Origin of the sequence: Thermomonas hydrothermalis (genome assembly GCF_900129205.1) — a bacterium.
In the GTDB taxonomy this organism is placed as follows: domain Bacteria; phylum Pseudomonadota; class Gammaproteobacteria; order Xanthomonadales; family Xanthomonadaceae; genus Thermomonas; species Thermomonas hydrothermalis.
Window position 1 is genome coordinate 57,189 of sequence record NZ_FQUK01000002.1, and the last position, 50,573, is coordinate 107,761.

The 50,573-nt window shown below is 66.3% G+C and carries 45 protein-coding genes, 2 pseudogenes and 1 riboswitch (1 of these 48 only partly in view); of the genes and pseudogenes, 20 read left to right on the forward strand and 27 right to left on the reverse strand.

The window, feature by feature from the left end:
- The 6 genes from ribB to glyA all read right to left on the reverse strand — a co-directional run.
- A protein-coding gene (gene ribB / locus BUA29_RS00905; RefSeq protein ID WP_072754756.1) for a 3,4-dihydroxy-2-butanone-4-phosphate synthase crosses the window boundary here: on the reverse strand, window positions 1–416 show its start. Its footprint begins 691 nt before the window's first position; 416 of the gene's 1,107 nt are visible here — the first part of the coding sequence; its start codon is at window positions 414–416; its stop codon lies off the left edge, out of view.
- Complete coding sequence (locus BUA29_RS00910) at window positions 413–1,015, reverse strand: riboflavin synthase (protein ID WP_072754757.1); 603 nt, start codon at window positions 1,013–1,015, stop codon at window positions 413–415. The genes ribB and BUA29_RS00910 overlap by 4 nt, the downstream gene beginning before the upstream one ends.
- Before the next feature lie 69 nt (window positions 1,016–1,084).
- Window positions 1,085–1,233: riboswitch (FMN riboswitch) on the reverse strand.
- A 54-nt stretch (window positions 1,234–1,287) separates the two neighbouring features.
- A complete protein-coding gene (gene ribD / locus BUA29_RS00915; protein WP_072754758.1) occupies window positions 1,288–2,406 on the reverse strand; it encodes a bifunctional diaminohydroxyphosphoribosylaminopyrimidine deaminase/5-amino-6-(5-phosphoribosylamino)uracil reductase RibD in 1,119 nt (372 codons plus the stop codon).
- Window positions 2,403–2,918, reverse strand: a complete 516-nt coding sequence (nrdR, locus tag BUA29_RS00920; RefSeq protein WP_072754759.1) for a transcriptional regulator NrdR — start codon at window positions 2,916–2,918, stop codon at window positions 2,403–2,405. Before nrdR ends, ribD begins: the two co-directional genes overlap by 4 nt.
- Before the next feature lie 9 nt (window positions 2,919–2,927).
- Window positions 2,928–3,446, reverse strand: a complete 519-nt coding sequence (locus tag BUA29_RS00925; RefSeq protein ID WP_178137879.1) for an energy transducer TonB — start codon at window positions 3,444–3,446, stop codon at window positions 2,928–2,930.
- Between the two features lie 27 nt (window positions 3,447–3,473).
- Window positions 3,474–4,742 (reverse strand): serine hydroxymethyltransferase, encoded by a 1,269-nt coding sequence (glyA, locus tag BUA29_RS00930; protein ID WP_072754761.1) that lies wholly within the window; start codon window positions 4,740–4,742, stop codon window positions 3,474–3,476.
- 159 nt (window positions 4,743–4,901) lie between these two features.
- Between glyA and BUA29_RS00935 the strand changes: the two genes are divergently transcribed.
- Window positions 4,902–5,921 carry a YeiH family protein gene (locus BUA29_RS00935; protein WP_072754762.1) on the forward strand — a complete coding sequence of 340 codons (1,020 nt, stop codon included), beginning with the start codon at window positions 4,902–4,904 and terminating at the stop codon, window positions 5,919–5,921.
- Between the two features lie 184 nt (window positions 5,922–6,105).
- Here the strand turns inward: BUA29_RS00935 and BUA29_RS00940 are convergent, their stop codons facing one another.
- Window positions 6,106–6,540 carry an RcnB family protein gene (locus BUA29_RS00940; protein WP_072754763.1) on the reverse strand — a complete coding sequence of 145 codons (435 nt, stop codon included), beginning with the start codon at window positions 6,538–6,540 and terminating at the stop codon, window positions 6,106–6,108.
- 221 nt (window positions 6,541–6,761) lie between these two features.
- Between BUA29_RS00940 and ettA the strand changes: the two genes are divergently transcribed.
- From ettA to BUA29_RS00965, 4 genes are all read left to right on the forward strand, one after another.
- Window positions 6,762–8,426 carry an energy-dependent translational throttle protein EttA gene (gene ettA / locus BUA29_RS00945; RefSeq protein WP_072754764.1) on the forward strand — a complete coding sequence of 555 codons (1,665 nt, stop codon included), beginning with the start codon at window positions 6,762–6,764 and terminating at the stop codon, window positions 8,424–8,426.
- A gap of 56 nt (window positions 8,427–8,482) precedes the next feature.
- Window positions 8,483–9,298 (forward strand): orotidine-5'-phosphate decarboxylase, encoded by an 816-nt coding sequence (pyrF, locus tag BUA29_RS00950; protein WP_072754765.1) that lies wholly within the window; start codon window positions 8,483–8,485, stop codon window positions 9,296–9,298.
- 25 nt (window positions 9,299–9,323) lie between these two features.
- Window positions 9,324–10,301: a lipoyl synthase gene (lipA, locus tag BUA29_RS00955; protein ID WP_072754766.1), complete on the forward strand. Its 978-nt coding sequence runs from the start codon at window positions 9,324–9,326 to the stop codon at window positions 10,299–10,301.
- Between the two features lie 81 nt (window positions 10,302–10,382).
- Window positions 10,383–11,515, forward strand: a protein-coding gene (locus BUA29_RS00965; RefSeq protein ID WP_143148757.1) for an IS3 family transposase whose coding sequence is annotated in 2 segments (ribosomal slippage) — window positions 10,383–10,638 and window positions 10,638–11,515 — 1,134 coding nt in all. Because the reading frame shifts where the segments join, the coding sequence is not laid out codon by codon here.
- A 128-nt stretch (window positions 11,516–11,643) separates the two neighbouring features.
- Here BUA29_RS00965 and BUA29_RS00970 read toward each other — a convergent pair.
- The 3 genes from BUA29_RS00970 to BUA29_RS00980 form a co-directional block, all read right to left on the reverse strand.
- On the reverse strand, window positions 11,644–14,754 hold the full coding sequence (locus BUA29_RS00970; RefSeq protein ID WP_072754769.1) for a TonB-dependent receptor: 3,111 nt from the start codon (window positions 14,752–14,754) through the stop codon (window positions 11,644–11,646).
- A gap of 224 nt (window positions 14,755–14,978) precedes the next feature.
- Window positions 14,979–16,730 (reverse strand): phosphoenolpyruvate carboxykinase (GTP), encoded by a 1,752-nt coding sequence (locus tag BUA29_RS00975; protein ID WP_072754770.1) that lies wholly within the window; start codon window positions 16,728–16,730, stop codon window positions 14,979–14,981.
- 87 nt (window positions 16,731–16,817) lie between these two features.
- Window positions 16,818–17,393 (reverse strand): TetR/AcrR family transcriptional regulator, encoded by a 576-nt coding sequence (locus BUA29_RS00980; RefSeq protein WP_072754771.1) that lies wholly within the window; start codon window positions 17,391–17,393, stop codon window positions 16,818–16,820.
- A 188-nt stretch (window positions 17,394–17,581) separates the two neighbouring features.
- Here BUA29_RS00980 and BUA29_RS00985 point away from each other — a divergent pair, with 188 nt between their 5' ends.
- Window positions 17,582–20,056, forward strand: coding sequence for an acyl-CoA dehydrogenase (locus tag BUA29_RS00985; RefSeq protein ID WP_072754772.1), 2,475 nt, complete (start codon window positions 17,582–17,584; stop codon window positions 20,054–20,056).
- Window positions 20,057–20,074: 18 nt separating this feature from the next.
- On the opposite strand, the gene BUA29_RS00990 is transcribed toward BUA29_RS00985, so the two are convergent.
- Genes BUA29_RS00990 through BUA29_RS01015 form a run of 6 tightly spaced genes read right to left on the reverse strand, consistent with a single transcriptional unit; the run spans window position 20,075 to window position 24,996 of the window.
- Complete coding sequence (locus BUA29_RS00990; RefSeq protein ID WP_143148758.1) at window positions 20,075–20,935, reverse strand: methylated-DNA--[protein]-cysteine S-methyltransferase; 861 nt, start codon at window positions 20,933–20,935, stop codon at window positions 20,075–20,077.
- Window positions 20,936–20,987: 52 nt separating this feature from the next.
- Complete coding sequence (gene alkB / locus BUA29_RS00995) at window positions 20,988–21,632, reverse strand: DNA oxidative demethylase AlkB (protein ID WP_072754774.1); 645 nt, start codon at window positions 21,630–21,632, stop codon at window positions 20,988–20,990.
- Entirely contained in the window at window positions 21,629–22,558 is a 930-nt protein-coding gene (gene cyoE / locus BUA29_RS01000; RefSeq protein WP_178137880.1) for a heme o synthase, read from the reverse strand. Before cyoE ends, alkB begins: the two co-directional genes overlap by 4 nt.
- 2 nt (window positions 22,559–22,560) lie before the next feature.
- Window positions 22,561–23,721, reverse strand: coding sequence for a COX15/CtaA family protein (locus BUA29_RS01005; protein ID WP_072754775.1), 1,161 nt, complete (start codon window positions 23,719–23,721; stop codon window positions 22,561–22,563).
- On the reverse strand, window positions 23,721–24,293 hold the full coding sequence (locus tag BUA29_RS01010; protein ID WP_072754776.1) for a hypothetical protein: 573 nt from the start codon (window positions 24,291–24,293) through the stop codon (window positions 23,721–23,723). The genes BUA29_RS01005 and BUA29_RS01010 overlap by 1 nt, the downstream gene beginning before the upstream one ends.
- Window positions 24,286–24,996 (reverse strand): SURF1 family protein, encoded by a 711-nt coding sequence (locus tag BUA29_RS01015; RefSeq protein WP_245770470.1) that lies wholly within the window; start codon window positions 24,994–24,996, stop codon window positions 24,286–24,288. The genes BUA29_RS01010 and BUA29_RS01015 overlap by 8 nt, the downstream gene beginning before the upstream one ends.
- Before the next feature lie 117 nt (window positions 24,997–25,113).
- Between BUA29_RS01015 and BUA29_RS01020 the strand changes: the two genes are divergently transcribed.
- Window positions 25,114–25,341, forward strand: a complete 228-nt coding sequence (locus BUA29_RS01020) for a twin transmembrane helix small protein (RefSeq protein ID WP_072754778.1) — start codon at window positions 25,114–25,116, stop codon at window positions 25,339–25,341.
- 37 nt (window positions 25,342–25,378) lie between these two features.
- Here BUA29_RS01020 and BUA29_RS01025 read toward each other — a convergent pair whose 3' ends face one another.
- Genes BUA29_RS01025 through coxB form a run of 5 tightly spaced genes read right to left on the reverse strand, consistent with a single transcriptional unit; the run spans window position 25,379 to window position 29,603 of the window.
- Window positions 25,379–26,269 carry a cytochrome c oxidase subunit 3 gene (locus BUA29_RS01025; RefSeq protein ID WP_072754779.1) on the reverse strand — a complete coding sequence of 297 codons (891 nt, stop codon included), beginning with the start codon at window positions 26,267–26,269 and terminating at the stop codon, window positions 25,379–25,381.
- Window positions 26,270–26,298: 29 nt separating this feature from the next.
- The gene (locus BUA29_RS01030; RefSeq protein ID WP_072754780.1) at window positions 26,299–26,874 is read right to left on the reverse strand and encodes a cytochrome c oxidase assembly protein; all 576 of its coding nucleotides are present in this window, start codon (window positions 26,872–26,874) and stop codon (window positions 26,299–26,301) included.
- A gap of 2 nt (window positions 26,875–26,876) precedes the next feature.
- A complete protein-coding gene (locus BUA29_RS12195) occupies window positions 26,877–27,032 on the reverse strand; it encodes a hypothetical protein (RefSeq protein ID WP_178137878.1) in 156 nt (51 codons plus the stop codon).
- A 20-nt stretch (window positions 27,033–27,052) separates the two neighbouring features.
- Window positions 27,053–28,675 carry a cytochrome c oxidase subunit I gene (gene ctaD, locus BUA29_RS01035; RefSeq protein ID WP_072754781.1) on the reverse strand — a complete coding sequence of 541 codons (1,623 nt, stop codon included), beginning with the start codon at window positions 28,673–28,675 and terminating at the stop codon, window positions 27,053–27,055.
- A 31-nt stretch (window positions 28,676–28,706) separates the two neighbouring features.
- Window positions 28,707–29,603 carry a cytochrome c oxidase subunit II gene (coxB, locus tag BUA29_RS01040; protein WP_072754782.1) on the reverse strand — a complete coding sequence of 299 codons (897 nt, stop codon included), beginning with the start codon at window positions 29,601–29,603 and terminating at the stop codon, window positions 28,707–28,709.
- A 248-nt stretch (window positions 29,604–29,851) separates the two neighbouring features.
- Here coxB and putA point away from each other — a divergent pair, with 248 nt between their 5' ends.
- Window positions 29,852–33,058, forward strand: a complete 3,207-nt coding sequence (gene putA / locus BUA29_RS01045) for a bifunctional proline dehydrogenase/L-glutamate gamma-semialdehyde dehydrogenase PutA (protein WP_084602288.1) — start codon at window positions 29,852–29,854, stop codon at window positions 33,056–33,058.
- Between the two features lie 114 nt (window positions 33,059–33,172).
- Here the strand turns inward: putA and BUA29_RS01050 are convergent, their stop codons facing one another.
- The gene (locus tag BUA29_RS01050; protein WP_072754784.1) at window positions 33,173–34,534 is read right to left on the reverse strand and encodes an OmpP1/FadL family transporter; all 1,362 of its coding nucleotides are present in this window, start codon (window positions 34,532–34,534) and stop codon (window positions 33,173–33,175) included.
- A gap of 190 nt (window positions 34,535–34,724) precedes the next feature.
- On the opposite strand from BUA29_RS01050, the gene BUA29_RS01055 reads away from it, so the two are divergent.
- A complete protein-coding gene (locus tag BUA29_RS01055) occupies window positions 34,725–35,417 on the forward strand; it encodes a rhomboid family intramembrane serine protease (RefSeq protein WP_072754785.1) in 693 nt (230 codons plus the stop codon).
- Here BUA29_RS01055 and BUA29_RS01060 read toward each other — a convergent pair.
- The 3 genes from BUA29_RS01060 to gpmI form a co-directional block, all read right to left on the reverse strand.
- The gene (locus BUA29_RS01060) at window positions 35,411–36,844 is read right to left on the reverse strand and encodes a S41 family peptidase (RefSeq protein ID WP_072754786.1); all 1,434 of its coding nucleotides are present in this window, start codon (window positions 36,842–36,844) and stop codon (window positions 35,411–35,413) included. The two genes, BUA29_RS01055 and BUA29_RS01060, sit on opposite strands and share 7 nt — an antisense overlap.
- 128 nt (window positions 36,845–36,972) lie before the next feature.
- Window positions 36,973–38,193, reverse strand: coding sequence for a murein hydrolase activator EnvC family protein (locus BUA29_RS01065; protein WP_084602284.1), 1,221 nt, complete (start codon window positions 38,191–38,193; stop codon window positions 36,973–36,975).
- Window positions 38,193–39,734, reverse strand: a complete 1,542-nt coding sequence (gene gpmI / locus BUA29_RS01070; protein WP_072754787.1) for a 2,3-bisphosphoglycerate-independent phosphoglycerate mutase — start codon at window positions 39,732–39,734, stop codon at window positions 38,193–38,195. Before gpmI ends, BUA29_RS01065 begins: the two co-directional genes overlap by 1 nt.
- 118 nt (window positions 39,735–39,852) lie before the next feature.
- Here gpmI and BUA29_RS01075 point away from each other — a divergent pair.
- From BUA29_RS01075 to BUA29_RS01120, 10 genes and pseudogenes are all read left to right on the forward strand, one after another.
- Window positions 39,853–41,585: pseudogene (locus tag BUA29_RS01075) on the forward strand (M28 family metallopeptidase); the annotation flags it as partial.
- Between the two features lie 301 nt (window positions 41,586–41,886).
- The gene (gene trpE, locus BUA29_RS01080; protein ID WP_072754789.1) at window positions 41,887–43,362 is read left to right on the forward strand and encodes an anthranilate synthase component I; all 1,476 of its coding nucleotides are present in this window, start codon (window positions 41,887–41,889) and stop codon (window positions 43,360–43,362) included.
- A gap of 115 nt (window positions 43,363–43,477) precedes the next feature.
- Window positions 43,478–43,708, forward strand: coding sequence for a hypothetical protein (locus BUA29_RS01085; protein ID WP_072754790.1), 231 nt, complete (start codon window positions 43,478–43,480; stop codon window positions 43,706–43,708).
- A gap of 130 nt (window positions 43,709–43,838) precedes the next feature.
- A complete protein-coding gene (locus BUA29_RS01090) occupies window positions 43,839–44,513 on the forward strand; it encodes a response regulator transcription factor (RefSeq protein ID WP_072754791.1) in 675 nt (224 codons plus the stop codon).
- Window positions 44,510–45,874 carry a HAMP domain-containing sensor histidine kinase gene (locus BUA29_RS01095; protein ID WP_072754792.1) on the forward strand — a complete coding sequence of 455 codons (1,365 nt, stop codon included), beginning with the start codon at window positions 44,510–44,512 and terminating at the stop codon, window positions 45,872–45,874. Before BUA29_RS01090 ends, BUA29_RS01095 begins: the two co-directional genes overlap by 4 nt.
- 67 nt (window positions 45,875–45,941) lie before the next feature.
- On the forward strand, window positions 45,942–46,529 hold the full coding sequence (locus tag BUA29_RS01100) for an anthranilate synthase component II (RefSeq protein WP_072754793.1): 588 nt from the start codon (window positions 45,942–45,944) through the stop codon (window positions 46,527–46,529).
- A complete protein-coding gene (locus BUA29_RS01105; protein WP_072754794.1) occupies window positions 46,526–47,062 on the forward strand; it encodes a DUF1543 domain-containing protein in 537 nt (178 codons plus the stop codon). Before BUA29_RS01100 ends, BUA29_RS01105 begins: the two co-directional genes overlap by 4 nt.
- A gap of 12 nt (window positions 47,063–47,074) precedes the next feature.
- On the forward strand, window positions 47,075–48,112 hold the full coding sequence (gene trpD, locus BUA29_RS01110) for an anthranilate phosphoribosyltransferase (protein ID WP_072754795.1): 1,038 nt from the start codon (window positions 47,075–47,077) through the stop codon (window positions 48,110–48,112).
- A gap of 21 nt (window positions 48,113–48,133) precedes the next feature.
- Complete coding sequence (gene trpC, locus BUA29_RS01115; RefSeq protein WP_072754796.1) at window positions 48,134–48,922, forward strand: indole-3-glycerol phosphate synthase TrpC; 789 nt, start codon at window positions 48,134–48,136, stop codon at window positions 48,920–48,922.
- Window positions 48,919–49,677, forward strand: coding sequence for an HAD family hydrolase (locus BUA29_RS01120; RefSeq protein WP_072754797.1), 759 nt, complete (start codon window positions 48,919–48,921; stop codon window positions 49,675–49,677). The genes trpC and BUA29_RS01120 overlap by 4 nt, the downstream gene beginning before the upstream one ends.
- Here the strand turns inward: BUA29_RS01120 and BUA29_RS01125 are convergent.
- The gene (locus tag BUA29_RS01125; RefSeq protein WP_084602286.1) at window positions 49,655–50,122 is read right to left on the reverse strand and encodes a GNAT family N-acetyltransferase; all 468 of its coding nucleotides are present in this window, start codon (window positions 50,120–50,122) and stop codon (window positions 49,655–49,657) included. The two genes, BUA29_RS01120 and BUA29_RS01125, sit on opposite strands and share 23 nt — an antisense overlap.
- 20 nt (window positions 50,123–50,142) lie before the next feature.
- Window positions 50,143–50,280, reverse strand: a pseudogene (locus BUA29_RS01130) (helix-turn-helix domain-containing protein); the annotation flags it as partial.
- A gap of 53 nt (window positions 50,281–50,333) precedes the next feature.
- Between BUA29_RS01130 and BUA29_RS01135 the strand changes: the two are divergent.
- A partial coding sequence (locus tag BUA29_RS01135; protein WP_143148759.1) for a transposase family protein occupies window positions 50,334–50,573 on the forward strand: 240 nt, incomplete at its 3' end.

A 50,573-nucleotide genomic window follows, 5' to 3' on the forward strand; every position in this document is an offset into this window, starting at 1 on the left:
GACAGCACGCCACCGGGCTGGGCCATCAACGGAAAAATGTGGCCAGGCTGGGTGAGATCAGACGGTTTGGCATCCGGACGCACGGCCGTGCGGATGGTATGGGCGCGGTCATAGGCGGAAATGCCGGTGGTCACGCCTTCGGCGGCCTCGATGCTGACCGTGAAGTTGGTGTGATGCGGCGAGGTGTTGTCGCGCACCATCGGCCCCAGCCCAAGCTGGGCGCAGCGCTCGCGGGTCAGCGCCAGGCATACCAGGCCGCGTGCGTGGGTGACCATGAAGTTGATGTCGGCCGGCCGGACCAGCTCGGCCACCATGATCAGATCGCCTTCGTTCTCGCGATCCTCATCATCGACCACGACCACCATGCGCCCGGCGCGCAGCTCGTCCAGCAGCTCGGGGATGCTCGCAAAGCTCATGCCCAGCCCTCCGTACTGCGCAGTCGCTCCAGGTAGCGCGCCAACAGGTCCACCTCGACGTTGACCTCGGTCCCCGGCTGCAGCGCGTGGAAGGCGGTATGGGCGACGGTATGTGGAATCAGCGCCACCTCGAAACCGTCCGCGTCCACTGCGTTGACGGTCAGGCTGACCCCGTCCACGCAGATCGACCCCTTGGGCGCGACATAGCGCAGCAGCGGTCGCGCCAGGGCAAACCGCCAGCGCACCGCGCGTGCATCGTCCCAGCACCGCTCGGCGATGGCCAGCCCATCGACATGGCCGCTGACCAGATGCCCGCCCAAGCGGTCGCTCGGACGCAGCGCACGCTCCAGATTGAGCGGCGTCCCCACCGGCAGCCGCCCCAATGTGGTCAGCGCCAGGGTTTCGCTGGAGGCATCGACGTCGAAACGATCGTCGGCAAACGCCACCACGGTCAGACAGCAGCCGTTGACCGCAATGCTTTCCCCCAGCCGCACATCGGTAAACGGCAGGCTGCCGGTGGCAATGACAAGACGGGCATCGCCGCCGCGCATCTCGCGCGCCAGCAGCTGGCCCACTCCTTCGATCAATCCTGTGAACATGGCGTTTGTCCCGTGTCCGGGAAACGCCCGCAAGGCGCGCGCAGACCCCACGGCAACCACGCCGTGCGGATGCGTCTTCTTTCTTCCGGACTGTGACCGTCGGCCCCGGCATTTGACCGGGTCTGCTGACCTTCCCGGTGGCGGGAAGCGCTCGCGGGCTCGCACGGCGCACCGTGCCTACCGCCGGTGGGGACTTCCACCCCGCCCTGAAGACGTTTCTTCGTGTGTGCAATGCCGGTCACCCGGCGCGCGCAGTGTAGCACCGCGCCGGGTCAACCCTGGCCCGTGCCTGCGGCAGCGGCCGGGTCGGCCTGCGGGCGCAGCAGCAGGCGCAGATCCTCGCCAACCTGACGGCTGTCCAGCAGGGACATGCGCAGGCGTTGCGCCATCGTGTCGATGGCCAAGCCGTCCAGCAGCGGTCGCGCCTTGGCACCCAGCAACACCGGTGCCACGTACAGCAGCAGCTCGTCCACCAATCCCGCCTGCAGGAAGGCGCCCGCCAGGGTGGGGCCGGCCTCCACCTGCACCTCGTTGATGCCGCGCTCCGCCAGCAGGCGCAGTACTGCCGCAAGATCCAACCGGGCACCGCGCACCGGGGCCGCCACATGCGCCACCGCCATGTCCTGCGGGATGCAGGCGTCGGGGGCATGCACATAGAGGGTTGGCGCATCGCCCTCGCGCACCCGGCTGCGGCCGAGGGAAACCAGCCCCGGATCCAGCACCACCCGCAGCGGCGGCACCACCTCGGTATCGGGCAGACGCACGGTCAACTGCGGGTCGTCGGCCAGCACGGTTCTGGCGCCGGTCAGCAGGGCGCCGCTGCGGGCACGCCAACGCTGGACGTCGGCACGCGCGGCTTCGCCGGTGATCCATTTCGATTCACCGTTGGCCAAGGCGGTGCGGCCATCCAGGCTCATGGCCAGCTTCACCCGCAGCCACGGCCGGCCGCGTTCGATGCGCGCCAGGAAGCCGCGGTTCAACTCGCGTGCCTGCGCCTCCAGCAGTCCATACTCGACCACGATGCCGGCCGCACGCAGACGCGCAAAGCCTGCGCCATCGACCTGCGGGAACGGGTCGCGCATGGCCGCCACCACCCGGGCCACGCCGGCGGCAATCAGGGCATCCGCACAGGGCGGCGTGCTGCCGTGATGGGCGCAGGGCTCGAGGGTGACATAAGCGGTAGCCCCGCGCGCCCGCTCCCCCGCTGCGCGCAGGGCGAACACTTCCGCATGCGGCCCACCCTTGCGCTGGTGCCAGCCCTCGCCGACCACCTCGCCGTCGCGGGCCAGCACGCAGCCCACCATCGGATTGGGACGGGTGGTGTAGGCACCGCGCTCGGCCAGCCGCAAGGCACGCGCCATCAGCGCGTGGTCGGTGGCGGAAAAACTCATCGCTGTCGCTCCGGCTGCGGCCCGCCAAGCTCCAGCAACGGCAACTGACCTTCGCTGGGCAGCTCGCGCTCCAGCCGATCGAGTTCCTCGCGGAAGTCGGCCACGTCCTGAAAGCTGCGATACACCGACGCAAAGCGCACGTAGGCCACATGGTCGAGCTTGCGCAGCTGCTCCATCACAAATTCGCCAACCCGGCGCGATGGCAGCTCGCGCTCGCCAGTCAAGCGGACGGCATGCACCACCGCATGCACGGCCGCGTCAACCTGCGACTCCGACACCGGCCGCTTCTGCAGGGCGCGCTCCAGGCCAGCGCGCAGCTTGCGCACGTCGAACGACTCACGCCGACCGTCGTTCTTGATGATCGCCGGCAGCTTGAGTTCGATGGTCTCCAGCGTGGAGAAACGTTCGCCGCATGCCTCGCAGCCACGGCGCCGGCGGATGGTGGCGCCGTCATCGCTGACCCGCGAGTCGATCACCCGCGTCTCGGTGTGCTGGCAGAACGGGCAGTGCATCGGATCGGATTATTCCTGGCTGCTGCCGGCGCTGGCGCCCCGCCGCGGCTGGCGGAACGAAATCGGCACCGCCAGCACGGTGGTGACCGGCGTGCCATCGACCGTGGCCGGCGCGAAGGTGGCATTGGCCAGCACCCGCTTGGCCGCGATCGCAAAGGCACCATCACTCATGCAGATCGCTTCCGAGGCCAGCGGCTTGCCATCGGCACCCACCAGAACCGCCACCACCACCGTCGCCCATTTGCCTTCCAGGCCACGCGGCGGAATCACCTTGCCGTGGCTGAGGACTTTGGGCGGTGTATGCGCGCTGCTGGCCACCGGCACCTCCGGCCATGCCGCCCCAAACACGTCGCCCATGGTCTTGCCGGCAAAGGGCTGGATGTCGCCATCCCGGCAAGTGACCGGCAGATCGCGCGCGCCCGGTGCGCTGTAGTCGGTATTGCTGCTCCAGCGTGGCGCCTGCGCACTGGCGGTAGCCGCCAGCCCCAGGGCGCCAAGCGACAGGGCCAAAGCAAGGATTTTTCGCATCACACGCTCCTGCATCGTCTGGATTCCTCAACCGTACACCGGGAAGCGCCGGCACTGCTGCTCGACGTTGGCACGCACCTGAGCGATGACGTTTTCGTCGTTCGGGTTGTCCAGCACATCGCAGATCCAGTGGGTCAGCTCGACCGCATCGGCCTCGCGATAGCCGCGGGTGGTGATCGCCGGCGTACCGACGCGCAGCCCCGACGTGACAAACGGCTTGCGCGGATCATTGGGCACGGCGTTCTTGTTGACCGTGATGTGGGCACGCCCGAGCGCCTCCTCGGCGTCCTTACCAGTCACCTCGCGGCCGATCAGATCGACCAGCATCAAGTGGTTTTCGGTACCGCCGGAAACGATCTTGTAGCCGCGTTCGATGAAGGTGCCGGCCATGGCCTTGGCATTCTTCACCACCTGCTGCTGGTAGTCCTTGAATGCCGGCTCCAGCGCTTCCTTGAAGGCCACCGCCTTGGCCGCGATCACATGCATCAGCGGCCCACCCTGGATGCCCGGGAAGACGATGGACTGCAGCTTCTTCTCCAGTTCCTCCGCCTGCGCGCCCATGCCGGCCCTGCTGGCGACGATGATCCCGCCGCGCGGGCCGCGCAGGGTCTTGTGGGTGGTGGAGGTCACCACGTGCGCATGCGGCAGCGGGCTGGGATAGACGCCCGCCGCCACCAGCCCGGCCACATGCGCCATGTCCACGAACAGGTAGGCGCCCACTTTGTCGGCAATTGCACGGAAACGCGCCCAATCGACCACCTGCGAATACGCGGAGAAGCCGGCCACGATCATCTTTGGCGTGTGCTCCAGGGCGAGTCGCTCGACCTCGTCGTAATCGATCAGCCCTGCGTCATTGACGCCGTACTGCACCGCGTTGAACAGCTTGCCCGAGGCGTTGACCTTGGCGCCGTGGGTGAGGTGCCCGCCGTGCGCCAATGACATGCCGAGGATGGTGTCACCTGGTTGCAGCAGTGCGAAATACACGGCCTGATTGGCCTGTGAGCCGCTATGCGGCTGCACGTTCGCATAGTCGGCGCCGAATAACTGCTTGCAGCGGTCAATGGCAAGCTGCTCGGCCACGTCGACAAACTCGCAGCCCCCGTAGTAGCGCTTGCCCGGATAGCCCTCTGCGTATTTGTTGGTGAGCTGGCTGCCCTGCGCTTCCATCACTCGCGGGCTGGCGTAGTTCTCGGAGGCGATCAGCTCAACGTGATCTTCCTGCCGGCGGGTTTCGGCCGCGATGGCCTGGGCAAGTTCAGGGTCGAAGGCGGCAAGCGTGTCGGCGCGGGAAAACATGCGATTGGCTCCGGGGAGGGCGGGAACAATTCCCTGATTGTAGCCCTTGCTCCCCCTGCCCACGGTGGCACCACGCCGCAGCTTAAGACCGCCGGGGCAGCACCAAACCGCACGGAATGCCGGATGATATGCGCCCGTGTTCCACTCCCCCCCATCTTCATGTCCGCTGGCGCCCCCTCCTTTGACACCCCAACCGCCCGCCTGCTGCCCGGCCTGCTGCTATGCCTGCCGCTGGCCGCACTGGCCTATGCCCTGGGTCTGCGCTGGCCGCTGGTGGGCGGCGCGGTGTTAGGCATCCTGACCGGGCTGCTGGTGCGCAACCTCTGGCCGCTTCCAGCCGCCACCGCCCCCGGCATCCGCTTCACCGGCAAGTACCTGCTGCAGGCGGCGGTGGTGGCGCTGGGCTTCGGGCTCGACCTGCGACAGGTCGTGCAGACCGGCTTGTCCTCGCTGACCGTGACCCTGTCCACGCTGGGCGTGGCATTCCTCACCGCCTGGGCGCTGGCGCGCTGGCTGCGGGTCCATCACGTGCTGGGCACGCTGATCGGCGTCGGCACCGGCATTTGCGGCGGCTCGGCGATCGCCGCAGTCACCCCGATCCTGCGTCCGGACGAACACGACACCGCCCTGGCGCTGTCCACCGTTTTTCTGTTCAACCTGGTGGCGGTACTGGTGTTTCCGCCACTGGGGCACCTGCTGGGTTTGAGTGACGCCGGCTTCGGGCTGTGGGCCGGCACGGCGATCAACGACACGTCCTCGGTGGTTGCCGCCGGCTATCTGTACAGCCATGCCGCCGGGGACATCGCCACCGTGGTCAAGCTGACCCGTGCCACTCTGATCATCCCGGTCTGTCTGGCCCTGGCCGGCTGGCAGGCCTGGCGGCAGCGCAATGCCAGCACTGGCCCGGTCTCGCTGCGCGGGATCGTGCCCTGGTTCATCTTTGGCTTTCTGGCCGCCGCCGCCCTACGCGGCAGCGGGGTGGTCCCCACCGCCTGGCTGGCTCCGCTGCATCAGATTGCCTCGTTCCTGATCGTACTGGCGCTGACCGCGATTGGCCTGTCCGCCGACCTGCGCCGGCTGCTCGCCACCGGCGCTCGCCCGCTGCTGCTGGGCCTGGGCACCTGGCTTGCGGTGGCCACCAGCAGCCTGCTGCTGCAACGACTCCTGCACCAGGCGTAAGGGCGCCCTGATCCAACCAGCGGCACCGCCGCCTCGGCACGCGCAAACCACGCAACCCATCGGGCGATCGCCCTCTGCCACAACGGCGCCCGGATAGTCCCGGCCTTCGCTTCGAGCTGGCAGGCAAACAAGAACGACGAAGGCGCCCGCAGGCGCCTTCGGATACCTATTCCGGTGCGGGCAGTCAGTGATGCAGGATCAGGTCGGCAATGATGCCGGTGGCCACCGCAACCAGCAGGAAATCACCGGCTTCGCTGCGCCGCCAGTAATAGCCTCGCGGCGGCGGCGGCAGCTGGTAATAGCGCCAGTCGTGCACGACATAGGTCGGCGCATAGCCGGGGCCGGCGTAATACCCGCCCCGCACCCAGCGCGGCGGCGGTAGCGGCCGATACACCACCACCCGCGGCGGCAGCGGCCGGTACACCACCTCGCGCTCGTAGATCACCCTGGTCTTGTGCGGCGGCCCATGATGCCAGCCGCGGTCGTGATCATCGCGGTCATACCAATCGCCACGGCGATCATCGCGGTCGTGCCCATGCCGGTCATGGGCGGCCACCGGCGCAGACAGCAGTGACAGCAGCAGCGGTGCAGTCAGCAGGGCAAGCAGGACGCGCTTCATGGTCGTTCTCCAGGTGCGGTGGACTTAAAGCCGATCATGCCGGCGACAACTGAACCAGAACTGGCTTAAGTCCACCGGCAGTAGCCGCTGACAGGCACCGTTCACGCAGCCAGCGCAGATCCGGGAGGCGGCCGCCGGCAGGTATAATCGTGCGATTCCCACACGTTTGCAGCCGCCCGCGCCCCCTGCGCGGACGCGGCGGCCTACACGGAGCATTCCGCATGTCCTCGCAGTACATCTACACCATGAACCGGGTGTCCAAGGTGGTGCCGCCCAAGCGGCACATCATCAAGGACATCTCCCTGTCCTTCTTCCCGGGCGCGAAGATCGGCCTGCTGGGCCTCAACGGTGCCGGCAAGTCCACCGTGCTGAAGATCATGGCCGGGGTGGACAAGGATTTCGAAGGCGAGGCACGCCCGCAACCCGGCATCAAGGTCGGCTATCTGCCGCAGGAGCCGGAGCTCAATCCGGAGCACACCGTGCGTCAGGCCGTGGAGGAAGGCGTCGGTGAGATCCTGCAGGCGCAGGCGGCGCTGGAACGGGTGTATGCCGCCTACGCCGAGCCGGATGCCGATTTCGACGCACTGGCCAAGGAGCAGGAACGGCTGGAAGCGATTCTGGCCAGCGGCGATGCCCATACCCTGGAACAGCAGCTGGAAGTCGCCGCCGATGCCCTGCGCCTGCCCCCGTGGGACGCCCGGATTGCCACCCTGTCCGGCGGCGAAAAGCGCCGCGTGGCGCTGTGCCGCCTGCTGCTGCAGAAGCCGGACATGCTGCTGCTGGATGAGCCCACCAACCACCTCGATGCGGAATCGGTGGAGTGGCTGGAACAGTTCCTGCAGCGCTATCCCGGCACCGTGGTGGCCGTCACCCACGACCGCTACTTCCTCGACAATGCCGCCGAGTGGATCCTCGAGCTCGACCGCGGCCGCGGCATTCCGTGGAAGGGTAACTACACCGAATGGCTGGTGCAGAAGGAAGAGCGCCTGCGGCAGGAAGAAAATCAGGAAAAAGCGCGCCAGAAGGCCATCCAGAAAGAGCTGGAATGGGCGCGGCAGAATGCCAAGGGCGGTCGCAGCAAGGGCAAGGCACGCCTGGCCCGCCTGGAGGAGCTGCAGTCCATCGAGTACCAGAAGCGCAACGAGACCAACGAGATCTTCATTCCACCGGGCGAACGGCTGGGCAACAACGTCATCGAGTTCCGCCATGTCAGCAAGCGCTTCGGTGACCGGCTGCTGATCGATGACCTGTCCTTCATCGTGCCGCCCGGCGCCATCGTCGGCATCATCGGCCCGAACGGTGCCGGCAAGTCCACCCTGTTCAAGATGATCACCGGCCAGGAAAAACCGGATTCCGGCGAGATCATCATCGGCCCGACCGTGAACCTGGCCTACGTGGATCAGAGCCGCGGCGCGCTCAACCCCAACAACACCGTGTTCCAGGAAGTCTCCGGCGGGCTGGACATCCTCAATATCAACGGCATCGAGATCCAGTCGCGCGCCTACATCGGTCGCTTCAACTTCAAAGGCCCGGATCAGCAGAAACTGGTCGGCACCCTGTCCGGCGGCGAGCGCGGTCGCCTGCACCTGGCCAAGACCTTGTTGCAGGGTGGCAACGTGCTGCTGCTCGACGAGCCCTCCAACGATCTCGACGTGGAAACCCTGCGCGCACTGGAAGATGCCCTGCTCGAGTTCCCCGGCAATGCCTTCGTGATCAGTCACGACCGCTGGTTCCTCGACCGCATCGCCACCCACATCCTCGCCTTCGAAGGCGATTCGCATGTGGAGTTCTTCCAGGGCAACTACCGCGAGTACGAGGAAGACAAGAAGCGGCGCCTGGGCGACGAGGCCCGGCCGAAGCGGCTGCGCTTCAAGGCATTGAAATGACTGTGCCACGCCCACCGCATGGTGGGCGTTTTCCATTGCACTGGTGAGGACATCCCATGGGCTTCATCGACAAGCTCCGCGCACGCTGGCAGCAGGCCGACTCGCTGCTGTGTGTCGGCCTTGATCCCGATCCGGCCAAGTTTCCGGATCGCTTCGTGGACGATGATGATGCGCTGTTCAATTTTTGCCGCGACATCAGTGACGCCACCGCAGAATATGCCTGCGCATTCAAGCCGCAGATCGCCTACTTTGCCGCCCACAATGGCGGCGAAGCGCAACTGCAGCGGCTGATCGCCCACCTCAACGCCGAATACCCCGACATCCCGGTCATCCTGGACGCCAAACGCGGCGACATCGGCAGCACCGCCCAGCAATACGCCTGCGAAGCGTTCGAGCGCTTCGGCGCCGACGCGGTGACGCTGAACCCCTACATGGGGCGCGATTCCGCCGACCCGTTCCTGCAGTACAACGACCGCGGCTGCATCTTCCTCTGCCACACCTCCAACCCCGGCGCACGCGATTTCCAGGAACTCGACGTGGGTGGAGAGCCGCTGTATCTGCGCATCGCCCGCACCATCGCCCGCGACTGGAATACCGATGGCAACTGCGCGCTGGTCGTGGGCGCCACCTACCCGCAGGAACTACGCGCCATCCGCGCCGTCGTCGGCGACATGCCACTGCTGATCCCCGGCGTCGGCGCCCAGGGTGGTGACGTGCAGGCCGTCGTCGAAAACGGCGCCACCGCCGACGGGACCGGCCTGATGATCAACGCCTCGCGCGGCATCCTGTACGCCAGCCGCGACGCCGACTATGCCGAAGCCGCCGCCCGCGCCGCCCGCACCCTGCGCGATACAATCAACCGCTGGCGCTGACGCACGCGCCGCGACCGGAACCCCCATGTCCAGCCAACCCGCCATCCCCGACGGCAGCAAGTTCGTCACCCCACAGGGCACCACCGCGATCAAAAGCGGCATCAAGCCCAACGCCAACAGCACCGTCCCGGACGTGGACCGCAAGCCGCCGTGGCTGCGGATCAAACTGCCCAGCGGCGCAGCCTACGAATCGGTGCAGGACATCGTGCGCCGGCACCGGCTCAACACCGTCTGTGCCGAGTCGCGCTGCCCCAACATCGCCGAATGCTGGAGCAACGGCACCGCCACCCTGATGGTGATGGGCGCGGTCTGCACCCGCGCCTGCAAGTTCTGCGCGGTCGCCACCGGCAACCCGCGCGGCTGGCTGGATCCGGAAGAACCCGCACACGTGGCCGAAGCGGTGGCGCTGATGGGCCTGAAGTACGTGGTGCTGACCTCGGTCGATCGCGACGACCTGCCTGACGGCGGCGCCAGCCACTATGCCGCCTGCATCCGCGCCATTCACGCCCGCTGCCCGGACACCGCCGTCGAAGCGCTCACCCCGGACTTTGCAGGCAACACCGACCATGTGGCCTGCGTGCTCGATGCCGGGCTGGAGGTCTTCGCCCAGAATCTGGAAACGGTGGAGCGCCTCACCCACACCGTGCGCGACCCGCGCGCCGGCTACCAGCAGACCCTGGACGTCCTGGCCTTCGCCAAGCGCCATGCCCCACAGACCCTGACCAAGACCAGCCTGATGCTGGGCCTGGGCGAAACCGACCAGGAAATCGAGCAGGCCCTGGACGATATGCGCAAGGCCAACGTGGACATCGTCACCTTCGGCCAGTACATGCGCCCGAGCAAACACCACCTGCCGGTGCAACGCTTCGTCAGCCCGGATGAATTCCGCGCCTACCGCCAGCTGGCACTGTCCAAGGGCTTCCGTGAAGCCGTCGCCGGCCCACTGGTGCGCTCCAGCTACCGCGCCGAACGGGTGCTGGAAGGCAATAATCTGGGGTTGTAAGGACGGGCGGCACAGTGACCTGCCCCCACAGAGCCGTACCACAGGAAACTAGGTAGAGTCCGTCATTCAGAGAGGACGGACATGCGCAAAAGTCGATTCGCCACGGAACAGATCATCGGGTTCATCAAGCAGGCCGAGGCCGGCATGGCGGTATCGGAGCTGGCCCGGCAACATGGCTTCAGTCCGGCCAGCTTCTACGCGTGGCGTGCGAAGTACGGCGGCATGGAGGTGGAAGACGCCAAGCGCCTGAAGGCGCTGGAGTTGGAGAACAACCGCCTGAAGCGGCTCCTGGCGGAAGCGCACCTGGACATCGAGGCGCTGAAGATCGGCTTCGGGGTAAAACGCTAGCCCCGCAACGCAAACGCGAGGCGGTCCGCCGCATGCTGGAGGCTTCGGCCGTGAGCGAGCGACGGGCCTGCCGCCTTGCGGGGCTATCCCGCGACGCCTTCCGCCATCCGCCCGAGCCGGCACCTGCGACGCAGGCGCTGTCGGCCAGGATCATCGAACTGGCACAGGTGCGCCGCAGGTTCGGCTATCGCCGTCTGCACGACCTGCTGCGCCTGGAGTATCCGACCGTGAACCATAAGAAGGTCTACCGCCTCTATCGCGAGGCAAACCTGGCCGTGCGCCGTCGCAAGAAGATCCGTAGGCCGCCCGGCGAGCGCCAGGCACTGGCTCCTGCTGCCGCGCCCAATGCAGTCTGGAGCATGGATTTTGTCAGCGACGCGCTGGCCAACGGCCGCCGCTTGAAGTGCCTGACGGTGGCCGATGACTTCACCCATGAGTGCGTCAACATCACCGTCGACCATGGCATCAGCGGCGCCTATGTCGTGCGTGCCCTGGATCAAGCCGCCCGGTTCCGCGGCTATCCGCGCGCCGTACGCACCGACCACGGCCCCGAGTTCACCAGTCGCGTCTTCATCGCGTGGACCCAGCAGCACGGCATCGCGCACCTGCTGATCGAGCCCGGACGCCCCATGCAAAACGGCTACATCGAGAGCTTCAACGGCAAGTTCCGCGACGAGTGCCTGAACGAGCACTGGTTCACGTCACTCGCCCAAGCCCGCGACGTGATCAACGAGTGGCGGCGCGACGACAACGAGGTCAGACCGCACAGCAGCTGTGGCCGCATCCCACCCGCCCAGTTCGCTGCCAACCACCGTATCCAAATCCATCAACCCAAAGTACCCTTCAACCCCGGGCTCTCCCAGTAATTGCTGGTATGGCAAATGGGGGCAGGTCACAAACGCTTCTGGCCAGTCAGGCTGCTTGGCGATTTAGCGAGTCAAAAAAATGCCGGCGCTTGCGCGCCGGCATGAATGTACCTCGTTGAAACAAATCGTCAGAAGTCGTACTGCACCTGGAAGCGCACATAGCGCGGGGTGTTGAAGAACTTCGGCTGCCCGTAGTTGTAGTAGTTCCGGACCTGACCACTAGCAGTGATGCCGTAGGTGGTTTCATAGACCTGCGTAGGAACGATCTTGTTGAAAATATTCAACACGTTCACCTGCATGCTGAGACCCGGCAACGAAGCCGGACGATAGATCACGTTCGGGCTGACCGTGATGTTCCAGGGCGTACGACCTGCCGCACCCACCGGGGTGATCTTGGTCGGATCGTTGGGATCGCACGCATGGAACACGCCCGTGTAGCCGTATTGAGTACCGAAGCTACCAAGGCCGCCGCCTAGGCACGACTTGGGCGAACCAGACTGAGCCAGGATGTTGAAGCCCATCTCCCACTCGGGGGTGAACTTGTAGCTGCCGTACACCTTGATGCTGTGACGGTGGTCGTTGAACAGATCTCCGGTCGCACCGTACATGAGCTCCTTGAAATCAAAATCGGAGGTGGTACCGGTGTCATCCTGACCATTGGTGCTCTTGACCAAGCCTTCCAGGTTGCCGTACAGCTTCGACCAGGTGTACGACGCACTGATCGACCACTTTTCGGTCGTCTTATCCGCGCTGAACGTCACCGCCTTGTAATCGCGCTTAGCCTTCGGGCCGAGAGCAGCGGCCGGAATGGTCAGATCGCGAATATGACCATCGACGTTCACGTCCAGACGGATATTCAGATCGCGACCCGGGTTGTACAGATAGCAGCCGGGGATACCGCCAGGCGAGGTCCACTGGTTGGCCCAATTGCTCACGCTGTAACCAGCCGCCACTGCGGCATTGTAGACAGCGCGAACATCACAGGTGTCGTCAATGGCGTTGACGATCTTGCGATAGGTCGCCTTCACACCCAGCTGCCAGCCATCCAGGAAGGAATTTTCCGAATGCATCAGCTGCTGGTAACCGAGGATAAACTCGTTCTGGGTATACGGCTTCAGGTTCTTGTCCGCAACGGCAGCCGCATCAGGCACGCTACCATCTTCGCCGTTATAGACGGCGTTGTAGATGCCGCCACGGTAGAAGCCGCCCAGGATCGGAGCGCCGTTGGCCGGATCGAACGCACCAGTCCACACATACACGTTCTCGGTGTAGTACGAAGCGGACGCCGCACGGAGGGAAACGTTGGCTGCGATCGGCAGCGAGTAGCGGCCCGCGGACGCATACAGCTTGCTGTCACCATTGCCCAGTACGTCCCAGGTGAAGCCGAGGCGCGGCTGCCAGATGTTGTCCTGCTTGACGAAGGTCTTACCCGCACTGTTCTTGTTTTCGAACGAGTCGTTACGGATACCGGCGTAAAGCATGAAGTTGTCGGTGATGTTCCAGTTGTCTTCCAAATACCAAGACTTCTGGTCGATTTCGACGTTACCGCCCGTCGCGAAATAGATACGATCGATGACGATCGTGCCATCCGGAGGATTAGGATCGCCGACTGCGGTGTTATCCAGCAGATTGTAATCTTCGCCGAAATAGTAGATGTCCTGGATGGAGCCTTGGCGCGACTTCCACCTCTCATCGCTATAACCAAAACTCACCTTGTGGTCGCCAAGCTGCCACTCGAAGTCGATACGCCCAGCATCGCGCTTGTTGTAACCACCGGTGATGTCGACCGACGTGGTCGTGGCGCAGGTACCGGGCAACTGGCCACCGAAAGGCGACGCGGCATCGCGGTAGTCAATGACATATGGGCAGCTCGGCGGCTGATTCACATCGCCATAGTAGTAATTCGGCTTGCCGCTCGGATCGATGGTGTAATCCGAATTGGTATTATCCATACGCCCCCACTGGAGGGCCATGGTCAGATTATCGGTCAGATAGCTGGTCCACTTGAAGATATCAGTGTGGCCGCCATTCTCCAGCTTTTCCTGACCGGTGTAAGTGGTCTTGGACAGCGTCGCATCCAGACCGGTCCCGCTGTAAAGTGCGCGATAGTTCCAGTACGTGGACTTGCGGGTATTGTCGAAGCCCGTATATTCGATGTGATTGTTATCGTTCAGATACCAATCAAGCTTCAGCAGCCAGTAGGGCTGCGTGGACTCATAGTCGTTCGCAGTGGTGGAAAGAGAGCTGGAGTACGGCAGCGGATTGCCAGGCGAACCACCGGCGCGGTAGCCGGAACCGCGGGCACCGAACGTAGTCGAATCCGACTTGCTATAGGACGCCAACGCAAAGAAGAACAGCTTGTCCTTGACGATCGGACCACCAGCCCAGATGCTCAGATTGCTGGAGCTGGACTCATTCTGGTCATAGCTGCGCCAGATCGTGCCATCGTTCAGCGCAACCGGCTTCGGCTGCTCGCGCAACGAATTCGGCGTCCAGGTATAGCTGATGCCACCTTTGAACTCGTTGGTGCCACGCTTGACGTTGACACTGGTCACGCCGCCAGTCGAGAAGCCGTAACGGGCGCCATAACCACCGGTCTGCACGTCCAACTGATCGATCGCCTGATACGGAATTTCCGTAAACGACAGGATGTCGTACAAATTAGTGACGTTGAAGCCGTTGACGTAGTAGCTGTTTTCAGCTGCCGACGCACCACCGAACGAAGCCGGCCCGAAGTAGCTGGAGCTAGCCGCAGTGCCCGGGGTCAGCAGTGACACGCTGGTGACATCGCGAGCAACCGGTAAGGTGTTCAGCTGAGTTGCCGTGAAGGTGGTGCGCGTCTCGGTGCTAGTCAGGTCGATCGCATTGATCTGACCGCCCAGGACGGTGATGGCATCCAGGGTGGTGGCCGCACCAGAGGCAGGCTTATTGAAATCGGCGGTCACGGTCTGACCCGCCACCACATTGACCCGCGTGGTGCTGCCGTTTGGCAGCGTCAGCTCATAGGCACCAATCGGCAGCGCCGAGATGCGGAAACGACCCGTGGAATCGACCGGATATTCACGGACGATACCCGTAGCCAAGCTCTTCAGAGTGACCTTGCTGCCGCTTGCTGCCGGCACGTTACCGGCGATATCGCCGGAGGTACTCTGCGCCTGCACGCCGCCCGCAAAGCAGAGACCCAAGGCAACCGCCAGTGCGCTGCGCTTGATCCCCTTGGAAAGATAGTTCGAAGCCATTGTGTGTAACCCCCTTCGGGATGAAGTGACGAGATGATGCTGAACATCAGCTGCCAGGCCGGATGCGGCCAGGCTTCCCGACTATAGAGCAGTCAACAAATCATTAACAAGGGCCTCAGGCCCTATTCAGGAAAGATTTGCGCATTCAGGTTCGGCCGCTGGTCGCCGTGCTGCCCGGTGCGTGGCAGCCCATGCCGGGCGTCGGCATGGGCATGGGCCGGCGCTTACCCCAGCGCCTTGGCGATGCGTTGCTGCTGCTGGCGCAGCGCCGCCGGCAGGCGGGCGCCATAGCGGTCAAGCTCCTGGCCGATGCTGGCCAGCTCCGCACGCCAGCCTTCGCGGTCGAACTCGAACAGGGTGGTGCGGGCTTCGTCGCTCAGCGGCAGATCTTCGAGGTCGAGATCGGTCTGGCGTGGCAGCAGGCCGATCGGGGTGTCGATTGCACTCGCCTGGCCGTTGACACGCTTGATGATCCACTCGAGCACGCGCAGGTTCTCGCCAAAGCCCGGCCATAGGAAGCGGCCGTCCTGCCCTTTGCGGAACCAGTTGACGTGGAAGATCGCGGGCAGGCGGGCGCCGGGCCGGTCGAACGAAAGCCAGTGCGCGAAGTAGTCGGCGAAGTTGTAGCCGCAGAACGGCTTCATCGCCATTGGATCGCGGCGCATGACGCCGACCGCACCGGTGGCAGCGGCGGTGGTCTCCGATCCCATCGAGGCTCCAATCAGCACGCCGTGCGCCCAATCGCGGGCCTGGAAGACCAGCGGCACCAGGGAGGCGCGCCGACCACCGAACACGATGGCGCTGATGGGTACGCCCTGCGGATGCTCCGCCATCGGCGAATACGAGGGGCACTGTTTCGCGCTGACGGTGAACCGCGCATTGGGATGCGCCGCCGGGCCGTTGGCCGGGTCGTACGGACGGCCGCGCCAGTCCACGGCGGGCAGCTTGCCGTCGTCGATCCCCTCCCACCAGGGCTGATGATCCGCCGTCAGCGCGACATTGGTGAAGATGGTGTTGGCCCGGATCGTGGCCATCGCGTTCGGGTTGGAGCGTGCCGAGGTGCCCGGTGCCACACCGAAAAACCCGGCCTCCGGGTTGATGGCATACAACCTGCCGTCCGGACCGGGCCGCATCCAGCAGATGTCATCGCCGATCGTCCACACCTTCCAGCCAGCGCGGCGGTACCGCTCGGGTGGGATCAGCATGGCCAGATTGGTCTTGCCGCAGGCCGAGGGGAACGCGGCGGCAATGTAGTGCACCTGCCCGTCGGGCGTTTCCACCCCGACGATGAGCATGTGCTCGGCCAACCAGCCCTCCTGCCGGGCCTGCCAGGAGGCAATGCGCAGGGCGTGGCATTTTTTGCCGAGCAGGGCATTGCCACCATAACCGGAGCCATACGACTTGATCGTCAGCTCCTCCGGGAAATGCATGATGAAGCGGCGCTCGGGGTCGAGCTCGCCAATGGAATGCAGGCCCTTGACGAAGTGGCCTTCGCGTTCGATCCGCGCCAGTGCCGGCGCGCCCATGCGGGTCATGATCCGCATGTTGGCCACCACGTATGGCGAATCGGTGATCTCGACGCCGCAGCGCGACAGCGGGGAATCGATCGGCCCCATGCAGTAGGGGATGACGTACAGGGTGCGTCCTTGCATGCAGCCATCGAACAGGGCGTCCATCTTGGCGTGCGCCTCGGCCGGGGCCATCCAATTGTTGTTGGGGCCGGCATCCTCACGCGCGCGAGTGCAGACGAAGGTGAGATGCTCGACCCGTGCCACATCGTCGGGATGCGAGCGGTGCAGATAGCTGTCCGGGTGGGTGTCCGGGTTGAGTGGCAACAGGGTGCCGTCGGCCTGCATCCGGGCCAGCAATGCGCGGTATTCGGCCTCCGAGCCATCGCACCAGTGCACCGCCTGCGGGCGGGTCAAGCGTGCCACCTCGGCCACCCATGTGTTGAGCGATTCGAGTCTGCTGCTCATGCGTCGACATCCTTGCCTGGATCAGGCGCTTGGTGAAATCGATTTCAGATCAGGGCGCAGCCGGGCCCGGCCCGGCCGAAAGGCCGATCAGCCTGGCGGCACCAGAGTGGCCATCATGTGTTCGATGTAGCCGTCGAAGCCTTCGATCGGCTGGCGGTTCTTGAAGCGCGGCAGCTCCAGCTGCAACACACCCACGTACATCGCGTAGGTCATGCGGGCGCGGTTGAGGGCGTCCTTCTGGCTCAACCCGGCCTCACGGAAGCACTTGAACAAAAACCCGATGCGCCGCTCCAGCACGTGCGCCAGCACCGCGTCCACCGCCGGGTGACCAGCCGCCTTGAGCAGTTCGGAATAAATGACGTGGGTCTTGCTGTGCTGGGCGATCAACTTAAACAGAGTACGCAGACGCTCGGTGGGATTGGCGATGGACTCCAGCGCACCGTAGGCGGCCTGCTCGTCGCGCTCCCAGCGCTCAAGCGCCGCTTGCAGAAGGGCATCACGGGACGGGAAGTGCCAGTAAAAGCTGCCTTTGGTCACCCCCAAACGGCGCGCCAGGGGCTCCACCGCCACTGACGCCAGGCCGGCTTCGGCAATCTGGTCAAGCGCTTCCAGAGTCCAGTCTTCGGCGCTCAGGCGGCCGTTGCGAATGGCAGTGTCGGTCATCAAGAAAGAAATCCCTGCGGTGGCTGGGCGCAGTATGCTGAGTTTTCACTCGATTGTTGCGCATTGACAGCTTACATCCAATCGCCATACTAAGGCGTATGGTGGATACGCCGGCACGCCGGCTGGCCGTTTCCCGCCTCCACCGCCTCACCACGTTGCACCAGTTGCCGCGCCACGGGAGCCCCGTCATGAGCATTGCACTGCCTTTTCTCGCCCTGATCCTTGCCACCGCCTTTGCTGCCTATCACCGCCTGCGCCTGGCGGTCTGGGCGGCGCTGGCCGGCAGCCTGCTGGTGGCCTGCGGGCTGCTGGGGGCCTCGCCCACCGCCACTCTGGTGGCTGCCGCCATGCTGCTTCTGGTGGCCGTCCCCGTGCTGATCCCGGCCATCCGCAAGCCATTGCTGACCGCGCCGGTGTTGCGCGTGCTGCGCAAGGCGCTGCCGCCGCTGTCACAGACCGAGCGGATCGCGCTGGAAACCGGCTCGGTCGGCTTCGAAGGCGACCTGTTCAACGGCAAGCCGGACTGGCACAAGCTGCTGGCCTACCCCAAGCCGCAACTCACCCCTGAGGAGCAGGCGTTCCTCGATGGCCCGGTGGAAGAGCTCTGCAAGCGCATCAACGACTGGGAGATCACCCACGTCCACGCGGATCTGCCGCCGGAGCTGTGGGACTTCCTCAAGCAAAACAAGTTCTTCGGAATGATCATTCCGAAGGAATACGGCGGCCTGGGCTTCTCGGCGCTGGCGCATCACAAGGTGATCCAAAAGATCGCCTCCATCTCCAGCGTGGTCAGCGCCACCGTCGGCGTGCCCAACTCGCTGGGCCCGGGCGAGCTGATCCATCGCTACGGCACCCAGGAACAGAAGGACTACTACCTGCCGCGTCTGGCGGCCGGTATCGAAGTGCCCTGCTTCGGCCTGACCGGCCCGTTCGCAGGCTCTGATGCCACCTCGATCCCGGACTACGGCATCGTCTGCAAGGGCCAGTGGAACGGCGCCAACGTGCTCGGGGTCAAGCTGACCTTCGACAAGCGCTACATCACCCTCGCCCCGGTGGCGACGCTGATCGGCCTGGCCTTCCGCATGTATGACCCGGACGGCCTGCTGGGCGACACCAAAGACATCGGCATTACCCTGGCACTGCTGCCGCGTGACACCCCCGGGGTGGACATCGGCCGCCGCCATTTCCCGCTCAACTCGCCGTTCCAGAACGGCCCGATCCACGGCCGCGAAGTGTTCATCCCGCTCAGCCAGCTGATCGGCGGCGTGGCCATGGCCGGCAAGGGCTGGAACATGCTCAACGAATGCCTGGCCGTGGGCCGATCCATCACCCTGCCCTCCACCGCCAGCGGCGGCGCCAAGGCCGGCGCGGTGGTGACCGGGGCCTACGCCCGCATTCGCAAGCAGTTCGGTCTGTCGGTGGGCCGTTTCGAAGGCGTGGAGGAGGCGCTGGCCCGGATCGGTGGCCGCGCTTACGTGATCAGCGCGCTGTCGCAGGCCACGGCCGCGGCGGTGGATCGCGGTGACGTGCCGTCGGTGCCGTCTGCGATCGCCAAGTACCACTGCACCACGGCTGCCCGCGAAGTGTCCAAGGACGTGATGGACATCATCGGCGGCAAGGGCATCGTGCTCGGCCCACGCAACTTTGCCGGCCGTGGCTGGCAGGCCGCGCCGATCGCCATCACGGTGGAAGGCGCCAACATCATGACCCGCAGCCTGCTGATCTTCGGCCAGGGCTCGATTCTCTGCCACCCCTACATCCTCAAGGAGATGCGGGCGGCGCAGGACCCGGACAGCCGGGCCGGGCTGCAGGCGCTTGATGGGGTGCTGTATGCGCACATCGGCAATGCGATTTCCAATGCGGTGCGTTCGCTGTGGTTTGGTCTGACCGGCGCGCGCCTGCAAACCGGGCTGCCGGGCGATGCCTATACCCGCAAGTTCTTCCGCAAGCTCAACCGCTATGCCGCCAACCTGGCCCTGCTGACCGATGTCTCGCTGGGCGCGCTGGGCGGGCGGCTGAAGTTCAAGGAGTCCCTGTCCGGCCGTCTGGGCGACGTGCTCAGCCACCTGTACATGATGGCGGCGGTGCTCAAGCGTCATCACGACGAAGGCTGCCCGGACGCCGACAAGCCGCTGCTGGCCTGGGCCTTCCATAACAGCGTGTACGAAATCGAATCGGCCCTCTCGCAGGCACTGCGCAACTTCCCGATCCGGCCGCTGGGCTGGCTGCTGTGGCCGCTGGTGTTCCCGTGGGGACGGCGCGCAGTGGCACCGGGTGACCGGCTGTCGCGGCGGGTGGCCAACCTGCTGATGAACCCCAACGAGGCGCGCGACCGGCTGGCCGCGGGCGCCTTCCTCACCCCCGGTGACAACAATCCCGGCGGCCGCATCAACAGCTATCTGGCCCAGGCCATCGCCGCCGAGCCGGTGGAGCGCAAGTTCCTCAAGGCGCTCAAGTCCGGTCAGATCACCGCGCTGGAGTTCCCGGCCCAGGTCGAAGAGGCGGTGCGGCTTGGCGTCATCACCGCCGACGAGCGTGCCCAGCTGGAGGCGCTGCGTGCGATCACGCTGGACACCATCATGGTGGACGACTTCGACAGCGCCGAGCTGCGTGCCGCCTGTGCCCCAGCGCCCCATCCCGGCACGACCCGCGCCGTGGCCTGAGTGATTCCGGCCGGGACGTCAGTGCCCGGCCGCTTCGCGCGCCAGCAACTCCGCCTTGCGCGCCACCCCCCAGCGATATCCCGCCAGGGCACCGTCGCTGCGAACCACCCGGTGGCAGGGAATCGCCACCGCCAGCGGATTGGCGGCGCACGCCGCCGCCACCGCCCGCACCGCGCTGGGCCGCCCGATCGCCGCGGCGAGCTGGGCATAGTGCATGGTCTGCCCGGGCGGGATGGCGCGCAGCGCCTGCCATACCCGCTGCTGGAACACCGTCCCGCGAATGTCCAGCGGCAGCGCGCACTCGATTCCCGGCGCCTCCACCATCCCCACGACCTGGGCCACCCAGCGCTCGAACTCGGCATCGGCACCGACCAGACAGACCCGCGGGAAGCGTTCCTGCAGCTCACGTAACAAGGCCTCCGGATCGTCGCCCAGCCAGATCGCACACAGCCCGCGGTCGGTTCCGGCCACCAGCAACGCGCCCAGACTGCATTGCCCCAGCGCGAAGCGGATGCGCTCACCGGCCCCGCCTTTACGGAATCGGGCCGGGGCCATGCCCAGTAGCCCCTCGGCCTGCGCATAAAAGCGGCTGGCGGTGTTGAAGCCGGCCGCAAACGCCGCGTCCAGCACATCCACACCGGGCTGCTGCAGGGCATTGCGCAGGCGCTCGCCGCGCCGGGCCTGGGCGTAGGCGTGTGGCGTCATCCCGGTCACCGTTTTGAACAGGCGCTGGAACTGGCGCGGAGTCATCCCGGCCTCGGCGGCCAGGGTTGCAAGCCGCGGCGGGATCGTCGCGCGCTCGATGCGGCGGCAGGCATTGGCCACCAATGCGGCCGCGGTCGGCCTGTGTCCAGGCAGCGTGTCAGACATGGCACTCATGGCTGCACTGTAGCGGCGACAGCGCCTGTTTGCCTCCCGGTTTTGCCCAGGCTCAACGCAGTTTGCGGAAGGTGAGGTTGTACCGGCAGTCCCCGGTCTCCGGGTGCCAGGCCGGTGCCAGCGGACGCACGCCGTGAAAGCGCATGCGATCCACACCCCCCCAGACCACCACGTCACCATGCACCAGCGGAACCTGCAATGGCCGACTGCTGCGAGTGTCCCCACCCCAGAGAAACACGGCCGGCACACCCAGCGACACCGAGACGATCGGCGCCAGCCGATCCTCCTCATCGCGGTCCTGGTGCAGGGCCATGCCGACCCCGGGCCGGTAGCGATTGATCAGACAGGCCTGTGGCCGGTAGCCGGGGAACCCGGCAGCCTGAGCCGCCTGCTCGGCCAGTGTCAAAAACAGCGCTGGCATCGCCGGCCAGGGCCGGTCGGTGACGGGATCGACCGACACATAGCGATAGCCGCGGCGATCGCTGTACCAGCCGTAGTCACCGCAATTGGTCATCTCCACCCCGATCCGGCGCCCGCCCGGTGTGGTCAACTGGCGGAACGGGGCCTGCGCGGCGATTTGCGCGATCTGGGCAAGCAGCGCCTCCGCACATGCCAGCGCATCGCCATGCAGCACCACCGCCTGCACGCCCAGCGGCGTGCGGGCGCCGGTCGCGGCGACGGCAAACAGATCGCTCACGGCTGTGGCACGAACTCCAGAGCGGTAGGGGTGAGCAGCGGCAGGAGCCAGTGATCCAGCAACAGGAATGCAAACAGCGCCATCAGATACACGATCGAATAGCGGAAGGTGCGCATGGCAAAAAACTCATCGGGCGGATCGAGCAGCCGCCATGCATGCCACAGGAACACCGCCCCCAGCACCAGGGCCCCGCCGAGATAGAACAGGCCACTCATGTGCGCCACCCACGGCAACACGCTGGCCACCACCAGCAACACGGTGTACAGCAGGATCTGCCAGCGCGTGTAGGTCACGCCGTGGGTGACTGGCAGCATCGGCACCAGGGCGCGGGCATAGTCTTCACGGCGGAAGATCGCCAGCGCCCAGAAATGCGGCGGCGTCCACACGAAGATGATCAGCACCAGCAGCAGCGCGTGCGCCCAGTCCCACTCGCCCTGCATGCCGGTCACCGCCGCCCACCCCAACAGCGGCGGCACTGCCCCGGCCAGCCCGCCGATCACGATGTTCTGCGGCGTGGCGCGCTTGAGAAACCCGGTGTAGATGACCGCATACCCGATCAGCCCGGCAAAGGTGAGCACGGCGCACAGGGCATTGACCCAATGCAACAGGATCGCCATCGACGCCAACGCCAGCAGCAGGGCAAAGACCAGCACCTGCGGTGGCCGCAACGCGCCAGTGGCCAGTGGACGCTCCGCGGTGCGTGCCATCAGCCGGTCGATGCGGGCGTCGAGCAGATGATTGATCGCCGCGGCACTGGCCGCCGCCAGCCAGATGCCGACACTGGCCGCCAGCATCCGACCCCACGGCCACGGCGCACCGGGAGGCACTGCCAGCAGCATGCCGATCACGGCGGTGAACACGATCAGCGCCACGATGCGCGGCTTGGTCACCGCCCAATACTGCGCCAGGCGCGAAGAACGCTCCATCATCATGGCTCCGGCGGACGCAACCGCGCCAGCAGGCTCACCAGCAGGAACAGCAACAGCACCGCGCCGGCATTGTGCAAAACCGCAAGCGGCAGCGGCAGCGAGTACCAGACGTTGGCGATGCCAAGCCCGGCCTGCACGCACACCATCACCGCCAGCAGCGCGCCCCAGCCGCGTAGCCCCGGTGTGCGCAGCAGGCGCAGCCCGAGCGCCAGCACATAGAGGACCACGACCACCGCCATCATCCGGTGGGTCAGCTGGATGGCGATGCGGGCCGGGTTGTCGAGAATGCCGCCTTCGTAATCCACGCCGATACCGCGCCAAAGCACGAAGCCCTCACGGAAATCATGAGGCGGCCACCAGCTGCCGGCACAGGTCGGGAAGTCCGTACCACAGGCCAGTGCAGCGTAGTTGGCGCTGGTCCAGCCGCCCAACGCGATCTGCAGCGCCAGCAGCAACAGCCCCAGCCCGACCAGCCAGCGCAGCCGGCGCGCATCGGCCGAATACAGCCACCAGCCGGTGGCACGCCAAGCCGTCCACACCAGCAGCGCAAAGGTGGTCAGGCCACCCAGCAGATGCCCCATCACGACGATCGGTTTGAGCAGCCAGGTCACCGTCCACATGCCCAGCAATGCCTGGAAGATGATCACCGCCAGGGTCAGGGTGGACACCCGCGCCAGATCCACGTTCGACCAGCGCACGACCCCAGCCAGCAGCGCCAGTTCAGCCGCCGCGGCCAGTACCGAAGCCGCACCATGCTGGCCGCGCATATACAGCGGAATCGCCAGTGCCACACCCGCTGCCGCGCCCAGCACATGTAACCAGCCGTGCCGACGCCGGCGCGTGGCCAGTAGGGCCAGTGAAAACACCAGCACCCCGAGCAGGCCCGCGATCATCCGATGCACCTGCTCGCGCCAGGCACGCTCGGGGACGACCGGACGGATCGCCAGCGCAGCATGATCCTGCACCTGCGCCGCCGAGGTCGGCCAGGTGGCTTTGCCGTAGCAGGTCGGCCAGTCCGGACAGCTCAGGCCGGCATTGGACAGTCGCACGAAAGCACCGAACACGATCAAGGCAGCCGCGAGCAGCACCGCAAGCCAGGCGATGCGGTGGAAATGCCGGTACAGCACCGGGCGCGACGGAGAGGATGCGGGAACACTCATCAGTTGACCTTCAGCAGTCGGGCCAGATCGCTACGCAACCCGGCCGGATCAAACCCGGAAGGGTAACGCATCACCACGAAGCCATACGGATCGATCAACCAGACCGGATCACCGCGCCCCTCGGCTGGCGCCGCCAGCGCTGCGCGCAGACGGGCGTCGGGGTGAATCGCGCGCACTTCGGGCATACCCTCGGTGGCGATCGGCAATGCCCCCGCCCACACCACATGCACACGTCCGGCCTGCGGCCCAAGCAAGCGCCAGACTTTATCCAGCGTGACGAGTAGGCGCACGCACTCGGCACGCCGCACGCCATCGCACTGTTCCGGCATGACCACGATGCGCCAGGTGCGCGGGCTGTCCTGCCAGCGGTAAACCCCGCCCGCCGTCAGCGTCAACGCATGATCGCGCAGATCGACATACGGGTTCAGCAGTTCGCCCTTGTTCTGCAGACTGGCCGGACGCCAGCCGGAAAACCGCAGTACACCCGCCAGCCCCATGCTGCCCAGGGTCAATGCCAGGATCAGCAGCAGGATCGTGCGAGGCGAACGCCCAGGCCGGGAAGCGTCAGTCATGTCGTTGTCTCCGCAAGGTCAACACCAGCGCCACCACCAGGGTGGCCAGCGCCAGCCCGAACCACTGCACCGCATAGCCCAGATGCCGCTCCGGCGGCAGGGTATTGGGCAGGATGGTCAGATCACGCAGACCCGGTACCCGCATCACGCCGGTATCTTCCGGCTGCACATCCGGATCCAGCCGCAGCACCCGTGGCGCGATGCCGGCATCCAGCCGCAGCGCCGCTGCAAGCTCGGACGGCACCAGCCGGACGGCCAGCCAGCGGCCAGCGGCCTGCCGGGTGAGTGCCGGCCCATGCGCCAGCCCCACCGCCGGCGGCGGTGCCAGCAGGCCACGCACCACCTGGCTGTCCACTGCTGGACAGCTCGCCGCAGGCAGCCGTCGCTGCCCGTCCAGGGGCCACCAGCCGACATCGAGCAATACCGCCTGCCCCCCCGTGTCCGGCTGCAGCAGGCAATACATGCGAACACCAGGGCGTCCTGCATGCACCTGATTGTCCAGCCAGACGGTCGTCTTGCGCAGGGCACCGTGCCCGGCGGCCCAATCGTAAGTCTTTGCGCGTTCGGAATCGGCGGCCCGTTGCAACGGCTGCGGACTCCGACGCTGCGCAGGATCAAGCGCGTGCGCCGCGGCCGCCAGCATCCGCTGTTTTTCCTGCATGCGCGCCAGCTGCCAGTTGCCGAGCGCGGCAAACCCCGACATCAGCAGTAACGCCAGTGCCCAGCCTGCCAGCAGTCGATGATTCCGACTGCTCACCATCCCTCCGCCTGCTGCAATAATGCGCCTACCCGCCCCTTCTCAACTGGCCCGGAGACGCCCGTGAGCGAATCACTGAAACTTCTGCTCATCCTCGGGTTCCTGCTGCTGATCCTGTGGAATCTTGGTGCCGGGCTGTACTACCTGCTGGTCGACAAGGGCGCCAGCAAGCGCACGGTCAACGCTTTGACACGCCGCATCGCGCTCAGCGTGACGCTGATCGTGCTGGTGATCATCGCTATCAAGCTGGGCTGGATCGTACCGCACGGCATTGGCCGCGCACCGGGCTGACGCCGCAGCGCGCCGGCACGCGTCCGGGCCGGTTGGGTCAGAGCACGTAGACGAACAGGAACAGGCCCAGCCAAACCACGTCCACGAAGTGCCAGTACCAGGCCACCGCCTCAAACGCGAAGTGGTTGTCCTTGCTGAAATGGCCTAAGGCACAGCGCACCCAGATCACCAGCAACATCAGGGTGCCCAAGGTGACATGGGCGCCGTGGAAGCCGGTCAGCATGAAGAAGGTGGAGCCATAAATCCCCGACCCCAGGGTTAGGTTGAGGGCGTGATAGGCATGGGCGTACTCGGTGGCCTGGAAGTACAGGAACAGCGCGCCCAGCAGCACGGTCAAACCCAAAAACAGCAGCAGGGTGCCGCGCCGGCCCGCCTTCAGTGCATGGTGGGCGATGGTGACGGTGACCCCGGACGACAGCAGGATCAGCGTGTTGAGCAGCGGCAGGCCCCACGGCGGGATGGTCTGGAAACTGCCACCCACTTGCCCCGGCCCGTTGCTAGGCCAGCCGCCGAAGAAATCCGGCCACAGCAAGGCGTGCGTTGCCACCCCGTGGCCCTCGCCGCTCAGCCACGGCAGCGCAAACTGGCGGGCATAGAACAGGGCACTGAAAAAGGCAGCAAAGAACATCACCTCGGAGAAGATGAACCACACCATCCCCATCCGGAACGACACATCCACCTGCCGGTTGTAGCGGCCCGCCAGCGATTCACGGATGACCTCAGCAAACCACTTGAACAGGGTGGCCAGCAGCAGCGCCAGACCGGCAAAGAACACCGGGCGCCCCCAACTGACGTCATTGAGCCAGCTGGCAAAGCCCAGCATCAGCACGAACATCGAGATCGACACCAGCACCGGGGCTTTGCTGCCGGGCGGGACGAAATAAATGTCCGGATCGTGGTGGCCGTGCGCGGCATTGGTGTTGGACATGGGCGGTGTTTCCAGTCAGTGACGAAGGGTCAAGGGATGGCACGTGCGGCCTGACGCTGACCCGCCGGCGTTTGCAGGGCAGCGGTCAGGACGTCATTTTTGAAGAAGGTGTAGGACAGCGTGATGGTCTTGATATCGGGCGGCAGGGCCGGATCGATCACGAACTGCACCGGCATATCCCGCGATTCGCCCGGCGCCAGCGTCTGTGCGGTAAAGCAGAAGCACTCGGTCTTGTTGAAATACCCGGACGCCCGCGCTGGCGCCACCGACGGCACGGCATTCCCGACGATGGCGCGGTCAGCCGTGTTACGGGCGTAATACAACGCCTGATACGGGCGGCCGACCTGCACCTTCATCACGGTCTGCTCAGGTGCGAACTTCCATGGCAGCTTCGAGTTGACCGCACCGTCGAACTCCACCGTCACCCAGCGCCCGGACGCAGCGGCCTGATGCGCCGCACCGGCGACCGGCCCCTGCTCCAGCCGCACGCCAAACACTTTCTGGCACACCAACCGGTACAGCGGCACCATCGAGAACGCAAACCCAAACGCCAGCAGCGCCACGCCGGCCATGGTCCACACTCCGTGCCCGCGCGCTGCCGCCATCGTCAATGCCCCCGCACCTGGGTCAGCAGAAACGCGGCGTACACCGCAAGCGCCACCACTGCCAGCAGCCAGGCCGTGCGGCGCGCGCGCCGCCGGCTGGCCGCAAGCACTGGATCCTGAGTCGCGGGATCTGACGGCATATGCGGTGTCTCGGCCATGCTGGGAGTCCTCGTGCGGCTCAATGCGTCACGTCGCCGTGGGCCAGGTCTCCATCACGGATCACTGGCGGGCGCTCGAAGGTGTGATGCGGCGCTGGCGAGGGCACCGTCCATTCCAGACCTCGCGCCCCTTCCCAGACCCGCGCCTCGGCACGCGCCCCATGCCGGAGCGAATGCCACAAGATCAACGCCATCATGAACGGGGTCAGGAACATGCCGAAGGCGCCGATCGAGCTGACCAGGTTCCAGTCGGCAAACACCACGCTGTAGTCGGGGATCCGGCGCGGCATGCCGGCCAGGCCCAGGAAGTGCTGCGGGAAGAACAGCAGATTGACGAAGACGATGCTCCACCAGAAGTGGACCTTGGCCCAGGTCTGGTTGTACATGCGCCCGGTCCACTTCGGCCACCAGTAGTAGATGGCCGCAATGATGGCAAACAGCGCGCCCGTCACCAGCACGTAGTGGAAGTGGGCAACCACAAAGTAGGTGTCGTGATACTGGAAGTCAGCTGGCACGATCGCCAGCATCAGACCAGAGAAGCCACCAATGGTGAACAGCACCACGAATGCGATCGCCCACAGCATCGGCACCTCGAAGGTGAGCGAGCCACGCCACATGGTGGTCACCCAGTTGAACACCTTCACACCAGTCGGGATCGAGATCAGCATGGTGGCGAACATGAAGTACAGCTCGCCACCCAGCGGCATGCCGACCACGAACATGTGGTGGGCCCACACGATGAACGACAGGAATGCAATCGCCGCCGTGGCGTACACCATGGCCTGATAGCCAAACAGCGGCTTGCGGCTGAAGGTCGGGATGATCTCGCTGACCACGCCGAAGGCCGGCAGGATCATGATGTAGACCTCCGGGTGACCGAAGAACCAGAAGATGTGCTGGTACATCACCGGATCACCGCCACCGGCCGCATTGAAGAAGCTGGTGGAGAAGAAGCGGTCGGTCAGCAGCATGGTCACCGCACCAGCCAGCACCGGCATCACCGCGATCAGCAGGAAGGCGGTGATCAGCCAGGTCCAGCAGAAGATCGGCATCTTCAGCAGGTCGATGCCCGGCGCCCGCATGTTGAGGATGGTGGCGATGATGTTGATCGCCCCCATGATCGAGCTGATCCCCATCATGTGGATGGCAAAGATACTGAACGCCAGGTTGGCCCCTCCCTGCAGCGCCAGCGGCGGATACAGCGTCCAACCACCTGCGACTGCACCGCCCGGCAGGAAGAAGGTCATCAGCAGCAGGGTGAAGGCGAACGGCATGATCCAGAACGACAGATTGTTCATGCGCGGCAGCGCCATGTCGGGCGCACCGATCTGCAACGGGATCATCCAGTTGGCCAGCCCCACGAACGCCGGCATCACGGCGCCGAAGATCATCACCAGCGCGTGGACCGTGGTCAGTTGATTGAACGTCTCCGGCTTGACGAACTGCAAGCCAGGCTGGGCCAGCTCAAGGCGGATACCGACCGACAGGGCGGCACCGATGATCACCATGACAAAGCTGAACACCAGATACAGGGTGCCAATGTCCTTGTGATTGGTCGAAAACAGCCAGCGCTCGATGAAGCCCTGCGCATGATGGCCGTGGGCGTCGTGATGGGCGACGGCGTCAGGATGGGTGGCGGACATACGGGAAACCCTCTGGAATGCGTGACGTGGATCAACCGGCCTGAACGCGGGCCGGGGGCGGCGGCGTGGTGGCCGCGGTGGCCGCGGCAGCACCGGCCTGTTTGGCTTTCTCCGCCGCCAGCCAGCGGGCGAACTCTTCCTTGCTGACCGCCTTCACCACGATCGGCATGAAGCCATGGTCCTTACCGCACAGCTCAGCACACTGGCCGCGATAGATGCCCGGTTTTTCGATGCGCGCCCAAGCCTCGTTGACGATGCCGGGGATTGCATCCTGCTTCCAGCCCAACGCTGGCACCCACCAGGAATGGATGACATCGTCGGCGGTCAGCACAAACCGCACCTTGGTGCCGACCGGCAATACCAACGCATTGTCAACATCGAGCAGGTAATGCGGCGCATCGGCCGCAGTGACCACCTTGCCACTCTGGCGCAGCGCGTCATGCGTGCGGGCCAGACGACTGGTGAAGCCCACGCCCTCGCCCAGATATTCGTATTTCCACATCCACTGATAGCCGGTGACCTTCACCGTCATCTCGGCATCGCGCACGTCGTACATGCGCAGCAGGCCGCGAGTGGCCGGAAACGCCAGGCCGATCAGGATCAGGATTGGGATTGCGGTCCACACCAGCTCGAGCCGGGTGCTGTGGGTGAAGCTGGTGTCCGGCACAGCACCGCGCGACTTGCGGAACCGGAAGATGGCAATCGCCATGGCGCCAAACACCACCACCCCAATCGCCACGCAGACGATCAGCACGGCCATGTGAGCATCGTAAGCCGCCTGCGCGGTCGGGGTGACCCCCGGCCCCATGTTGAGCTGCCACGGCTGCGGATCGGCCGGCCCTGCCGCCGGATCCTGCGCCTGCGCCAGCAGAGGCAGTGCGGCGCAGCCTGCCGCCAGTGCCAGTTGCTTCAAACGACCGGTTGTCATCACGCCAAGTCCCGCCTGTCCTGTGTTGGTTCCAGTGCTGTACCGGCACGCCGGGTCGCGCTGATCTGCGCTCGGCGTCCTCCCCGTCTGTCAAGAAGCTGAACAGATACCAACGTCTTGACTTGAGTCAAAGATACTGTCGCGCGAAGTGCTCGGCAACCATCCCCGCCGCCCATCCCCCTGACCGACGTTGGGCGCAGCCTGGCCGCGACTACACTATGTGCCTCGCCCAAACCGGCCACGGCCGCATGCACCCGACACCCGCCATCACTCCGATCCTGTCCCCTGAACTGCCCCCGCCACCCGCCGCCACCCGCGCGGCGATCACGGCGGCCTGGGTCCGTGACGAAGCCACCCATGTGCGCGAACTGCTGGAGCAGGCCCGCCTGCCTGACGCCGATCGCGATGCCGCGCAGGCGGTAGCGGCCGATCTGGTGCGCCGGGTGCGTGCCCGCGCCCGCAAGCAAGGCGCAGTGGAAGCGTTCATGCGCCAGTACGACCTCGGCAGCGAAGAAGGCGTACTGCTGATGTGTGTGGCCGAGGCCTTGTTGCGCATTCCCGATGAGGCCACCGCCGATGCCCTGATCCGCGACAAGCTCGGCGAGGCCGACTGGAAGCGCCACCTGGGCCAGTCGGATTCGCTGCTGGTCAACGCCTCGACCTGGGGCCTGATGTTGACCGGCAAGCTGGTCGAACTGGCCGACGACACCCGCCGCGATGCCCATGGCGCCTTCCAGCGCCTGATTGCGCGAGTGGGTGAGCCCGTGGTGCGTCTGGCCGTGCGCCAGGCGATGAAAATCATGGGCCACCAGTTCGTGCTCGGCCGCACCATCGAAGAAGCCCTGGCACGCAGCCGCAAGGGCGAGGCGGCACGCTACCGCTATTCCTTCGACATGCTGGGCGAAGGCGCGCTGACCGCCCCCGATGCCCTGCGCTATCTGGATGCCTATCGCCGCGCGATCCACGCCATCGGCAAGGATTACGCGCCGCACCGCCCGGCCGACCCGGATGCGGTGTTTGCCGCGCCTTCGATCTCGGTCAAGCTGTCGGCCCTGCATCCGCGCTATGAACACGCCAAGCGTGCGCGGGTGCTGAAAGAACTGGGTGAGCGCCTGCTGGAGCTGGCGCAGCTGGCCAAGCAGTACGGCATTGGCTTGACCATCGACGCCGAGGAAACCGACCGCCTGGAGCTATCGCTGGACCTGATCTTCCAGGTCATGGCAGACCCCTCGCTGCGCGACTGGAACGGCTTCGGCATCGTCGTGCAGGCTTACCAGAAACGCGCGCCGTTCGTGATCGACCACATCGTGCACATGGCCGGCCAACTGGGCCGCCGCATCCCGGTACGACTGGTCAAAGGCGCCTACTGGGACGCCGAAATCAAACGCGCCCAGGTGGATGGCCAGCCCGGCTACCCGCTGTTCACCCGCAAGCAGAACACCGACGTCAGCTACCTGGCCAACGCCCGTCGGTTGCTGGATGCCGGCGCTGCGGTCTACCCCATGTTCGCCACCCACAATGCCCACACCATCGCCACCGTGCACCAGATGGCGCGGGTGATGCGCGGCCGCCGTGATTTCGAGTTCCAGAAGCTGCACGGCATGGGCGACGACCTCTACGCCGAGGTGATCCCGGCCGACCGGCTGGACGTGCCCTGCCGCGTGTATGCGCCGGTCGGCAGCCACGAGGACCTGCTGCCGTACCTGGTGCGCCGGTTGCTGGAAAACGGCGCCAACTCGAGCTTCGTCAACCGCATCACCGATGAATCCATCCCGGTGGAAGAACTGGTCCGCGATCCGGTCGAGTTCGTCGCCGCCCTTGAACACATCCCGCATCCGCGCATCCCGCTGCCGGTGGCTCTGTACCGCAGCCAGCACCAGCCACGAGACAACTCCATGGGTATCAATCTTGCCAACGACGATGCACTGCGCAGCCTGGCCAGTGCCATGAATGCCACCGCGATCGGCCAGTGGCGCGCAGCCCCGCTGGTGCCGGGCGCCAATCCCACTGGCGAACTGCAGCCTGTGACCAACCCGGCCGACCGGCGCGAGGTGGTGGGCCACTGGCTGCCGGCCGATGCCGCCACGGTCGAACGCGCCCTGGCCAATGCCGTGGCCGCCCAGCCGGGCTGGGACGCCACCCCGGCCGCCTCGCGCGCCGCCATCCTCGAACACGCTGCCGACCTGCTGGAGGCGCGCATGCCGCAGTTCATGGCCATGTGCGTGAAAGAGGCCGGCAAGACCATCGCCGACAGCGTGGCAGAAGTGCGCGAGGCCGTCGATTTTCTGCGCTATTACGCGCTGCAGGCGCGTGAGCATTTCGCCCCGATCCCCCTGCCCGGCCCGACCGGCGAATCCAACCAGCTGCAGCTGTCCGGGCGCGGCGTGTTCGTCTGCATCAGCCCGTGGAACTTCCCGCTGGCCATCTTCACCGGCCAGGTCGCAGCCGCCCTGGTGGCCGGCAATACCGTGATCGCAAAACCCGCCGAGCAGACCAATCTGGTCGGGTATGCCGCAGTGCAGTTGCTGCATGAAGCCGGTATCCCGCAGGACGTGCTGCAGTTCGTGCCCGGCGATGGTGCCAGCGTCGGCGCCGCGCTGACCCGCGATCCGCGTGTGGCCGGTGTGGCCTTCACCGGCGGTACCGACACGGCTCGCCTGATCCATCGTGCCCTGGCCAATCGCGACAGCGGCCCGATCGCCACCCTGATCGCCGAAACCGGCGGCCAGAACGCGATGATCGTGGACAGCTCCGCCCTGCCCGAGCAGGTGGTCAAGGATGCGATCTCCTCTGCCTTCACCTCGGCCGGTCAGCGTTGCTCGGCGGCGCGCCTGTTGCTGGTGCAGGAGGACATCGCCGACAAGGTCATCGCCATGCTGGCCGGCGCGATGGCCGAGCTGAAGGTCGGTGACCCGGCCCTGCTGTCCACCGATGTCGGCCCGGTGATCGATGCCGACGCCTGCCAGGTGCTCGACGATCACGCCCGCCGCATGGACAGCCAGGCCCGCCTGATCGCCCGCACCCCGCTGCCGCCGGGCACCGAACACGGCACCTTCTTCCCGCCCACCGCCTGGGAACTACCATCGATCGCCCTGCTTGACCGCGAAAAGTTCGGCCCGGCCCTGCACGTGGTGCGCTGGAAGGCACACGAACTGGACGCAGTGATCGACGCCATCAATGCCACCGGCTATGGGCTGACCCTGGGGATCCACTCGCGCATCGACGCCACCGTCGAGCGCATCGTGGCACGCGCCAAGGTCGGCAACATCTACGTCAACCGCAATCAGATCGGCGCGGTGGTCGGCGTGCAGCCGTTCGGTGGCCAGGGCCTGTCCGGCACCGGCCCCAAGGCCGGCGGCCCGCACTACCTGCCGCGGTTTGCCACCGAAAAGACGGTGACCATCAACACCACCGCCGCCGGCGGCAACGCCAGCCTGCTGACCCTAGGCGACTGACCTGCACCCATCAGACCCGCCGCGTCACATGCGGCGCGGTCAGACGCAGATCCCCTGGAAATGAAAAAGCCCCGCCGGAGCGGGGCTTTTTCTTGTCACATGAGACCGCGTGGATCAGAAGCGGTACTGCATCGACACGCCGATCAAGTCGGCATGACCCGAGTACCAGCCCGCCAGGGTCGAAGTATTGCCAGCCGCGGCATCCACCGGCAGGTTGATGCTCGGGGAGTCGATATCGATCCGCTGGTACGCGGCATCGAACGAGAGAGCATCACTGAAGTTCCAAGTGGCGCCCAACGACAACAAAGTGCGGTTGTTATCGGGCAGACGCGGGGTGCGGTAGGTGTCGTGGGTCGGCGTCTTGTCCTTACCGATGCCGCCACGCAGGGTCAGCGCCGGCGACAGATCATACTCGGCACCCAGCGAGTAGAAGTGGGTGTTGCTCCAGTGGAACGGCTCACTGCCCACAATCGTGCCATTGCTACGCTTGATGGTGACGTCCTGCAGCGAATCCCAGCCGGTGTACTGGTAATCGGCCAGCACCCGGAAGTTGTCGGCCACCGCATACTTCACGCTGACGGTGGTGACACTCGGGGTGACCAGACGGGCACCGCCGGGGCCATCGACGAAGCGCGGATCGCTCCCCAGCAGCGCCGGCACGCCGGTGAAATACAGCGAGCCCTTCAGCTCGTGCTTGATCTCCGAGCGATAGCTGACACCGATCGCCAGCCGGTCGGTCGGGGCGAGCTGGGCGCCCACCACGTAACCGATGCTGTTGTCGGCGCCCTTGACCTTGAAGCCGCCATCAAGCGCCTGCGGCTGGAACGGATAGGCAGGATTGAAGCAATTGGCCGGGTTACCGGACCCTGCGCAGATGGCGGTACCGAAGTCGATGGCCTTGGTCAGGGTCGCCTCGGCGCGCTCCCAGATGAAGCCGGCACCGATCGACACGCCGTCGCTGAGCTTGAGCGCCGCCGACAGGGTCAGGTCCATGGTTTTGACGTCAGACTCGATCGCACGGTAGCGGCCCACCCAGCCCTGGTCATACTTGGTGGCCAAACCAAACGGCGCGCCCAGGCTGACACCCAGGTACAGCTTTTCCAGCGCCCCCTGCATGGGGAACACCGCCGACATATTGGGTACCGGGGTCGGGTCGCCCGGGTCGCCACCATTGCCGCCGGTCAAAGGCGCACCGGGATTGTTCAGAATGGTGCCGCCGCCGGTGAACTTGGCGTTGAGATTGATCACGGTCATGTCGGCCTGGAAGGTGTTCTTGTCCAGGTTGACCATGGCCGCCGGGTTGAGCGAGACCACCGAGGCGTCCTTGCCCACCAGGCTGCCGGCGTTGGACTTGCCAAGGTTCTTGACGCTCTGCTCACGCAGCTGGAACCCCGACGCGGCCGCCTGGCCGACGAACAGCGTACCCAGCACGGCCAGCGCCAGCGCCGAAGCGCGGATAGTGCGGTTGTTACCCATCTTGATATGTCTCCGAATGCTTGACGGTAGGGATTTTGTTCTTGCGAACGGCGATATCCTGCCGGCTTCGCAGATTGCGAGTGCGCGCACCGGAGTCCCCCTCCCTGTACGACGCCGTATGTGACTATACCGCATCCACGCACTTTGTTAATCCCTGTCTAACAATCGTCTCTCAACCCACCACAGCGCCATGTTCGTCGCCCTGCCCAGCCGCCCCCGCCGCCAGATTTTGTGGGCCGTCCCGCTGCTCTTTGCCGCACTGTGGTTGAGCTATGTCCTGGCTGCGCTGCACGCACCTGCCGGGCGTCTGGCCTCGGCACTGGACTGGGGCGTACTCAGCGGGGGCCTGGACAGCGTGGCGGACTGGCAGCGCGCCCTGGGTGATGGCCGCGCATTGCGGCTGTTCTCGGCGCTGTTTCTGCACGCCGACTGGCTGCACCTGCTGGGCAACCTGGTCTTTCTGCTGATCTTCGGTGTTGCAGCCGAGCGGGTGATGGGCGGATGGCGTTTGCTGCTGCTGTTCCTGCTCGGCGGCGCATGCGCCAACCTGGCGGCGGTGCTGGCCATCCCAGCACCAGACCGCATCATCATCGGCGCCAGCGGTGCCGTGTCGGCCCTGATCGGCGCCTATCTGGCGCTGTTTCCGGGGGCACGCCTGGGGGTGGTGTTGCCACTCGGGCTGTTCCTGCAGTTCGTGCGGGTTCCCGCGTTCCTGCTGATCGGGCTGTGGGCTTTATTGCAAGTGGGGTTTGCCTATGCCGGGCCCACCTTCGGCGCGGTCGCCTGGCCGGCGCACATCGCCGGCTTTCTGTTCGGCATTGGCTATGCCCTGCTGGCCAGGGCAGCCATCGCCCGCCGGTTGCGACGGGAGCGGGGTTACTGACCGGCGGGTTTGGCCGGTTTTTTCGCCGGCCCCGCATGTTTGCCGCCCGATGCAACCGGCACACCTGCCATCGCTTTCAGTTCGCGCAGCGCAGCCGTAATCGGCGCCGTCCCCGGCAACACCTCGCCCGCGTTGTCGCCTTCCAGAGCACCGGCTTCGGCCGCCAGATGCCCAGGCAGTTCGGCCTCGCTGACCGGCGCTGGCGCTGGTTTTCCGCCCTGCGGGTGCAAGACGACATCGGGCTGGATGCCACGCGCCTGGATCGAGTGTCCGCTCGGGGTGTAGTAGCGCGCGGTGGTGAGCTTGACGGCATCGCCATTGTCCAGTGGCAGCAGGGTCTGCACCGACCCCTTGCCGAAGGTGCGGCTGCCGACCACCCGCGCCCGCCGGTTGTCCTGCAGCGCGCCGGCCAGGACTTCGGCGGCGCTGGCCGACCCTGCATCCACCAGCACGACCACCGGCGCCCCGTGCAGGCGATCGCCCGGGGTGGCTTCGAAACGGGTGGTGCCGATCGCGGCCCGCCCGCGCGTGCTGACGATGTTGCCGTGATCCAGCAGCTCGTCGGCAATCTCGACCGCCCCAATCAACAATCCGCCGGGATTGCTGCGCAGGTCGATCACCAGCCCGCGCAGTGGGCCGGACGCCTGCAGGGCGTCGAGTTGCTTGACGAACTGCGCTGCCGTATCGGCCTGAAAGCTGGCGATGCGGAGATAGCCAAAGCCCGGCTCCAGCAGCCGCCCACGCACGCTGGTGGTGCGGATGGTGTCGCGCACCAGGGTCAGCTCGATTGGCTCGCGCACCCCCTCGCGCAGCACCCGCACCACCACCTTGGTGCCGGCCTTGCCGCGCAACGGCGCCGAGGCATCGTTCTGGCCCGGAATCAGCAGCTTGCCGTCGATGGCGACGATGCGATCACCGCTGCGCAGTCCGGCGCGGGCGGCCGGGCTGTCGTCCAATGGCGCGATGACCCGCAAGGTGCCATCGGGCAGCTGCTGCAGCTCCACCCCGACACCGTCGTAGCTGCCGCGGGTTTGTTCGTCGAACTCTTGCGCATCATCCTTTTCCAGATAGGCGCTGTGCGGGTCGAGGTCGAACAGCAGGCCACGCACCGCCATCTGCATCAGGCGGTGATCATCGACCGGATCCACGTAGGCCTGCTTGATTGCGTTGTACACGGTGACATAGCGACGGATCTCGGCAAGCGGCACCTTGGCGGCGGCCAGCGCGGCGACATCTTCGCCATCGTCATCCTGAGCCTGTGGCTCCCCGTCTGCATCCTGTGTGTCGGCATCCGGCGGCGCTGGCGTCGCGACCGGAGCAGCCTGCCCCTGCACAGTCGTCTGCGCTGGCGGGGTTTGCGCGGCCAGCAGGCCCGGCATCACCGCCAGGGCCAGGGCAATGCACAGGGAAAGGGGATTGCGTGGCATGACTTACTCTCGATCAAAAAGACGAAGACGGCGGCTGGACGGATCTGCCAGGGACGAGTGTCGAGGATCATGCAACAACCCGCCATGACCACGCCCCACCGCGACCGGCCGCGCTGTACCGCAGGCGCTCATGGCCGACCCAGCCAGACGGAAGGATCCACCGGATTGCCATTGCGGCGCAGCTCGAAGTACAGCGCAGGCGTCTCCTGTCCACCGGTGCTGCCGACCGTGGCGACGCTGTCGCCGCGGCGAACCGACTGCCCTGGCTTGCCCAGGAGTGCTGCCACATGGGCATACAGGCTCATGTAGCCGTTGCCGTGGTCGATGATGAGGATGTTGCCGTAGCCGGTCATCCAGTCGGCAAACACCACCGTGCCATCGGCCACCGCGCGCACCGGCGTGCCCGCCGTGGCGGCGATCAGCACACCATCGCTGCGCCGGCCATCGGGCATGCGCCCGCCATAACCGGCCAGCAGGCCACCGGCCACCGGCCAACTGGCGCCGCCCACCTGCCGGCTCGGCTGCAGCGGCCTGGCTGGGGGCGTGACGACCGGCGCGCCGCGTGCGCGGGCCTGCCGCTCGGCTTCGGCCTTGGCGCGCGCCTGTCGCTCGGCCTCGGCAGCAGCCGCACGCAGGCGGGCCAGCAGTTGCTGCAAGGCGCGTGCGTCCTGACCTAGCGCCTGCTCGCGGGCACTGCGGTCCTGATACTGACGCTCCAGTTCGGCCAGCAGCTCGGCACGCTGCTGGCGGGCGTGCTGCAACCCGGCCAACTGCCGGGCCTGCTGCTGGCGTGCGGCATCCAATGCCTGCTGGCGCGTTTCGATCTCGGCTTCCAGCGCCTGCAGACGACTGATTTCGCCGCTGAGCGTGCGCACCCGCTCGACCTGGGCACGCTGCAGATAGCCTTGATAGGCCAGCTTTTGTGCCGCCTCATCGACCCGATCCTGCGCCAGCAGCGCCTTCAGGGCCGGTGCGTCGCCGGTCGCCTGGGCGGCGCGCAGCAGGCGGGCCAGCTCGGCTTTGTGCGCATCCAGCGCGCCCGCCTGGCGGGCACGTTCGGCTTTGAGTCGCGCCAGTGCGTCGGCATCGGCCTGCAGCTGCGCCTGGGTGTCCTGCAAGGCACGCTGCAACTGCGTGATCTGCTGTTCGACCTGACGCAGCCGCTGACTGACCTGCCCGCGCTGGCCTTCCAGCTGGCGCCGCTGCGCCGATACCTGACGCAGCTCGCTGCGGACGCGCTTGAGCGTCTGCTCGGCCTCGCGGGCATCGTTGACCGCCTGTGCCACTGCGCCTGCAGGCAGTGCCAGCAGGGGCAGCACACACACGAAGATGGCGGCATGGCGTCGCATCACACCGGCACGAGCAGGCTCTGCCCGGTCATCTCGATGGGCTGTGGCAATCCCATCAAAGCCAGTAGGGTCGGCGCCACGTCGCGTAGCGCCCCCTCCTCCCGCAACGCCACCCGCCGGTCACCGACATAAACCAGTGGCACCGGGCCCACGGTGTGGGCGGTATGCGGTTGGCCGGTGACCGGGTCGCGCATCATCTCCAGATTGCCGTGGTCGGCGGTGATGATGAGCGCCCCGCCTGCCGCACGCACGGCTGCCACGATTCTGCCGATCGCCTGATCCACGGCTTCGGCCGCGCGGATCGCCGCTTCCAGCACACCGGTGTGCCCCACCATGTCGGGGTTGGCGATGTTGCAGATGATGGCATCGAAGCGGCCGCTGGCAATGGCCTCGACCAGCCGGTCGGTGAGCGCGGGACAGCTCATTTCCGGTTGCAGATCGTAGGTGGCCACCTTCGGGCTGGGGATCAGGATGCGCTCCTCGCCGGGGAACGGCTCCTCACGCCCACCGCTGAAGAAGAAGGTGACATGCGCGTATTTTTCGGTCTCGGCAATGCGCAGCTGGGTCAGACCGGCGTTTGCCACCACCTCACCGAAGGTCTGCCGCAGATCCTCCGGCGGGAAGGCCACCGAGGCTGGCAGGCTGGCATCGTACTCGGTGAGACAGACAAACCGTGCCAGCGCCGGGCGGCGTGCCGTAAAGCCGGAAAACCCCGGCGCCACGAACGCGGCCGTCAGCTGGCGCGCCCGGTCGGCCCGGAAGTTCATGAACACCACGGCATCGCCATCACGCATCGGCTGGGCACCGGCGAGCACAGTGGGCGCGACAAACTCATCAGTCTCGCCGCGCGCATAGGCTGCCTGCAACGCGGTCAGGGCATCGTCAGCGCGATGCTCGGACTCGGCCTCGACGATCGCCTGCCAGGCACGCGCCACCCGTTCCCAGCGCTTGTCGCGGTCCATTGCGTAATAGCGCCCGCAGAGTGAGGCCACCCTGGCATTGCCCAGTTGCGCGCACAGTGCCTGCAAGGCGCGCAGGCTGGCCTCTGCCGATTGCGGCGGAGTATCGCGGCCATCCAGGAACGCATGCACCGCCACCTGCGCCACACCCGCCTGGTGGGCCAGTTCGAGCATCGCAAACAGATGCCGCTCGTGGCTGTGCACACCGCCGGGCGACAGCAATCCCATCACGTGCAAGGTGCCGCCATTGTCCTTGACCGCGGCACAAGCGGCCGTCAGCTCCGGATTGGCAAAAAAGCTGCCGTCCTCGATCGCCGCATCAATCCGGGTCAGATCCTGATACACGATCCGGCCGGCCCCGAGGTTCATGTGGCCGACTTCCGAGTTGCCCATCTGCCCGTCCGGCAGTCCGACATAGCGGCCCTCGGTGTGGATCAGGGTATGCGGGCAGTGTGCGAGCAGGGCACGCCAGTTCGGCAGATTGGCCAGCGCCAGGGCGTTGTCGGCGGTCTCCTCGCGGTGACCCCAGCCATCCAGGATCAGCAGCACGACAGGTTTGGGGCGCGATGCGGGTTGGGACACGGCAAAGCCTGCAACAGTGACGGAATGCGGATTGTAGCGATGCCGACGTGCCCTGCCGGGCGGCTGCCTCTCCGCCAACACTGGCTAGAATCACCCTTCACCCTTGCGGAGCCTGCCCATGCGAACCTCCCCGTTGTTGCTCGCCATGCTGCTGTGCGCCTGCGCGCCATCCGGATCCGGGCAGACACCGGCCACAGCCAGTGACGTCAGCGCGACCGTGCACACCAGCGCACCGGTCGCCGGTGACCATGCCTTCCAGCCTGATATCACCGCAGCCGATTTCGCCGCCCATGTCGAACAACTGGCTTCCGATGCATTCGGCGGGCGTGGCCCGGGCAGCGCCGGCGAGCAGAAGACCATCGAGTACATCAAGCAACAGTTCGCTCGCATCGGCCTGCAGCCCGGCAATGGGGAATCCTGGGTGCAGACCGTGCCGATGCTGCGCACCACCGCCCATCCGGATGCAGTGCTGCACCTGAAGATTGGTGAGACCCGCCAGGATCTGGCCTTCGGCACCGACATGGTGGTGGGCACCCGCACCGGCCAGACCCGCGTGGACATCGTGGACAGCCCGCTGGTGTTCGTCGGCTATGGCGTGGACGCGCCGGAGCGTGGCTGGAATGACTACGCCGGGGTGGACGTCAAGGGCAAGACCGTGGTGATGCTGGTCAATGACCCTGGATTCCACACCCATGACCCGCGCCTGTTCGACGGCGAACGGATGACCTACTACGGCCGCTGGACCTACAAGTTCGAGGAAGCCGCGCGCAAAGGAGCCGCTGCCGCGCTGATCATCCACGACACTCCGGGCGCCTCGTATGGCTGGGAAGTGGTCCGCAATTCCTGGTCTGGCCCGCAATACGACCTGCGCGTGGAAGACGATCCGGCCCCCCGCCTGCCGATCCAGGGCTGGATCACCGGCGAAGCCGCCGAGGCCTTGTTCAAGGCAGCCGGGCTGAATCTGGCCCAGTTACGCGCCGCCGCCAGCCGGCCCGGTTTCCGCCCGGTCGCGCTGCCCGCCACGGCGTCCGTGCGTCTGGACAGCACCGTCAGCACCGCCGAATCACACAACGTGCTCGGCCTGCTGCCCGGCAGCCAAGCCCCGGACGAAGCCATCCTCTACATGGCGCACTGGGATCACCTGGGCACCCACGAGGGCGAGCCCGGCGACAACATCTACAACGGCGCCGTGGATAACGCCACCGGCGTGGCCGGCATCCTCGAACTGGCTGAAGCATTCCGCCATGCCAAGACGCCACCCAAGCGCTCGATCCTGTTCCTGGCGGTCACCCTCGAGGAGTCCGGTCTGCTCGGCTCGAAGTACTACGTCACCCATCCGGTGATCCCACTGGCCAAGACCGTGGCAGTGATGAACATCGATGCCCTGGCGCCGATTGGCAGGGCGCGCGACATCACCGTGGTCGGCAAAGGCAATTCCGAACTGGAGGATCTGCTGGCGCAAGCCGTGCGCGCCCAGGGTCGCCGCCTGAGCGAGGAATCCAACCCTGCCGCTGGCTATTACTTCCGGTCCGATCACTTCAACTTCGCCAAAGCCGGCGTGCCGGCGCTCTACATCGACAGCGGCGAAGACCTGCGGGAAGGCGGCCGCGCCGCCGGCGAAGCGGCCACCCGCGACTACACCACGCACCGCTACCACACCCCGGCCGATCAGTTCGATCCCGCCACTTGGAAGTTGGACGGCATCGTCGAGGATCTGCAGGCCCTCTACACCGTGGGCGATCAACTCGCCAATAACGGGCAGTGGCCCAATTGGCGCCCCGGCAACCCGTTCAAGGCCGCCCGCGACGCCATGCGTCCGCAGGCCGTCCCGCCGCCGGCGCCAGCCAAGCCTCGCTGAGACCCCACAGCCCTCCACCCGGCCGCCGATCCCGGCCGGGTGGAGTGGGCAGACCGACACGCGGCTGCCTGCAAAGACAAGGGCGTCCTGCCCATCCATCCTCCTTGCGATGGCCTTCCATGCTCGGCACGCCCGATGACCGTTTGATGACCCAATTGCATTTGCGCGATGACGCCGGCTGCCGCTACAGTGGCGGCATGGACCGGGCGATTCCTTCTTTCGAGCATGGTTGGCGATGGTGGCGTGGCAATGCCGCTTCGTCCGTCCCCATGCATTCTCTGAAGGCCCCGCTCCGTGACCACGCACGATCAATTCCAGCAGTCCGCCGCTGACGGTTTCACCCTCGTCCCGGTCGTCCGGGAAGTTCTGTCCGATCTCGACACGCCGCTGTCGGTCTATCTGAAGCTGGCCGACGGGCCGCATACCTACCTGTTCGAATCGGTCGAAGGCGGCGAGCGCTTCGGGCGCTACTCCATCATCGGCCTGCCGGCGCGGCGGGTGTACGAGTTCCGTGGCCATACGCTGTCCGTGCGCGAACACGGCGAAGTGGTGGAAACGCGCGACGTGGCCGACCCGCTGGCCGAGGTCGAGCGTCTGCGCGCCGCCCACAAGGTGCCGCAACTCGAAGGACTGCCCGGCTTCACCGGCGGGCTGGTGGGCTGGTTCGGCTTCGAATGCATCGAATACATCGAACCGCGCCTGCGTGCGCAGACAAAGCCGGACGAACTCGGCACGCCCGACATCCTGCTGATGCTCAGCGACGCGCTGGCGGTGTTCGACAACCTCAAAGGCCGGCTGTACCTGATCGTCCACGCCGACCCGCGCGAGCCGCAGGCCTGGGCACGCGCCAACCGCCGGCTGGACGCGCTGACGCATCGCCTGCGCCACGGCGGCGCGCCCTATCCCGAAACCCTGCAGCCCAAGGCGCTGGACGAAACCGACTTCGTCAGTGGCTTCACCCGCGAGGGTTTCATCGCCGCAGTGGAGCAGGTGAAGGACTACATCCGCGCCGGCGACGCCTTCCAGGTCGTGCTCAGCCAGCGCCTGAGCGTGCCGTTCCACGCCCGCCCGGTGGATGTCTACCGCGCCCTGCGCGCGCTGAACCCGTCGCCCTACATGTATTTCCTTGATGTGGGCGGAACCCAGGTCGTGGGCTCTTCGCCGGAGATCCTGGTGCGCCTGCAGGGCGGCAAGGTCACGGTGCGACCGATCGCCGGCACCCGCCCGCGCGGCCGCACGGCGGCAGAAGACCAGGCGCTGGAAGCCGAGCTGCTGGCCGACCCGAAGGAACGCGCCGAGCATCTGATGCTGATCGATCTTGGCCGCAACGACGTCGGCCGCGTTTCCCAGGCCGGCAGCGTCGAGGTCGGCGAGCGTTTCGTGATCGAGCGCTACAGCCACGTCATGCACATCGTCAGCGAAGTGACCGGCCGCCTAAAGGACGGGTTGAGCTATGCCGACGTGCTGCGCGCCACCTTCCCCGCCGGCACCGTGTCCGGCGCGCCGAAGATCCGCGCGCTGGAAATCATCCGCCAGTTGGAGCCGGTCAAGCGCAACGTGTACGCGGGCGCGATCGGCTACATCGGCTGGCACGGCGATGCCGATACCGCCATCGCCATCCGCACCGCGGTCATCCAGGACGGCCGCCTATACGTGCAGGCCGGTGCCGGCATCGTCTACGACTCCGACCCCGCGATGGAGTGGGACGAGACCATGAACAAGGGGCGCGCGTTGTTCCGCGCGGTGGCGCAGGCGGCGAAGGGGCTGTAAGCGCCTGCATTAAAAAACGTTCATCCGGCGGCAAGCGCGCGGTGAGACCCGCAGGCGCATCCTGCACCTGCACTGGGAAGCCTCCCAGCCCGCCCACTCCAACGAGGATTCCGCGATGAAGACCCTGAGCAAGACCCTGATCGGCCTGACCCTGGCTGCTCTGGCCGGCACTGCAGCCGCCGCCGTTCCTGCCCAGTCCAACAGCAGCGCTACCCCGTCGGCCAGCGCCAGCAGTGATGCCAAGCCGGCCATGCACAAGAAGCACCATCGCAAGCACCACAAGCACGGCAAGGCGCAGGCCGCCGCGCCGGCCAATGCAGCCAACAGCGCACCGACCAAGAAGTAAACCGTCCGTTCCTCTGCGTGCAGGCGGCCGTCTGCTGACGGGGCTTCTCCCACCTCACTGCTCGGCCGCCTACAGCTTGTAATACCCCGCGGCAGCCTGCTTGCGGGGTATTCTTTTTCCAGGAGGGCCCATGCGCATTCTGCTGGTCGAAGACGATGCCCACACCGCTGCCTTCATCAGCAAAGGGCTGCGGGAGGACGGTCATAGCGTGGATCACGCCAGCGACGGGAAGCAGGGGCTGTTTCTTGCCACCACCGAACCCTACGACGCATTGGTGCTGGATCGCATGCTGCCCGGGTTGGACGGCATGACCTTGCTGCGCACCCTGCGTGGTGCCGGCAATTCGGTGCCAATCCTGATGTTGACTGCCCTGGGCGAGACCGACCATCGTGTCGAGGGGCTGCGCGCCGGTGCCGACGACTACCTGGTCAAACCATTTGCCTACGCCGAACTAAGTGCACGCCTGGACGGCATCGTCCGTCGCAGCCAGCACAACGAACGCGAACCGACCCGGCTCAAGGTCGGTGATCTGGAACTGGATCTGCTGGCGCGCCAGGCGCAGCGTGAAGGTCGCCGGATCGAGCTGCAACCGCGCGAGTTCCGCCTGCTGGAATACCTGATGCGCCATGCCGGCCAGGTGGTGACCCGCACCATGCTGCTGGAGAGTGTGTGGGACTACCACTTCGATCCGCAGACCAACGTGATCGACGTCCACATCAGCCGGCTGCGGCAGAAGATCGACCAGGGCTTCTCTCGACCCATGCTGCACACCGTGCGTGGTGCCGGCTACCGGCTCTCGGAATGAAGCGCTTCCTGCCCTCCACCAGCGCCCGCCTGGCCCTGCTGGTGATGGGCAGCTTTCTGGCGGCGGTGGTGCTGATCGGTGGCGGGCTGTATTACGCAGTTTCCAGCCTGCTACTGCACGATACCCGCGATCTGGTGCGTGCCGATGCCGTGGCTCTGGTCGATACCTACCGCGAAAGCGGCCGCGCTGGGCTGCTAGCAGAGCTGCAGGCGCGCATCCAGGGCGATGACGGCGATCCAGACGCGGTGTATGCGCTCAGCGCCGCCGATGGCAGCGCCCTGGTCGGCCAGCGTCCGGACACCAGCCTGCCAGGGCCGCACGGACGTTGGGTGGAGTTCCGCGAACATGCGTCGGAGTCCGCTGACGATACCCTGCGGGTCATTGCCTTCGAACAGCGCCTGCCCGGTGGCGAAGTATTACTGACCGGCCGCCGGCTACAGGCCCAGGACCGTCTGCTCCGGCTGATGCAGGAGGCCGCGCTGCGTGCACTGTTGATCGCCGCCGTGCTGGCCGCACTGGTGGGCTGGCTGACCTCGCGCTGGGTGGCCCAGCGCCTGCGTGGACTGGAGGCCACCGCCGCCCGGGTCAGCGCCGGCGAACTGGGGCTGCGCGCGCCGCTGGATCACAGCGGCGATGCCTTCGACCAGGTCGCGCATCGGTTCAATGCCATGCTGGATCGGATCGAGGAGCTGCTCGACGGCGTCCGTCACGCCACCGACCATATCGCCCACGATCTGCGTACACCGCTGACACGCTTGCGCAACCAGCTCGAAGAGCTGCGCCAGCAGGCGCTGCCGGAGCCCGTCCAGCTGCGGCTGGAACGTGCCGTCGCCGAAACCGACCAGCTTCTGCAGGCCTTTGGCGCCCTGCTGCGACTGGCCCGCATCGAAGCCCAGACGCTGGACACCGATGCCCCGGTGGTGGATCTGCGCACGGTGATCGACGATGCAGTGGAGTTGTACGCCCCGATCGGTGCCGAGCGGGGCATCCGGCTGGACACCCGCCTGCACGCAACCGCATCCGTCAGGGGCGACCGTGACCAGCTGTTCCAGCTGGTGGTGAACCTGCTCGACAACGCACTCAAGTACGCACCCGCCGCCAGCACCGTGGAGGTGACACTGGAATCGATCCCCTCTGGCATCCGCCTGCAGATAGCCGATCAAGGCCCCGGCATCCCCGAGACCGAACGCGAGCGTGTGTTCGACCGCTTCCAACGGCTGGAAGCCCACCGCGGCACACCAGGTATCGGCCTGGGCCTGAGTCTGGTGCGCGCCATCGCGCGCCACCATGGCGGCCAGGTCACGCTGTTGGACAACGCCCCTGGGCTACGTGTGCAGGTGCTGCTGCCCGCAGCCGCGTGAGTCGCTACCCGGGCTTGGGGTATCCTGCCGGGCCCCACCGGTTCCCGCAGCGCAGTTGCAGGCCGCCATGCTCTTGATGCTCGACAACTACGACAGCTTCACCTTCAACCTGGTCCAGTACCTGCAGGAACTGGGCGCAGACGTGCGGGTGGAACGCAATGACGCACTCACGGTGGACGAGGTCGCGGAACTTGCGCCGCAAGGCATCGTGATTTCCCCTGGCCCCTGCACGCCCAACGAGGCGGGCATTTCGCTCGCACTGATCCAGCAGCTGGGTCACCGCATCCCCATCTTCGGCGTCTGCCTGGGCCACCAGAGCATCGGCCAGGCCTATGGCGGCCGGGTGGTGCGTGCCGGCCGGATCATGCATGGCAAGACATCGAACATCCGCCACACCGGCAAGGGCGTGTTCGCCGGCCTGCCGGATCGCTTCGAAGCCACTCGCTACCACTCGCTGGTGGTGGACATGTCCAGCCTGCCGGATTGCCTTGAAGTCACCGCGTGGACCGAAAACAGCGACGGCTCCATGGAGGCGATCATGGGCCTGCGCCACCGCGAACATCCGGTCGAAGGCGTGCAGTTCCATCCTGAATCCATCCTCACCCAGCACGGCCACGCTCTGCTGAAAAACTTCCTGGAGCGAATCACGCGATGATTACAGCGGCTTCCGGCCCCTGCTTCGATCCCACCCTCCGGCTGTTCGTGGTGCTGCTCGGCGGGGCGCATCCACGTGCTCATGTCGAACTGCACGACGTAGTGTTTGCAGTGGCCGACAGCCTCGCCAACACCCACGCGCAACTGCGGCAGCAGTGGTTTGGCGATGCCAAGGGGCTGCATATCGATGCCTGGATGGAGGTGGATGGCGTTGACGGCTGGCAGGTGCGCCTCCACCCGGAGCCACCGCCGGCCGACGCACCGCGCCTGTATTTCGCCAATCTCGGCGGGTACCTGGACGGTCTGTTCGGCGAAGACCACCGCTATGTGCTGGTGGTGGCCGATACGCTGGCAGACGCCAAGCGCAAGGCGCTGGCCGCAGCCGGGCACAACTGGCACTCGCCGCACCGCGATGCCCTGTTCGAGGTCGATGCCTGCCTGCCGCTCGGCCCGATCGGCGGTTTGCATGTGCACCTGCTGCCCGGCCCGCATGCCGGCATCACCACCGGCAGTGACTACATCCCTCTGTCATAACGCCTTGCCGTCATGCCCATCACGCCGCAACAAGCCCTGCAGCGCACCATCGAGCACCGCGAGATCTTCTTCGACGAGATGGTCGATCTGATGCGCCAGATCATGCGTGGCGAAGTCAGCCCGGTGCTGACCGCCGCCATTCTCACCGGCCTGCGGGTGAAAAAGGAAACCGTGGACGAAATCGCCGCCGCGGCGTCGGTGCTGCGTGAGTTCGCCTTGCCGGTGCCGGTGCAGGATCGCCGCCATCTGGTCGATATCGTCGGCACTGGTGGCGACGGCGCGCACAGCTTCAACATCTCCACCTGTGCGATGTTCGTGGCGGCAGCCGCAGGCGCGCGGGTGGCCAAGCATGGCAACCGCAGCGTGTCGTCCAAATCCGGCAGCGCCGATGCGCTGGAGGCCCTGGGCGCGGTGGTGGAACTGCAACCGGCACAGGTGGCCGACGCGATTGCCCGCACCGGCATCGGCTTCATGTTCGCGCCCATTCACCACCCGGCGATGAAGGTCGTGGCACCGGTGCGGCGCGAGCTGGGGGTGCGCACGCTGTTCAACATTCTCGGGCCGCTGACCAACCCTGCTGGCGCACCGAGCATCCTGATGGGGGTGTTCCATCCTGATCTGGTCGGTATCCAGGCGCGGGTGCTGCGCGCACTTGGCGCAGAGCGCGCGCTGGTGGTGTGGGGCCGCGACGGCATCGACGAAATCTCCCTGGGCGCCGCCACCCTGGTGGCGGAACTGCGCGACGGCCAGGTGCGTGAATACGACATCCATCCGGAAGATTTCGGTATCGCCATGTCGGCCAGCCGCAACCTGAAAGTGGACACTCCCGAACAATCGATCGCCATGCTGCGCGGCGTGCTGAACGACCAGCCCGGCCCAGCCCGCGACATCGTTGCTCTCAATGCCGGCGCTGCGCTGTATGCGGCTGGCATCGCCGACAGCATCGCCGATGGCCTGGCACGGGCGCGCGCCGTGATTGCCGATGGCAGCGCCCGTGCGCGCATGCACGACTACATCGCCACGACCCGGACACTGGCCGGGCTGACCTGACCCCACTCTCCCGACACCCTCGTGAGCACCATTCTCGACACCATCCTGGCCCGCAAGCATGCTGAAGTGGCGGAACGTGCCGCCCACCTGCCGCTGGCCGATCTGCAGGCACGCCTCACCTCGGCACCGCCGGTACGCGGGTTTGCCGATGCGCTGGCCACACGCATCGCATCCGGCCAGCCCGGCGTGATCGCCGAGGTGAAAAAAGCCAGCCCCAGCAAAGGCGTGATTCGCGCCGACTTCGACCCGGCGGCGATCGCCCGCAGCTACGCTGCCGCCGGTGCAGCCTGCCTGTCGGTGCTGACCGACATCGATTTCTTCCAGGGCAGCGATACCTACCTGCAGCAGGCACGCGCCGCCTGCGGGCTACCGGTGCTGCGCAAGGACTTCGTGATCGATCCCTACCAGATCTACGAAGCCCGCGTACTGGGCGCAGACTGCGTGCTGCTGATCGCCGCCGCGCTGGACGACACCCGGCTGTCCGAGTTCGCTTTCCTCGCCGCCGAACTAGGCATGGATGTGCTGGTGGAAGTGCACGATCTCGACGAACTGGAGCGCGCTCTGCCGGTGCCGGCGCGCCTGCTGGGCATCAACAACCGCAACCTGAAGACGTTCGAGGTATCGCTGCAGACCACGCTGGACCTCAAGGCAGCGGTGCCTGCCGATCGCCTGCTGGTGACCGAAAGCGGCATCCTCACCCGCGCCGATGTCGCCTGTATGCGCGAAGCCGGCGTGCATGCCTTCCTGGTGGGTGAGGCCTTCATGCGCCAGCCGGATCCAGGGGCGGCGCTGCAGGAGCTGTTTGCATGACAGCGGCCGCGCCTGATGCCCGCGCCGATGCCCCGCTGGTGGTGTTCGATTTTGACCACACGCTCTACCACGGCGATTCCGGCAGCCACCTGTTCCGCTGGCTGATCGAACGCGCCTGGTGGCGCCGCCTGCTGGCGCTGCTGCTGGCGCCCGTAGCCGGCCCGCTGGTGGCATTCCTGCCGACCCGTCGTGCCGGCATTTCCGCATTCGTCTGGGCCGGCACGCTAGGCGTGCACGACCAGCGCACGCTCGACGCCCTGATCGACCACTACGTGCACACCCATCGCCACGCGCTGCAGGCACGGCTATTGCCACAGGCCCTGGAGGTGCTGCGCCAGCATCGTGCGCATGGGGATCGGGTGGTGGTGGCCACCGGCGCGCCACCGATGCTGGCACGGGCGATCCTGGCCGGTGCCGCCGATATCGAGGACGTGCCGGTGATCGGCACCCGGCTCGGCCCACACTTCGGCGGCATGGTGGCAGAGCGTCACTGCCACCACCGGATGAAGCTGCGCATGCTGCACGACGCCGGCCTGACCGGCCCGATCGCCGTGGCCTACTCCGACAGCAGCGCCGACCTGCCGCTGTTGCAGGCAGCCGCCCGGCCGGTCGTGGTCAACCCCAAACCCGGCCGGGTGCGCATGTTCCGGCGCGTCCTGCCGCCCAGCACACCGATCCTCAACTGGGGCTGCCCTGGGCGCGGCGGTGAACCGGTCGCCACACCGGAAGCGGTCAGGCCGATCCCAAAGGCTTGACGAAACGCACCGAGCTGTCGCTGTAGCCGCAGGCGCGGTAGAAGGCGTGCGCCTCAGTCCGCTGGGCGCCGGAGGTGAGTTCGATCCGCGCCGCGCCCCCCGCCCGGGCACGACGCTCGGCCTCTTTCAGCAATGCCCGGCCAATCCCCTGCCCCTGGGCACTGGGCGTGACCACCAGCGCCGTGACCCGGCAGGTGGTGGTGCCCAGTGGCAGGTAGTACATGAAATCCAGCGCAACCAGGCCGCACACCGCCCCCTGCCGTCGCGCCAGCACCAAGGCCTGGCGATCGTTGGCGAGAATCGTGCTGATCCGTTCGGCGGCATCCTGGATGTCGCACGGGTAGCCCAGCTCACACAGCAGACGGGCGACGTCATCGGCATCGGCCGGCACCGCATTGCGCAGATCCACGTCCAGATCGGGGCCGGGAGAAAACGCGTGGCTCATGCGCAGGATCACCTTCTGTTCTATCGCGTGCCGTACAGCACCACGGTCTTGCCGCGGGCATGCAGCTTGCCATCGGCCTGCAGTTTCTTCAGCACCCGCCCGGCCATCTCGCGCGAGCAGCCCACCAGCCGCGCCAGTTCCTGCCGGGAAATCCGCAGGCTCCATCGCGTCTGGTGTGGAACGGGCCGCCGGATGATGTCAGCCTTGGCGGATGCAAGAACAACTCTTCACCCAGGCTTTGGGGCTGACGCCGCCGTGGGCGGTAGACAGCGTGTCGTTTCGTCCGGATGAGGGGGCGATCCACTTCGAGGTGTCGTGCGATACGGCCCGGCTGGCCTGTCCGGTCTGCGGGGCGGCGGACCAGCCGGTGCACGACCGGGTGGAGCGCACCTGGCAGCATCTGCACTTCTTCCAGTTCAAGGCCTTCATCCACTGCCGGGTGCCGCGCGTG

Coding starts and splice junctions, on each gene's coding strand:
- BUA29_RS01005 (WP_072754775.1), bottom strand. CDS start 23,721: ATGAGTGTTCCCGCATCCTCTCCGTCGCGCCCGGTGCTGTACCGGCAT.
- BUA29_RS01085 (WP_072754790.1), top strand. CDS start 43,478: ATGAAGACCCTGAGCAAGACCCTGATCGGCCTGACCCTGGCTGCTCTG.
- BUA29_RS00910 (WP_072754757.1), bottom strand. CDS start 1,015: ATGTTCACAGGATTGATCGAAGGAGTGGGCCAGCTGCTGGCGCGCGAG.
- BUA29_RS01030 (WP_072754780.1), bottom strand. CDS start 26,874: ATGGCGGCAGCGCGCGGGCACGGAGTGTGGACCATGGCCGGCGTGGCG.
- trpD (WP_072754795.1), top strand. CDS start 47,075: ATGCCCATCACGCCGCAACAAGCCCTGCAGCGCACCATCGAGCACCGC.
- BUA29_RS00970 (WP_072754769.1), bottom strand. CDS start 14,754: ATGGCTTCGAACTATCTTTCCAAGGGGATCAAGCGCAGCGCACTGGCG.
- BUA29_RS01125 (WP_084602286.1), bottom strand. CDS start 50,122: ATGAGCCACGCGTTTTCTCCCGGCCCCGATCTGGACGTGGATCTGCGC.
- BUA29_RS01060 (WP_072754786.1), bottom strand. CDS start 36,844: ATGCCACGCAATCCCCTTTCCCTGTGCATTGCCCTGGCCCTGGCGGTG.
- BUA29_RS01090 (WP_072754791.1), top strand. CDS start 43,839: ATGCGCATTCTGCTGGTCGAAGACGATGCCCACACCGCTGCCTTCATC.
- BUA29_RS01010 (WP_072754776.1), bottom strand. CDS start 24,293: ATGACTGACGCTTCCCGGCCTGGGCGTTCGCCTCGCACGATCCTGCTG.
- BUA29_RS12195 (WP_178137878.1), bottom strand. CDS start 27,032: ATGGCCGAGACACCGCATATGCCGTCAGATCCCGCGACTCAGGATCCA.
- nrdR (WP_072754759.1), bottom strand. CDS start 2,918: ATGCACTGCCCGTTCTGCCAGCACACCGAGACGCGGGTGATCGACTCG.
- BUA29_RS00980 (WP_072754771.1), bottom strand. CDS start 17,393: ATGACCGACACTGCCATTCGCAACGGCCGCCTGAGCGCCGAAGACTGG.
- pyrF (WP_072754765.1), top strand. CDS start 8,483: ATGGGCTTCATCGACAAGCTCCGCGCACGCTGGCAGCAGGCCGACTCG.
- BUA29_RS01055 (WP_072754785.1), top strand. CDS start 34,725: ATGTTCGTCGCCCTGCCCAGCCGCCCCCGCCGCCAGATTTTGTGGGCC.
- BUA29_RS00985 (WP_072754772.1), top strand. CDS start 17,582: ATGAGCATTGCACTGCCTTTTCTCGCCCTGATCCTTGCCACCGCCTTT.
- glyA (WP_072754761.1), bottom strand. CDS start 4,742: ATGTTTTCCCGCGCCGACACGCTTGCCGCCTTCGACCCTGAACTTGCC.
- ctaD (WP_072754781.1), bottom strand. CDS start 28,675: ATGTCCGCCACCCATCCTGACGCCGTCGCCCATCACGACGCCCACGGC.
- BUA29_RS01095 (WP_072754792.1), top strand. CDS start 44,510: ATGAAGCGCTTCCTGCCCTCCACCAGCGCCCGCCTGGCCCTGCTGGTG.
- BUA29_RS01105 (WP_072754794.1), top strand. CDS start 46,526: ATGATTACAGCGGCTTCCGGCCCCTGCTTCGATCCCACCCTCCGGCTG.
- BUA29_RS00935 (WP_072754762.1), top strand. CDS start 4,902: ATGTCCGCTGGCGCCCCCTCCTTTGACACCCCAACCGCCCGCCTGCTG.
- lipA (WP_072754766.1), top strand. CDS start 9,324: ATGTCCAGCCAACCCGCCATCCCCGACGGCAGCAAGTTCGTCACCCCA.
- BUA29_RS01065 (WP_084602284.1), bottom strand. CDS start 38,193: ATGCGACGCCATGCCGCCATCTTCGTGTGTGTGCTGCCCCTGCTGGCA.
- BUA29_RS00990 (WP_143148758.1), bottom strand. CDS start 20,935: ATGAGTGCCATGTCTGACACGCTGCCTGGACACAGGCCGACCGCGGCC.
- BUA29_RS00925 (WP_178137879.1), bottom strand. CDS start 3,446: ATGCGAAAAATCCTTGCTTTGGCCCTGTCGCTTGGCGCCCTGGGGCTG.
- BUA29_RS01120 (WP_072754797.1), top strand. CDS start 48,919: ATGACAGCGGCCGCGCCTGATGCCCGCGCCGATGCCCCGCTGGTGGTG.
- BUA29_RS01100 (WP_072754793.1), top strand. CDS start 45,942: ATGCTCTTGATGCTCGACAACTACGACAGCTTCACCTTCAACCTGGTC.
- BUA29_RS00975 (WP_072754770.1), bottom strand. CDS start 16,730: ATGAGCAGCAGACTCGAATCGCTCAACACATGGGTGGCCGAGGTGGCA.
- coxB (WP_072754782.1), bottom strand. CDS start 29,603: ATGACAACCGGTCGTTTGAAGCAACTGGCACTGGCGGCAGGCTGCGCC.
- cyoE (WP_178137880.1), bottom strand. CDS start 22,558: ATGGAGCGTTCTTCGCGCCTGGCGCAGTATTGGGCGGTGACCAAGCCG.
- ribD (WP_072754758.1), bottom strand. CDS start 2,406: ATGAGTTTTTCCGCCACCGACCACGCGCTGATGGCGCGTGCCTTGCGG.
- BUA29_RS01015 (WP_245770470.1), bottom strand. CDS start 24,996: ATGTCGGGGTTTGCCGCGCTCGGCAACTGGCAGCTGGCGCGCATGCAG.
- putA (WP_084602288.1), top strand. CDS start 29,852: ATGCACCCGACACCCGCCATCACTCCGATCCTGTCCCCTGAACTGCCC.
- BUA29_RS01050 (WP_072754784.1), bottom strand. CDS start 34,534: ATGGGTAACAACCGCACTATCCGCGCTTCGGCGCTGGCGCTGGCCGTG.
- ettA (WP_072754764.1), top strand. CDS start 6,762: ATGTCCTCGCAGTACATCTACACCATGAACCGGGTGTCCAAGGTGGTG.
- BUA29_RS00940 (WP_072754763.1), bottom strand. CDS start 6,540: ATGAAGCGCGTCCTGCTTGCCCTGCTGACTGCACCGCTGCTGCTGTCA.
- BUA29_RS01025 (WP_072754779.1), bottom strand. CDS start 26,269: ATGTCCAACACCAATGCCGCGCACGGCCACCACGATCCGGACATTTAT.